Here is a 57,395-nt window from a genome sequence, read left to right on the forward strand (position 1 = left end):
GGCCTTGGCGGCGATCGCGCACGCGGTTCCTATGTCGTTCACGCCGAGGCGCCGATGCTGACCATGCGCGACCTCGAATTCTACAAGGACATCCGCACCGGTGGCGAGGACCGCACCGGCGACATCACCCTGTCGCCACTGGCCGACGCCGACTTCGCCAATTTGCCGCCGACAGTCGTCGTCACGGCCGAATGCGACCCGCTGTCGTCTGATGGTGAGGCCTATGGCGAACGCATTGTTGCCGCTGGCGGCAAGGCCTTCTGGCACGAGGAGCCGGGATTGGTGCACGGCTATCTGCGCGCTCGCCACACCGTCGGCCGCGCCCGGGCAAGTTTCACGCGCATCGTCGATGCTGTGGCGGCGCTGGGGCGCGGTGAGTGGGTATGGTGATTGGCTTCCTTCTCCCCGTTCACGGGGAGAAGGTGCCGGCAGGCGGATGAGGGGCGGCGCCACTTCCTCAAACGTAGAGCTGCCCTTCACCCAACCGCTGCGCGGCCACCCTCTCCCCGTGAACGGGGAGAGGGAAGGGCCTCCGCTTCAATTCCCAGCGCTTGCCATCCTGCGTCCGCCGATCGCCTTTTCCAGCCAGCCGATCTCCATCTCCGGCACCGACGACAGCAGCAGGTCGGTGTAGGCGTCGAAGGGCGGCTTCAGCACTTCGGATTTCGGCCCGTAGCGGACCACTTCGCCGCGATACATGACGGCGATGGAGTCGGCGATCGACTTCACCGTCGCCAGATCGTGGGTGATGAACAGATAGGCGACGCCTTCCTCGGCCTGTAGCCCGAGCAGCAGCTTGAGGATGCCGTTGGCGACCAGCGGGTCGAGGGCGCTCGTCACCTCGTCGCAGATGATCAGTCTCGGTTTGGCGGCAAGCGCACGGGCGATACAGACGCGTTGTTTCTGGCCGCCGGAGAGCTCGGCCGGGTAGCGATCGATGAAACCGCGCCCCATCTCGATCTTGTCGAGCAGTTCGGCGACCTTGGCATCACGCTCCTTGCCGCCCATGCCGAAATAGAACTCCAGCGGACGGCCGATGATGGTGCCCACGGTTTGGCGTGGGTTCATCGCCACGTCGGCCATCTGGTAGATCATCTGCAACTCGCGCAGGTCGTCGCGGCTGCGGTCGGCGAGACGGTTGCCGAGTGCGCGCCCGGCAAAGGTGATGCTGCCTTCCTCGGGCGGCAAAAGGCCTGTTATGGCGCGCGCCAGGGTCGACTTGCCCGAGCCGGATTCGCCGACGACGGCGAGCGTCTGGCCGGGCAGGATGTCGACCGAGACGTTCTTCAGCACCTTGATCTTGCCGCCGCCATAGGCGGCCGTCACGTTCCTGACCGACAGGAAGGGGGAAGCGCCCGGCTTCTTTTCCTCGTGCGCGATCTCGTGCACCGAGACCAGCGCCGAGGTGTATTCCTGGCGCGGCTCCTTGATGATCTGCTGCGTGCCGCCCCATTCGACCAGCTTGCCGTGGCGCAGCACCATGATCTCGTCCGAGACCTGGGCGACGACGGCAAGGTCGTGGCTGATGTAGAGGGCGGCGACACCGGTGTCGCGGATCGCCTCCTTGATGGCGGCAAGCACGTCGATCTGGGTGGTGACGTCGAGCGCCGTCGTCGGCTCGTCGAAGACGATCAGGTCAGGCTCAGAGCACAGCGCCATGGCGGTCATGACGCGCTGCAACTGGCCGCCCGAGACCTGGTGGGGGAAGCGCTTGCCGATGTTTTCCGGATCGGGAAGGCTGAGCTTCTTGAACAGCGCAACCGCGCGCCGCTCGGCCTCTGCTCGGCTCGACACGCCGTGCAGGATCGAGGCTTCGATCACCTGGTCCATCAGGCGATGCGCCGGGTTGAAGGCCGCCGCCGCCGACTGCGCGACATAACAGACCTCGCGCCCGCGCAAAGCGCGGATGCCTTGCGTGCCGCCCTTTCGGATGTCGCGGCCGTTGAGGATGATCTCGCCGCCGGTGATCTTCACGCCGCCGCGGCCATAAGCCATGGACGACAAGCCGATCGTCGACTTGCCGGCGCCGGATTCGCCGATCAGGCCGAGCACCTTGCCCTTTTCGAGCGTCAGCGACACGTCGTGCACCAGCGTGATGGTGCGTGGCGCTTCGCCAGGCGGATAGACCTTGGCCTCGATCCTGAGGTCGCGGATGTCGAGCAGTGGGCCAGAGCCGTTCGCAGGTGCCTTAGCCATTGCCGCGTCCTCCCTTGAGATCGGTGGTGCGGTTGAGCACCCAGTCGGCGACGAGATTGACCGAGATGGCAAGCGCTGCGATCGCGGCGGCCGGTATCAGAGCTGCCGGGATGCCAAAGACGATGCCGTCCTTGTTTTCCTTGACCATGCCACCCCAGTCGGCATCCGGCGGCTGCACGCCGAGGCCGAGGAAGGACAGTGCCGACAGGAACAACACGGCATAGATGAAGCGCAGACCGAGTTCGGAAATCAGCGGTGACAGCGCGTTGGGCAATATCTCGCGGAAAATGATCCAGCCCTTGCCTTCGCCGCGCAGCTTGGCTGCCTCGACGAAATCCATGACGTTGATGTCGACGGCCACCGCCCGCGACAGGCGGTAGACACGGGTGGCGTCGAGGATGCCCATGACCAGGATCAGCGTCACCAATGTCGATGGCAGCACCGACAGCACGACGAGCGCGAAGATCAGCGTCGGAATTGCCATCAACAGATCGACGAAGCGCGACATGCCCGTGTCGAACCAGCCGCCGACGACGGCCGCGGTGAAGCCGAGGATCGCGCCCAGCGAAAACGACAACGCCGTCGCCATCACGGCGATGAAGATCGTCGTGCGCGCGCCGAAGATCATGCGCGAGAGCAGGTCGCGGCCAAGATTGTCGGTGCCGAGCAGGAACTGCGACGACATCGGGGCCCAGACGTCGCCGACGATCTCGCCCAGGCCGTAAGGTGCGATCAGCGGCGCGAAGATCGCCGCAATCAGGAACAGTGCGGTCAGCACCAGCCCGATCGCGGCGCCAAGGGGAATACGTTTCAGGTCAAGCATGGTGCGCCCCTCACTTCGGATGCCTGAGGCGCGGATTGGCCACGATGGCGGCAATGTCGGCGATGATGTTGAGGCCGATATAGACGGCAGCGAAGATCAGCCCGACTGCCTGCACCACCGGCACGTCGCGCTTGGCGACATGGTCGACCAGGTATTGCCCCATGCCGGGATAGACGAAGATCACCTCGATGACGACGACGCCGACGATGAGGAAGGCGAGGTTGAGCATCACGACGTTGATGACCGGCGCAATCGCATTGGGGAAGGCGTGCTTGCGGATGATCTCGAAGGGCGACAGGCCCTTGAGCTCGGCGGTCTCGATATAAGCCGACTGCATGACGTTGAGGATAGCCGCCCGCGTCATGCGCATCATGTGGGCGAGCACCACCAGCGTGAGTGCGGTCGCCGGCAGGGCGATGGCCTTCATGCGCTCAAGGAACGGCATGCCGTCATAGACGGTGGAGATGCCGGGGAAGATCTGCCACTTCACGGCGAAGAAGTAGACGAGCAGGTAGCCGACGAAAAACTCCGGCAACGAGGTCGAGGCCAGCGCCAGGCCGGAAATGGTCTTGTCGATCCAGCCGTTGCGGTAGCGCACGGCAAGCAGGCCGAGGATGATGGCCAGCGGGATCGACACGATCGCCGCCCAGAAGGCGAGGAACAGCGTATTCCACAGCCGGCCGCCAATGGCGGTGGCAATGTCCTGCCGGCTCGAGAGGGCGGTGCCGAGGTCTCCGGTCAAGACGCCGCCGAGCCAGCGGAAATACCTGACATAGGCGGGCGCGTTGAGGCCGAGTTCCTCGCGCAGATTGGCGAGCGCCTGCGGTGTGGCCGACTGGCCGAGAATGGATTGGGCGACGTCGCCGGGCAGGATCTGGGTGCCGGCGAAGATCAGGACCGAAACGGCCAGAAGCAAGAGAAGGCCCAGCGCAATGCGCTGGGCGATCAGTTTCAGGATCGGATTGGACATGCGCTCAATGCCCTATCAGGCGTTGAGCCAGCACTTGGACAGTGCGTAGCCGCCCATCATCTCCTGGTTGCCGTCATCGACCCAGCCGCCGACTTTGGCGCTGGTGGCGTCGATGAAGTCGTTGAACATCGGCGTGATGACGCCGCCTTCGTCGCGCACGATCTGGCCCATGTCGGCATAGATCTTCTTGCGCTTCTCCGGATCGAGTTCCGAACGCGCGGCAAACAGCATCTTGTCGAAGTCCTCGCGCTGGAAGCGCGTGTCGTTCCACTCGGCCTTCGAATAATAGGCGGTCGAGTACATCTGATCCTGCGTCGGGCGTCCGCCCCAGTAGGAGGCCGAGAAGGGCTGCTTGTTCCAGACTTCCGACCAGTAGCCGTCGCCGGGCTCGCGCTTGACCTCGAGCGTGATGCCGGCCTTGGCGGCGCTCTGCTGGTAGAGTTGGGCGGCGTCGACAGCACCTGGGAAGGCGACGTCGGAGGTGCGCAGCAGCACCGAGCCGGAATGGCCCGACTTCTTGTAGTGGAAGGCGGCCTTGTCGGGATCGAACTTGCGCTGCTCCATTTCGGTGAACAGCGGATAGGCCTTGTTGATCGGCGTGTCGTTGCCGACCGAGCCGTAGCCCATCAGGATCTTCTGCAGCATCTCCTCGCGGTCGAGCGCGTATTTCAGCGCCAGCCGGAGGTCGTTGTTGTCGAAGGGCGCGGTGTTGCAATGAGCGATGAAGACGTAGTGGCCACGGCCGGCGACATTGCGGATGACAACGCCCGGTACGCGCTTGATCAGCTCGACGATCTTCGGCTCGACGCGGTTGATGATGTCGACCTGGCCACCCTGCAATGCAGAGGTGCGAGCCGTGGCATCGTTGATGACGATGATCTCGATCTGGTCGGCAAAGCCGCGGTCGTCGCGCCAGTAGTTGGCGAACTTCTCGCCGCCGAGGCGCACGCCGGCCTCGTTGACGGTGATCTTGTAGGGGCCGGTGCCGATGCCGGCGTCGGGCTTGTCCTTGCCGCCATTGGGCTGGATCATCAAATGGTAGTCGTCGAGCAGGAAGGGCAGGTCGGCGTTGGCGTCCTTCAGTTCGAAGATGACGTTCTGGCCGTCGGCCTTGACCGAGGCGATACCGCCCATCAGGCCGAGCGCGCCGGACTTCGCCTTCTCGTCGGAGTGGCGTTCGATGGTGGCCACGACGTCAGCCGGCGTCATCTCCTGGCCGTTGTGGAACTGCACGCCCTTGCGGATCTTGAAGGTCCAGGTCTTGGCGTCGTCGGACGCGCCCCATTCCTCGGCCAGCGCCGGCTTGGGCTCGCCCTCGGGCGAGATCTGCACCAGCTGCTCGCCCCACTGGCGGCCGAAGAAATAAGGCACCTGGCTCGACCAGGATGCCGGGTCGAGGCTGTCGGTGGCCGCACCACCCTGCATGCCGGCGCGCAGGATGCCGCCTTTCACAGGACCTTCGGCCTTGGCGGCGCTGGCCAGCAACGAGTTGGCGAAGGTTGCCGTGACGCCCAAGGCCGCGGCGCGGCCCAGGAAATCGCGACGGTTCAATTTGCCCGCAGCGACTCGGCGGCTCAGATATTCCAGTTCATTTGACATTGGAAAGGCTCCTCACTCTGGCGGTCGTTATTGCTCGACTTCTGGTGGCAATATTGACCGTAACGTAAGGGCATCGGCAAGGCCGAATGCGACATCGAGTGGCGCATTCGCCATGTCGCATTCGGAACAGTCGTTCTGAACGTCAGATGTGGTCGCGAGCGACGATCTCGCTGAAATTGCGCTCGAAAACCAGAATCTCGCCTTCATAGGCCTCGATGCGGCCGGTGAGATGGAAATTCTCACCGTCCGAACGCATGGTGGTGAAGGTTTCGGTCCTGACCGACCAATTGTCGCGTTTCAGCGTCTGGGTCCAATGGGTCTCGCCATGGGCCGCGAGAGGGTCGGCAGGATCGATGCTCCAGGACTCGCGGGCGACCTCACCGACCGCCAGTCCATGGTCGAGATCGCGGGTCTCGCCGAAGTCGTCGACGATGCGAAGAGTGACCTTGCCGTCCGCGCGTTCGACCTTGCGGAGGTGGCTGTCCTCGCGCAGTGTTTCGATCTGCCAGGGGGTGGCGCCCTCCGGTTCCTGGAACGTCCATTCGTCGCCTTTGCCCGAGGCCCGCACCGGCAGCTCGATCGCGCCACCGTGGATCGTCAGCGTCACCTCTTCCGGCGATGGCCAGACCAGCGGCCAGTAGGTCGAGGATATGGAGACGCGCAGCCGGTTACCTGCAGCGACGCGGTAGGCGATGTCGTCGAGCTTGAATGCGATCTCCATCGTCTCGCCTGACACCACGTCCTCGGGGAACTCATGGCTGTTGCGCTGGCAGAGGTTGAGCACGCCATAGGTGACACGCGTCGAGGCACCGTCGGGCTGGACGTCGCACAGGCGCACCGCCACCATCGCACGCCGGCGGTCGGCGGCTAGCTTCAGCCGGATGACCGGGCTGCCGACGATGTCGAGCGGTGCCTCGAGTGCGGCACCGTCGAAGCAGGCCGACTTGGCGTCGTCGGCGCGCTGGTCTCCCGGCAGTTCCGGCCCGAGCCAGATGGCGCAGTATTCGCCACCATCCATGCCGCAATCCTGCGGCGAGTTGATCGACACCGGCGCCTCCAGCTCGACGCCCTCGGCCAACATGCCGTTGGTGCCGAGCGCCAGGGTCCTGGTCGCGATCTCTGGCGAAGGCCATTGCCGCTCGGCGATCCAGCGGCCCTGGCGCTCCAGATACCACTCGCGCGGTGGCTCGGACTCCATGAGGTAGAGCCGCATCGCCGGATCGTCTTCGACGCCGGTCTCCCTGCCCTTCAACCAGTGGTCCCACCAGCGCAAAGCCTCTTGCAGGAAGCCGATGGCCGGCTTCGGCACGGCGAAATGCGGATATTTGTGCACCCATGGCCCGGCGATGCCCTTGACCGGCGCCTTGAGGTTGCTGACCAGGCGCGAGACGGTGTTCTTGTAGGAGTCGCCCCAGCCGCCGATGGCGAGCACGGCGGCCTTGATGGCCGAGTAGTCCTCGTTGACCGAGCCGCGCTTCCAGTAGGCGTCGCGACGTTGGTGGTTCAGCCAGTGTGCGGGCAGGAAGGGCTCATGCTCCAGCCGGTCTAGCCACATATCGCGCCACTTTTCACCGACCAGCGCCGGATCCGGCGGCCTGGAGGAGTAGGACAGCATGGTTGCGCCCCAGCCCATGTTCTCGTTCAACAGCAGGCCGCCCTTGTAGTGGATGTCGTCGGCGTAGCGATCGTCGGTCGAGCACAGCGTGATGATCGCCTTCAGCGCCTTGGGCTGGAGGGCCGCCACCTGCAGGCCGTTGAAGCCGCCCCAGGAGATGCCCATCATCCCGACCTTGCCGTTGCACCAGGGCTGGCTTGCTGCCCAGGCGATGACGTCGCAGGCGTCCTGCCACTCCTGGTCGGAGTATTCGTCGTCCATCAAGCCTTCGGAATCGCCGTTGCCGCGCATGTCGACGCGGATCGAGGCATAGCCGTGGCCGGCGAAATAGGGATGGGTCAGGCAATCACGCGTCGTCGTGCCGTCGCGCTTGCGGTAGGGCAGGTGCTCGAGGATGGCGGGCACCGGGTCCTGGTCGGCATCGGCCGGCATCCACAGCCGCGCCGACAGCCTGACACCGTCGGGCATGACGATGCCCATGTCGGGAAACTCGACGATGTCGCGCGGAAATTCGGTGATGGTCTTCATGCTTGGCTCCCTGCGACGTCGCTACGGCGCTGCGCGTTCTGCGACGCGCAAAGGAACGCTGTAGCGCTTAAGTCTGTGCATGATCCTTGGCCGAAAATCGACCTCGATTTTCGGGGTCATGCACTCGGCAGGGTGCCAAACGCAAGGGGTGTTGCATGAGCCAGAGAGCGGATGTCTCTGGCCTGTCCGCGTCAGTTCAGCGGGATGTCGTTGTCGGCCTTGCTCTCCTGGTAGGTCTCCGACATCTCGTCGTAGCGCTTGGAGATTGTTGCGACGCGCTCCTCCAGCCGCTTGCGGTCGGCCTCGGGTAGCTCGCGCACCAGCTTGCGCAGCGAAAAGCTCTTCCAGTAGGCGTTTTCGGCGTTGTAGCCGCCTGGTTCCAGGGTGAAGACCTCTTTCAGGATCTTGAGGTCATGCGGGATGGCGAAGCTGTCGCGCGAATCCTCGTGGCTGAAGAGATAGTAGAAATTGTCGAAGCCTGCCCAGGTGATGGCCGACAGGCACAGCGAGCAGGGTTCGTGGGTCGACAGGAAGATCAGATCCTTGGTCTCGGGGCGGGTTGCCTTGGGCATCTCGTAGAAGCGCTTCAGGCAATGCATCTCGCCATGCCAGAGGGGATTCTCGAGTTCGTTGTTGGTCTCGGCGAGGATGAGCGAGCGATCGTCCTTGGCAAGCAGTGCCGCGCCGAACAGCTTGTTGCCCTTCGTCACGCCTTCGGCGGTCTTGGGCACGATGTCGTATTCGATGACGTCGAAGAGGCGTTCGATGAGGGAGAGTTCGGCCATGTGTCAGAAGCCTTCCGGAAGGGTGATTTCGTAAGGGTGTGAGAAATGGAACTCTTCGAGATTGGGGCCCGTGCCGCCGCGGTCGACGACGACGAAGTCCTGGCTTTCACCGATCGGCGTCAGCACGCCGTGCCAGAGATTGCTGGGATAGTTGACGCCCTGGCCGGGTGCGGTGATGAAGGCGTGCGGCTCACCCGGGCCGTCGCCGACGTCGTGGCAGACGACGACGAGGTAGGGGCGCGGGGTGAGCGGGATGAACGCCTGGCTGCCGAACGGGTGGCGCTCGACCATGGAAAGCTTCAAGGGAAATGCGTAGGGCGTTCCCTTGAAGATGTTGATGATGACGTGGCCGTCCGGACCGGCGGCCTCGGCGCGGGCGAGCGCATGGTAGCGCTCGCATTTGCCTGAATTGATCGGGTAGTGTGTGTCGCAGTTGGTGTCGATCACCTCGCCGAACTCGGCGAAGTTCTCCCGCGTCAGCGGCTTGGCGACGATCCGCTTCATCTCACCCGACATGGCTTTGGTCCTTAGCGGCGGCGCGTGGCGTTAAAGGCGCCGAGCTGCATGTGGCGGTTGACGTCCTTGTAGAGCAGGTAGCGGAACTTGCCAGGGCCACCGGCATAACAGGCTTGCGGACAGAAGGCGCGCAGCCACATGAAGTCGCCGGCCTCGACCTCGACCCAGTCGTTGTTCAGCCGGTAGACCGCCTTGCCCTCGAGCACGTAGAGGCCGTGCTCCATGACATGGGTTTCGGGGAAGGGAATGATGCCGCCCGGCTCGAAGGTGACCACAGTGACATGCATGTCGTGGCGCAGGTCGTTGGGGTCGACGAAGCGTGTGGTCGCCCAGGCGCCGTTGGTGTCGGGCATCGGGTTGGGCGCGATGTCGTTTTCGTTGAGGAACAGTGGATCGGGCGTGTCGAGGCCGTCGACATACTCATAGGCTTTGCGGATCCAGTGGAACCGCGTGGTTTCCGAACCGGTGTTACGCATCGTCCACTCGCTCGCCGGCGGCAAATAGGCATAGCCGCCCGGCGTCAGCACATGGCTCTTGCCCGCAATCGTGACCGTCACTTCGCCTTCGACGACGAAGAACACGCCCTCGGCGCCCGCGTCCGGCTCCGGCCTATCGCTGCCGCCACCAGGCTGCACTTCCATGATGTATTGCGAGAAGGTCTCGGCGAAGCCCGACAGCGGGCGGGCGATCACCCACGCGCGCGCCTTGTCCCAGTGCGGCAGGAAGCTGGTGACGATGTCCGAAAACTCGCGCTTCGGGATCACTGCATAGGCTTCGGTGAAGACGGCGCGATCGGTGATCAGATCCGTCTGGGGAGGCAGGCCGCCTTTCGGCGCGTAGTAGGAGCGTTTTGTCATGGTTTCTGACGGGGGTCTCAGCGGGGAAGGAGGTCGTGAAGTCGATACCAGGCGATACGTTCCACCTGCTTGCAGGCAGTCAGGAATTCCTGGTCGCGGTTGTTGGCGATGCGGGTCTCGAATGCCTTGAGGATGCTTGCCTTGTCATTGTCGCGCACGGCGATGATGAAGGGGAAGCCGAACTTCTCGACATAGGTGGTGTTGAGCTCGGTGAAGCGGGCGCGCTCGGCGTCGGTCAGCGCGTCGAGACCGGCGGAGGCCTGCTCCTTCGTCGACTCCTCGGTCAGGCGCTTGGCCTGGGCCAACTTGCCGGCAAGGTCGGGGTGGGCGGTCAAAACACCGAGCCGCTCCGACTCACTCGCCGAGCGGAAGGCGCGGGAGAGTGCGTTGTGCAGGCCGCCGGCGCTGTCGTGCGCCGGACCGAGCTCGAATTCGAAAGCGCGCTCGGCGATCCAGGGCGAATGCTCGAAGATCGAGCCGAAGCGCTGGACGAACTCATCGCGGCCCATGCGCGAGGGACGCAGCGCCTGTGGCTGGTAGGGGTGGGTGTCGCGCCAGTGCTGGGCGATGTCCTGGCGGCGGGCCAGCCAGACCTTGTCGTGACCCTGTACATATTCGATGAAACGGCGCAGCGCCTCGGCGCGGCCGGGGCGGCCGACGAGGCGGCAGTGCAGACCGATACTCATCATGCGCGGTCGGCCAGCGGCACCCTCGCGATAGAGCGTGTCGAAGCTGTCCTTGAGATAGGCGTAGAACTGGTCGCCCGAATTGAAGCCTTGGGCTGTGGCAAAACGCATGTCGTTGGCGTCGAGCGTGTAGGGGATGACCAGTTGCGGTGAAATCGCGTTGCCGTGGCCGTCATGGTCGAGCCAGTAGGGCAGCTCGTCGTCATAGGTGTCGGAAATCCACTCGAAGCCGCCTTCGGCAGCGGCGAGCCGCACCGAATAGACCGAGGTGCGGCCGAGATAGAGGCCCTTGGGGCGTTCGCCGACCACTTCGGTGTGCAGGCGTATAGCTTCGATCAGGTCGGCGCGTTCGTCGGCTTCCGCATGATCGCGGTAGTCGATCCAGCGCAGGCCGTGAGAGGCAATTTCCCAGTCGGCATCCTGCATCGCCGCGACATGGTCGGGCGAACGTGCAAGGGCTGTCGCCACGCCATAGACGGTGACAGGAACATTGGCTTCGGTGAATATGCGGTGGAGCCGCCAGAAGCCGGCGCGGGCACCGTATTCGTAGATCGATTCCATGTTCCAGTGGCGCTTGCCCGGCCATTGTGCCGCGCCGACCACCTCAGACAGGAACGCTTCCGAAGCGGCGTCGCCATGCAGGATGTTGTTTTCGCCGCCCTCTTCGTAGTTGACCACGAACTGCACGCAAACATTCGCGTCGCCAGGCCATTGCGGGTGGGGTGGGTTTGCGCCGTAGCCGCGCATATCTCTTACGTAACGCATGTTCCCTCAAAACCGGATTCTTGCCGGGCACTTGAGCAGAATAACGAAAGGTGCGTCAGACATTCCCTCGAAAAATTTTGAAAGTCTTTTTGTAGTGCTCTGCTCGACCGCACCTTATGCAATGGCCTTAAATGGCGCAAAATCCATGACGATGGCGTTCAGCGCCAATAGGGAGAGCGAATGACAAAGGCCGAAGGCGGACGCCTCACAACCCATGTCCTTGATACTGCGACCGGAAAGCCTGCCGAAGGCCTGGTGGTTTCGCTGTTCCGGATCGACGGCGACGCACGCACGCTGCTGAAGACGGTCGCGACCAATTCCGACGGACGCTGCGATGCGCCGCTTCTGGCCGGCGACGAGTTCCGGGCCGGGGAGTACGAGTTGATCTTCGCTGCCGGCGATTATCTCCGTGGCCTGGGCACCGAGCTGCCGAAGCCGGCTTTCCTCGACATCGTGCCGATCCGCTTTGGCATGGCCGAGCCGACGCATTATCATGTGCCGCTGCTGATTTCCCCCTTCGGCTATTCCACCTATCGGGGCAGTTGAGCCATGACGATGGTCAAGACACGCAATCACATCCGCTTCATCCTCAATGGCGAGGACATCAAGCTTTCCGACGTCGCTCCAGACGCTACACTGCTCGACTATCTCCGCCTGCAGCGTTCGCTGCGCGGCACCAAGGAGGGCTGCGCCGAAGGCGACTGCGGCGCCTGCACGGTGCTGGTCGGCCGGCTCTCCGGCGGCAAGCTCACCTATGAAAGCGTCAATGCCTGCATTCGCTTCATGGGCTCGCTCGACGGCTGCCATGTCGTGACTGTCGAACATCTCGCCGGCGGCGGCGACCGGCTGCACCCCGTTCAGCAGGCGATGGTCGATTTCCACGGCTCGCAATGCGGGTTCTGCACGCCTGGCTTCGTCATGTCGCTCTATGGCCTGTGGATGAAATCGCCGGAGCCTTCCGACGCCGAGATCGAGAAGTCGCTGCAGGGCAATCTCTGCCGCTGCACCGGCTACGAGGCGATCATGCGCGCAGCACGCGCCATTTCCGACTATGGCAAGGTCGCCAAGGATCCGCTGCTGGTCGAGCGCAAGGCGATCACCGCACGGCTCGAAGCCTTCCGTGACGGCGTACGCGTCGAGGTCGGGGAAGGCAAGGACCGCTTCGTCATCCCGGCAACTGTCGACGATCTCGCCGCCGTGCTCGAAGCAGAGCCGACAGCGACCGTGGTCGCCGGCTCGACCGATGTCGGCCTCTGGGTCACCAAGCATATGCGCAAGATCGCGCCCGTCGTCTTCATCGCCAACATCGAGGGCCTGCAGGGCCTGTCACATGACAGGGGCGTCATCACGATCGGCGCCGGCGTCACCTATACCGAAGCCTTCGAGACGCTGTCGAAGCACATTCCGGCGCTTGGCCCGCTGATCGACCGCATCGGCGGCGAGCAGGTGCGCAACATGGGCACCATTGGCGGCAACATCGCCAATGGCTCGCCGATCGGCGACACGCCGCCGCCCTTGATCGCGTTGGGCGCGACGCTCACGCTGCGCAAGGGCAAGACACGGCGGACGATTTCGCTGCAGGACTTCTTCATCGCCTATGGCAAGCAGGACCGCGCGCCGGGCGAGTTCGTCGAGGCCGTGCATGTGCCGGTGCCGTCGAAGGGCGTCCATTTCGCCGTCCACAAGATCACCAAGCGCCGGGACGAGGACATCACCGCAACACTCGGCGCCTTCTGGCTGAGCCTTGCCAAGGATGGCACCGTCGCCGAAGCCCGCATCGCCTATGGCGGCATGGCGGCGACCCCGAAGCGCGCCAGCGCGGTCGAAGCGGCCCTGGTCGGCCAGCCCTGGACCGAAGCAACGGTGGAGGCAGCTATGGCCAAATACGCCGAGGACTTCACGCCGCTGACCGACATGCGCGCCACCGCCGAATACCGCGCGCTGGCGGCGAGGAACCTGCTGTTGCGTTTCTACATGGAGACGACAGACACCAAGGCGCCGTTGACGGTGTCGAGATACGAGGCTGCGTGACATGACCCAGCATCAACCGAACCTCAAGGCCGCCAAGATCTCCGGCGGCGTCCACACCGACCAGCGCCACGACTCCGCCCACAAGCACGTCGCCGGCGAGGCGATCTACATCGACGACATGCCGGAACCGGCAGGCACGCTTCATGTCGGCCTCGGCCTGTCCAATGTCGCCCATGGCACGCTGAAGTCGGTCGACCTCGCGGCTGTTCGCGCGGCCCCCGGTGTCGTTGACGTGCTGACCTATGCCGACGTGCCCGGCGAGAACGACGTGTCGCCGAGTGGCATGCATGACGACCCGGTCCTGGCCGAGGGCAAAGTCCAGTTCCATGGCCAGCCGATCTTCGCCGTCGTCGCCACGACCCGCGAGCAAGCCCGCCAGGCGGCGCGCCTTGCCAAGATCGAGTATGAAGAGTTGCCGGCGATCCTTGGTATCTGGGACCTCGACCCCGAGAACGACAAGCAGGTGACGACGCCGCTGACGCTCAATCGCGGCGACGCAGCAGCGGCGATAGCCGCTGCTCCGCGCCGGGTGAAGGGGCGGATGAAGCTCGGCGGCCAGGACCATTTCTATCTCGAAGGTCAGGTCTCGCTCGCCGTGCCCGGCGAGGACGACGAGGTAACTGTCTATTGCTCGACGCAGGGACCGAGCGAGACCCAGCATCTCGTTTCCCATGTGCTCGGCGTTCCGAGCCATGCAGTCCAGGTGGAAGTGCGGCGCATGGGCGGCGGCTTCGGCGGCAAGGAAACCCAGGCCAACCAGTGTGCTGCGATCGCCGCGATCGCCGCCAAGAAGCACAAGCGCGCCGTCAAGGTCCGTCTCGACCGTGACGAGGACATGACCGCCACCGGCAAACGCCACGACTTCGCCATCGACTACGAGGTCGGCTTCGACGATGAGGGCCGCATCCTCGGCGTCGACTACATGTTCGCGCTCAATGCCGGCTTCTCGGCCGATCTGTCGGGTCCGGTGGGCGACCGTGCGCTGTTTCACTGCGACAACGCCTATTTCTACCCCAACGTGCATGCCAAGTCGGCGCCGCTCTACACCAATACGGTGTCGAATACGGCGTTTCGCGGCTTCGGCGGCCCGCAGGGCATGGTCGGTGCCGAGCGCGTCATCGACGAGGTCGCCTTTGCCGTCGGCAAGGACTCGCTCGAAATCCGCAAGCTGAATTTCTACGATCCGATGGGCACGCCGGGCGAGCGCAACCTCACGCCCTACCACCAGAAGGTCGAGGACTGCATCATCCAGCGCATCGTCGCCGAGCTCGAGGACAGCGCGCAATATGCCCGCCGCCGCCGCGAAATCGCGGCGTTCAACGCCAACAGCCGCTTCGTCAAGCGCGGCCTGGCGATGACGCCGGTCAAGTTCGGCATCTCGTTTACCAAGACCGAGTCAAACCAGGCTGGTGCCCTGGTGCATGTCTATTCCGACGGCTCGGTGCACATGAACCATGGCGGTACCGAGATGGGGCAGGGCCTGCATCTCAAGGTGGCGCAGGTGGTGGCGGAAGAGTTCCAGATCGACCTCGACCGGGTGAAGATCACCGCGACCACCACGGCCAAGGTGCCCAACACCGCACCCACGGCAGCATCGTCGGGCGCGGACCTCAACGGCATGGCGGCCCAGGATGCGGCGCGGCAGATCCGCAAGCGGCTGACCGACTTCGCCGCCGAGAAATACCAGGTGCCGGCCGACCAGGTGGTGTTCCTGCCCAACCGCGTGCGCGTCGGCAATCAGGAGATTGCCTTCAACGACCTGGTCAAGCAGGCCTATCTCAACCGCATCCAGCTGTCGGCCGCCGGCCACTACAAGACGCCGAAGATCCATTGGGACCGCAGCAAGGGCAGGGGCCATGCCTTCTACTACTACGCCTATGGCGCGGCCTGCGCCGAGGTATCGGTCGACGTTTTGACCGGCGAATATGTTGTCGAGCGCGCCGACATCCTGCATGACACCGGTCGTTCGTTGAACCGGGCCATCGATATCGGCCAGGTCGAGGGCGGCTTCATCCAGGGCATGGGCTGGTTGACCACCGAAGAGTTGTGGTGGGATGGCAAGGGTCGGCTGCGCACGCATGCGCCGTCGACCTACAAGATCCCGCTCGCTTCCGACCGGCCCAAAGTCTTCAAAGTCGCGCTGACGGACTGGTCCGAGGCTTATGAGCCGACGATCCATCGTTCGAAGGCCGTCGGCGAGCCGCCGCTGCCGCATGGCATGGCAGTGCTGCATGCGCTGTCGGATGCGGTGGCAAGTGTCGCCGACCACAAGATCTGTCCGCGCCTCGACGCTCCGGCGACGCCCGAGCGCGTGCTGATGGCGATCGAACGCCTCCGGGCCGAGGCGGCCCAGGCCAAGTGACCGCGACCGCCAAGAGCCTCCGGGCCTTCCTTGACGCAGCGCCTTCGGTGGCACTGGTCGAGGTGGCCGAGGCCAGGGGCTCGACCCCGCGCGAAAAAGGCGCGTGGATGCTGGTGTCGCCGCAGCGCATCTTCGGCACCATCGGCGGCGGTCAGCTGGAATTCATGGCGATCGATACCGCGCGTGCCATGCTGGCCGGTTCGTCCAAGCGCAGCACGGTCATGGAGCACGTCACCGGCGATCCCGTCCCGGCGCGCTATCTCGACCATACCAGTGAAACCAAAGACAGCCTTACGCTCGACATTCCACTCGGGCCGGAGATCGGCCAGTGCTGCGGCGGCCGCGTCGAGGTTGCCGTCAGGAACGTCGACGAAGCGATGCGCGCCGATCTGCTGGCCGGCGCCGAGGCATCCGACGCGGGACGTCCGCATGTCTATGTCTTCGGCGGCGGCCATGTCGGGCAGGCATTGGCATCGGCCTTCGCGCTCCTGCCGCTCAACGTCGTCGTCGTCGAGACCCGCGCCGACGCGCTCGAAGGCATGCCCGACAATGTCGTCACGCGGCTGACGCCGATGCCGGAAGAGATGGTTCGCGAAGCCCCCTCAGGCTCGGCCTTCGTCGTTCTGACCCACGACCACGCGCTCGACTTCCTGATCGTCGCCGAGGCATTGAAGCGCGATGACACCTGTTATGTCGGCATGATCGGCTCCAAGACCAAGAAGGCGACGTTCAGGAGCTGGTTTCTCAAGACCGCAGGTGGCAGCGACGAACAGTTCGCGGGGCTGATCTGTCCGATCGGCGGTGACGCGGTGAAAGACAAGCGTCCCGCCGTCATTGCGGCGCTCGCCGCAGCCGAGATCATGACCGCGCTTGTCAGGGCGAACTGACCGGCGTGGCGGCAACGAGGCTGGCGGCTATTCGCTTTCCTGGATGTGGGCTTCGAGGACCCACAGCGACTTGTCGAGTGTGCGCGAATAGGCAGTGAAGATATCGGCGGTATCGGCGTCGCCGGCCTCTCCAGTCTCGTCGATGGCCGTGCGCACGCTTTTCGCGGCGTCGGCATAGCGGTCGATCAGAGCTGCGATATGATCCTTGGTCTTGGAGATGTCGGTCGGATAGGGCTTCAGCTTGCTGGCCTCGACGACGACCTGCGAGGTGCCTAGGGCGGCACCGCCGAGCTGGGCGACGCGTTCGGCGATGGTGTCGACGTGTTCGTCCAAATCCTTGCGGAAGCCGTCCAGCATCTCGTGGATGGCGATGAAGTGCGGCCCCTTGACGTTCCAGTGCGCCTGCTTGGTGATCAGCGCCAGGTCGATCGCATCGGCGAGCCGGGCGTTGAGAAGCTCGATCGAAACCTTCTTGGCGTTGGATTTGAGATCGTTGCGCGTCGGATGGGAAATCACGTGCCTGCTCCTTGATGGCTGGTCGCGCCGCCCGGCGGCTGGCAGGCGGCTCACGCAGGCTACAACAGCCATATGACAGTTCGGTTCCGGGCTGGCCCAGTGGAAAATCAAGCTGATCCGGCGTTACGGGCGACGACTTCGAGATAGGCCGCCTGCAGTTCCAGGCGCACGGGAAGCCTTTTTTGCGCTGCCTCCGACAGCGGCTCGCCGAGATGGTCGGTGCGCAGCTCCTCCATGAAGCGCTCCCACATCTCAGGCCCACCCTTTTCCAGCAGTTCGGCGCGGATGCTGAGCTCTTCGCTGACCGGCAGCCATTTGCGGCCCCAGGCGGCGATCTGGGCGAAGACCGGCAGCAACTCTATCGCCATCTCGGTCAGGGAGTAGATCGCCTTCTGCTTGTGGCTGGGATCGTCGGCCTTGCTGATCAGCCCGTCGTCGAGCAGCCGACGCAGCCGGTCGGCGAGTATGTTGGAGGCGATGCCTTCCTCAGACTGCGTCAGCAACTCGCGAAAGTGCCGGCGATTGCCGAACATCATGTCACGCAGAACGATGAGGCTCCATTTGTCGCCGACCACCTCGAGGGTGAGGTTGATCGGACAGCCCGACCGATGCTGTTGGTTCATGCAAAGCGCCTCCAAAAAAACCAGTTGCAATATAAAATCAGTCTGCCTATTTTGCAACCAGTTAGTAAATGCAATCAGTTTGGATCTCTTTCGGCCAGCGAGGAAGACATGAACGGCATTTCAGGAATGGACCGCCGCACGATGATGAAGGGCGCAGCCCTTTCCGCTCTGCTGCTGCCCGCGCCGGCATCGGCGCAGCAGGAACAGTCAGCCGCGGCAAGCGCGACGACAACAGGATCAGGGAGCACGACGATAATGACAGGCAAGTTCGCAACCGACCGCCTCGAGCGGATGCGCAAGGTCATGGCCGGCCACGTCGAAAGCGGCGATGTGCCTGGTCTCGTCTGGGCGGTCAGCCGGGGCGGGGAGATCCATGTCGAGGCAGCGGGGGCGCTGGCGCTCGGCGATACTGCGCCGATGCGGCGCGACAGCATCTTCCGCATCGCCTCGCTCACCAAGCCGGTCACCGCAGTCGCGGCGATGATCCTGGTCGAGGAATCCAGGCTGCGTCTCGACGACCCTGTCGACAAATGGCTGCCCGAGCTTGCCCACCGCAAGGTGCTCAACGCCATCGACGGCCAGCTCACCGACACCGTTCCGGCCAGCCGGCCGATCACGCTGCGCGACCTGCTCACCCTGCGCTTCGGCGTCGGCGCGATCATGGTCTATCCCTTCGCCTATCCGGTGCAGCATGCGATGGCCGAAGCCGGCATCGCGCCAAGTGCCGACCTGTACCGCGGCTCGCCCGATGCCTTCATGAAGGCCGTCGGTTCCCTACCGCTCGCGCATCAGCCGGGTAAGGGTTGGCTCTACCACACCGGCCTCGATGTGGCCGGCGTGCTTGTTGCGCGCGCGGCTGGTCAGCCGCTGTCCGCCTTCATGCAGGAGCGCATCTTCGGCCCGCTCGGCATGAAGGACACCGGCTTCCATGTGCCGGCCGAGAAGGTCGACAGGCTTGCTACCGCCTATTCCAGGGATTTCCAGAGCGGCAAGCTCGGCGTCTATGACGAGGCCAAGGGCGGGCTGTTCGCCAGGCCGGCCATTTTCGAATCCGGTGGCGGCGGGCTTGTCTCTACGGCTGACGACTATCTCGCCTTCCAACGCATGATGCTCGGCAAGGGCAAGCTTGGCAGCCAGCGCATCCTGTCGCGCGCCTCGGTCGAGCTGATGACGTCAGACCAGCTCACCGACGAGCAGAAGGCGAGCGCTGCGATATTCTTCAACGGCAATTCCGGCTGGGGGCTCGGCATGTCGGTCGCGCTCAAGCGCGACAATCTCTTTACGACGCCGGGAAGGTTCGGCTGGGACGGCGGCTATGGCACCTCTGCCTATGCCGACCCGGCCAATGACTTTGCCGGCATCCTGCTGTCCCAGAAGCTGATGGACTCGCCCGAGGCGCCCAAGCACTATGTCGACTTCTGGACCTCGGCCTACCAGGCGATCGAGGGATGAGGTGCCGGCCTAACGTCTTCGCCCGCTTCACTTGCCAGCAAGGATATCCTTGATCAGCTTGTGGCAGCGCTCCGCCATGAAGTCGAGCAGCAGCCGGACCTTCGGGTCCTGCAGCTTCTTGTGCGGATAGACGGCGGCAAACTGCACCGGCGTCGGCGGCGTCTGCGGCAGGATGATCTTCAGCCGCTGGTCGCGGATGAAGGGCTCTACCTCGAAGCGCGGCTTGTTGATGATGCCACGCCCGGCCAGCGCCCAGCCGGTCAGCACGTCGCCGTCGTCGGAATCGAACGGGCCGTGGACCTCGAACTTGGTCGGCCCGTTGGGCGTCTCCAACGTCCAGAAATATTCGCGTGAGCCGGGATAACGCAGCATCAGGCAGTCATGCTTCTTGCCTATCAGCTCATTGGCGCTTTCCGGTTCGCCGCGCTTTTCCAGATATTTGGGTGCTGCGACCAGCACCCGCTCGCATTCCATGATGCCGCGCATCCTGAGGCTGGAATCCTCGATCACGCCGAGCCGGAAGGCAACGTCGAGACCTTCCTTGAGGATATCGACATTGTGGTCCGAAAGCCTGAGCCTGACCTCGATGTCGGGATACTTGTCGTGGAATTCGGGAATGCCCGAGGCGACAAGCCGACGGCCCAGACCGAGCGGGGCGGTGACGCGGATGGTGCCGCGCGGCTGGCCGGAAAGCGCCGAGACGGCGGCTTCGGCCTCGGTGATCGCTTCCAGCACCTGCTTGGCGCCGGAATAGAACACGTTGCCGTGCTCGGTCGGCATCAACTGGCGCGTCGTGCGGTTGAACAGGCGCACGCCGAGGTGCTTCTCCAGCTCCTTGATGCGATTGGAGGCGACCGCCGGCGATATGCGCATGTCGCGGCCCGCGGCGGAGAGATTGCCGAGTTCCACGACGCGAACGAAGACCGCGATATTGTCGAGATATGCCATGCGAGACCGATGGTTCCATAGCCGGCTTGTGCCGTGCAGCGCTACGCTAGTATTTTCCAGATTTTTTTGAAAGTCATCGCGAATCCTTTCACTTCCCCAATGCATCGGGCATCGTAAGATCGGCACGCTGCGAAAAAGGGACGGCGGATGTACGACTTGGCGTTTTTCATGGACTGGGCGAGCTTCGCCGTGCGGTGGCTGCATGTCATCACCGCCATGGCCTGGATCGGCTCGTCGTTCTACTTCATCGCGCTCGATCTCGGGCTGCGCAAGCATGACGGCCTGCCGGTCGGCGCCCATGGCGAGGAATGGCAGGTTCATGGCGGCGGCTTCTACCACATCCAGAAATACCTGGTGGCGCCGGCCCAGATGCCGGAGCACCTGACCTGGTTCAAGTGGGAATCCTACGCCACCTGGCTGTCGGGCTTCACGCTGCTCTGCCTGGTCTATTACGGCGGCGCCGAGCTGTTCCTGATCGACCGCAACGTGCTCGACGTATCGGCGCCTGTCGCCATCGCCATTTCGCTTGCCTCGATCGGCCTCGGCTGGGTGATCTACGACCAGCTCTGCAAGTCGAAACTCGGTGACCACGACACGCTTTTGATGATCGTTCTCTACGTCATCGTGGTGTTCATGAGCTGGGGCTATACACAGCTGTTCACCGGCCGCGCCGCCTTCCTGCATCTCGGCGCCTTTACGGCGACGATCATGTCGGCCAACGTCTTCATCACCATCATCCCGAACCAGAAGATCGTCGTCGCCGACCTCATCGCCGGCCGCAAGCCCGACCCGAAATACGGCAAGATCGCCAAGACGCGCTCGACGCACAACAACTACCTGACCCTGCCGGTCGTGTTCCTGATGCTGTCGAACCACTACCCGCTGGCCTTCGGTACCGAGTTCAACTGGATCATCGCCGCGCTCATCTTCATCATCGGCGTCTTGATCCGCCACTACTTCAACACGGTGCACAAGCGTGAAGGCAACCCGCACTGGACCTGGCTCGCCGCTGCCCTGTTGTTCGTCGTCATCATGTGGCTGTCGACCGTGCCCAAGGTATTGACCGGCGAGGACAAGAACGCCTCCGTCCTCACCGAGCCCTATATTGCCGCAGCCCAGTTCCCCAAGGTTCGTGACACGGTTCTCGGCCGCTGCGCCATGTGCCACGCCAACGAGCCGTCCTACGAAGGCGTCTACCATGCGCCGAAGGGCGTGGTGCTGGAGACCGACAACGCAATCGCCTTGCATGCGCGTGAGATTTACCTGCAGGCTGGCCGCAGCCATGCCATGCCGCCGGCCAACGTGACCCAGATCACACCCGAGGAGCGGGCGTTGCTGGTCGCCTGGTATGAACAGGCGCGCAAGTAGCGCCTGCGACCTACGGATTGAAAGTTCGAGGCGCGCTCGTCGCGCTCACCTTGACGCGCGGCAAAACGGGCCGCGATGTGGCCACGCCAGAAAGCCTGTAGAGTTCGATCATGACCACCACACTCCTTCGCGGCCGTACCTTGTCCTTCCTGCGCTGGCCCGATAGCGCAGACGACCATGCGTCCTATGCCTATGAGGAAGATGGTGCGGTGCTGATGCGCGACGGCAAGATCGCGGCCGTCGGCGCCTATTCGGAGATCGCGGCCCAGGCCGGTGACGCCAAGGTCGTCGACCATCGCCCGCATCTGATCCTGCCCGGCTTCATCGATGGGCATGTCCATATCCCGCAGATGCAGATCATTGCGTCCTATGGCGCCGAGCTGCTGGAATGGCTGAACAAGTACACTTTCCCCGAGGAAACGCGCTTCATCGACACCCAGCATGGCCGCCGCATCGCGCGCCTGTTCCTCGACGAGATGGTGCGCCACGGCACGACGACCGTTGCCGCCTATTGCTCGGTGCACAAGCAGTCGGCCGAGGCGTTCTTCGCCGAATCGCATGAGCGCAACATGCTCAACATCGCCGGCAAGGTGATGATGGACCGCAATGCCCCCGACGGTCTGCTCGATACGCCGCAGGCGAGCTATGACGATACCAAGGCATTGATCAAGGAATGGCACGGCAAGGGCCGCCAGCACTATGCCATTACGCCGCGCTTCGCCATCACATCGACCCCCGAGCAGATGGAGATGGCCGGCCAACTGGCGCGCGAGCATCCCGACCTGCACATCCAGACGCATCTGTCGGAAAACCACGCCGAGATCGCCTTCACCCAGGAGCTCTACCCCTGGTCGCGCGACTATACCGACGTCTACGAACACTACGGCCTGCTCGGCAAACGCACGCTGCTCGGCCACTGCATCCATCTCGGCGAGCGTGAATCCGACGCGATCTCCGAGCATGGCTCGATCGCCGTGTTCTGCCCGACCTCCAACCTGTTCCTTGGCTCGGGCCTGTTCGACTACCAGCGCTACCGCAAGCGTGACAGGCCGCTCCGGATCGCCACCGCCACCGACGTCGGCGGCGGCACCAACTATTCGATGCTGCGCACCATGGACGAGGCCTACAAGGTCATTGCGCTCAACGGCGAGAAGCTGAACCCGCTGGCTTCCTACTGGCAACTGACGCGCGGCAATGCCGAGGCGCTGTCGATAGCAGACAAGGTCGGCACGCTCGACGTCGGCACCGACGCCGACCTCGTGGTGCTTAACGCCCGCGCCACGCCTGGCATGCGGCTCAGGATGGAGCGCTGCGGCACGCTGGCCGAGGAGCTGTTCCTGCTGCAGACGCTCGGCGACGACCGCGCCGTGGTGGAAGTTTATGTCGCAGGCAAAGCCGCCAAGACGACGATGGATCAGGCTGCCTGACCTTGCGTCATTGCCTCGCGTCTGCCATGTGAGCCGTGTCTGACGGAGGAACGGACGATGGCAGCAGCCGAGGACCTGAAAAAGATCGCCGAGCAGGAGGACCGACTGGTCTTTGAGCGCTTCGACGAGGCGGTTGCCTTCGATATCGGCTCGGCCATCCGCGCCCGCGCCGTTGCCGAAAAGCTGCCGATCGTGGTCGACATCAGGCTTTGGGACCGGACCTTGTTTTACTGCGCCCTGCCGGGCTCGACGTGTGGCAACACCGAATGGGCGCGGCGCAAGATCAATGTTGTCAAGGTTTTCCACCGCAGCAGCTACCGCATGGTGCTGACCAAGGCCCGCGAGGACCGTACCTTCCCGATCGGCGAGGCCTTGCCCATCGAAGACTATGTGCTGGCCGGCGGCGGCTTCCCGATCAAGGTCAAGGGCGTCGGTGTCATTGGTGCCATTGCCGTTTCAGGACTGCCGGAGCGCCAGGACCACGAGGTGGTGGTGGCGGCGGTCGCCGAGCATCTCGGCATTCCCAGCCGCGAACTCGCCTTGCCCCCCGTTGCGAACAGCTGAAAGAGTTTGAACGTCCCGATGGCCATGACCGACCCGAAGCAGTTGCTGACCAGCGTTTTCGAAGCCGCCGTGGCGGCCGCCGATCCCGAGCTCACCATCCGCCGCCACCTGCCGGCAAAGCCCAAGGGACGGACGATTGTCATTGGCGCCGGCAAGGGCTCGGCCCAGATGGCGGCCGCTTTCGAAAAAGCCTGGGACGGACCGCTGGAGGGCGTGGTGGTCACCCGCTACGGCTTTGCCGCCCCTTGCGAGCGCATCAGGATTGTCGAGGCCTCGCACCCGGTGCCCGACGCCAACGGCCTCGAAGCGGCGAAGCTTCTGCTCCAGACGATCTCCGGCCTGACCGAGGACGACCTCGTCGTCGCTTTGATCTCGGGCGGCGGCTCGGCGCTGCTGCCGTCGCCGGCGGGGAACCTGACCCTTGCCGATGAGATCGCCGTCAATGAGGCGCTGCTCGCTTCCGGCGCGCCGATCTCGGCGATGAACACCATTCGCAAGCACATTTCGGGCATCAAGGGCGGCCGGCTGGCTGCAGCGGCGCATCCCGCCCGCGTCGTCTCGCTTGTCGTGTCCGACATTCCCGGCGACAATCCGGCTTTGGTAGCCTCGGGTCCGACGGTGCCTGATGAGGCGTCGCGCGCCGATGCGCTGCGCCTGATCGAAACCTACCGCATCGCGCTGCCCGCCAATGTCATGGCCCACATCAACTCGGCTGCCGCCGACGCGCCGCAGCCGACCGACCCGCGCTTCGCCCGCAACGAGGTGCATGTCATCGCCTCTGCCGCCGTGTCGCTCGACGCTGCCGCCGAAGCCGCGCGCATGCAGGGCGTTGAGACCGTTATCCTCTCCGACGCCATCGAGGGCGAGGCACGCGAGGTCGGTGGCGTGCATGCGGCCATCGCCCGCGAAGTCGCGACCCGCAACCGGCCGTTCAACAAGCCGGTGCTGATCCTGTCCGGCGGCGAGACCACGGTGACCCTTAGGGCCAAGGGCAAGGGCGGCCGCAACAGCGAGTTCCTGCTTGCCTTCGCCATCGGCATCGACGGCCTCCAGGGCATCGACGCGCTGGCCGCCGATACCGACGGCATCGACGGTTCCGAGGACAATGCCGGCGCCTTTGCCGACGGCTCCACTGTTTCGCGCATGCATGCTGTCAGCGTCGACGCCAAGGCGATGCTGGCCGGCAACAATGCCTGGACGGCGTTCAACTCGGTGGGCGATCTTTTCGTCCCCGGGCCGACCGGCACCAACGTCAACGACCTCAGGGCGATCCTGATCCGGTAGCTGGCATACGCCTTTTGCCGGGTGGGACGGGTCTGGCCTTGCGTTAGCCTGCCATCATCTCGCGCACCGTCCTGATGTCGGCGACGAAGCGGGCGCGCTCGGCTGCCGCCTCCTGCGGGTCGCGGATGCGCAGGATGTAGGACGGGTGGATCGTCAGGAAAACGGCGAGGCCGTCGTCGCGTTTGATGGTCTGCCCGCGCTGTTTGGTGATCGCCACTGGCGCCTCCAGCAGCGACTGGGCCGCGGTCGCGCCGAGCGCCACCATCAGCTTCGGCTTTAGCAGCGTCAACTCCTGCGCCAGCCACCAGCGGCAAGCCTGCACCTCGCCGGCATTGGGCTTGCTGTGGATGCGACGCTTGCCGCGCGGTTCGAACTTGAAGTGCTTGACGGCATTGGTGACGTAGACTGCCGTCCGCTCGATGCCGGCTTCGCCGAGCACCGCGTCGAAGATCTTGCCGGCCGGGCCGACGAATGGCCGGCCCTGCAGGTCCTCCTGGTCACCGGGCTGCTCGCCGACAAACACCAGTTCGGCATTGTCAGAACCCTCGCCGAACACCGTCTGCGTCGCCTCGCTCCACAGCGGACAGCGCCGGCACTGGCTTGCTTGCTGGCGCAGAGCGTCGATCGAATGCGCCTCTGTCTCCGGCGACGGCTCCAAAGCCGGCCAGTGTCTGGCTTGTATCGCCTGGTGATGCGCTGCGGGCATCGTCGGCATCCTCGCGATCATTTCCCGGGCAGCCGCGTCGGCGCCTGATATCAGCTCCGGAATGAGCGACGCCTCGGGAAGGTTCCGCCAATACTTCTTGGGCATCTCCGCCTGCATCGCCTTCACCTTGAGGCGGGCGGGATTGAAGATGCTGGCGAAATAGGTCCGCCACATCTCCTCCGACTGGTCGGCGGCGGGCGCATCATCCTTCGAAGCGCCGGGGCCTAGCGCCAGTCTTTCGCGGTCCCATTCAGCCGAGCCGTGTGGCGTCAGGATCGCCCAGTGCATGCCGGTAAAGCGACGCACGAAGAACGGTGCTGCCAATTCGAGGATGAAGTGGTCAGGCTCGAACCAGGCGACGAAGCGCTCTTCGTCACCGTCGCCGATCTTCCGGAAACGGACGAAGGCATGCATCTTGTGCTCGTCGCGCCTGACCGACTTTTCCATCGCCTCGAAGCGGCGCACGTCGGGGTCGGAGGCGATGCGGAGCAAATGAGGCTCGCTGCGCTGCCGCCACAGCAGCCGATAGAGCAGTGCGAAACGTTCGCTGTCGGAATGGCAGGTGACGATGGCCGCGCGCTCGATGAAATCTCGGGAGACCCTGAGTTCGACGCCCGGGGTCGGCGCCGGCAGCTCGTCCCCTTCGCCGCCGACATGCCATTCGATGTCCTCGGGCTTCACCTCGTTGGTGCTCAGCCTGCGTGCCGCATCGCGCCAGCCGTCGAAGTCGGTCGGGCCGGCGAGATGCACGGCGTAGGCGGCCAGTGGGAAGGCGGGTTGGCCGGTCATCGGAACAGCTCGAGTTGCCGCGGCTTCGGCGCAATCGCCTCGCGCAGCCGTGCAGCGTCGGTGGCGGCGCCCGGCGACCAGCCGTCGGCGACGATGAACGGGCGGACCTTGGTGATGGATTGGCAAAGACGGCCAACGTCATCGAGCCGCAACCGCTTGAAGCGGCGGGTCTCCAGGATACGCTCCACTGCGCGCGTGCCGAGGCCCGGGATGCGCAGCAGCCTCTCCTTGTCGGCGCGGTTGACGTCGAGGGGAAAGGAGGCGCGGTTGCGCAGCGCCCAGGCGAGCTTGGGGTCGATCTCCAGTTCGAGCATGCCGTCAGGCGTGCCGTCGAGGATCTCGCCCTGTTCAAAGCCGTAGAAGCGCATCAGCCAATCTGCCTGGTAGAGCCGGTGTTCGCGCATCAGCGGCGGCTTCCTCAGGGGCAGGGCAGAGGAGGCGTCGGGGATCGGGCTGAAGGCGGAATAGTAGACGCGGCGCAACTGGTAGCTGCCATAGAGCCGGGCGCTGGTCTTGAGGATGCGGGCATCTGAAGTGGCGTCGGCGCCGACGATCATCTGCGTCGACTGCCCGCCCGGTGCAAAACGCTCGCGAGTCTTCGTCCTCAGCGTCGGTTCCGCCTTCTCCTCGATCTTCGAACGCAGCTTTGCCATCGAGACGCGGATCGTCTCCGGCCGTTTTTCCGGCGCCAGCCGCTTCACGCCCTCATCGGTCGGCAGTTCGACATTTATCGACAGGCGATCGGCATAGAGGCCTGCCTTCTCGATCAGCTCGGCAGACGCCTCGGGGATGGTCTTGAGATGGATGTAGCCTGCGAATTTCTCGTCGAGCCTCAGCCGCCGCGCCACCTCCACCATCTCCGTCATGGTCTCGTCGGGCGAGCGAATGACGCCTGACGAGAGGAACAATCCCTCGATGTAATTGCGCTTGTAAAAATCCATGGTCAGCCGCACCACTTCGTCGACCGTGAAGCGGGCGCGGCGGACATTGGAGGACGAACGGTTGATGCAGTAGCTGCAGTCGTAGATGCAGAAATTGGTCAGCAGGATCTTGAGCAGCGAGATGCAGCGGCCGTCGGGGGCGTAGGAGTGGCAGATGCCCATGCCCTCGGTCGAGCCGATGCCGCCAGACTTGAGCGAGTCGCGCCCGCCGGCGCCTGACGAGGCGCAGGAAGCGTCATACTTCGCGGCGTCGGAAAGGATCGCGAGTTTCTCGCGGGTCGAAAGAACTGCCATTTGTTCATGCTATGTTCTTTTTGCTGCCAAGGCCAGAGGGTTCGCTGTGATGCGGCAAATTGTGAACGACGCGTCTGGAGTGGATGGCGGATCAACCGCCATTCCCGGGGATCACACCTCGTGCAGATAAAGGTGGTAGTCGAGCTCGCTCACCGTGCGGGCGACGCGGAAATATTCGCTTTCCTTGATCGCCGTAAACGTGCGGTGCAGGTCGTGGCCCAGCGCCTCACGGAGAAACTCCGACGCTTTCGCCGCCTCGATCGCCGAGCGCCAGTCCGGTGGCATCACGCTTTCAGTACCTTCGGCCTGTTCGTAGCCGTTGCCAGACGTTTCCGGGCCAGGATCGAGCTGCTCCTCCAGCCCCTTCGAGATGCCGGCGAGGATGGTCGCGGCGACGAGATAGGGGTTGGCGTCGACGCCGGAGGGACGGTGCTCGATGCGGCGGTTCCTGGCGTCGCCCGCCGGTACGCGCAGCGCCACCGAGCGGTTGTTGACGCCCCAGGTGGGGGCCACCGGTGCGTAGGACTGGGAGACGAAGCGACGCCACGAGTTGGCATGCGGCGCAAACACCAGCATCGATTCCGCCATCGTCTCGGCGAGGCCGCCGAGCGCATGCAGCAGCTTCGGCTCCCAGGTGCCTTCCGCGGCCTCGGTGAAGACGTTGTTGCCGTCGCTGTCGAGCAGAGAGACGTGAAAATGCATGCCCGAACCGGCATATTTCTCGATCGGCTTAGCCATGAAGCAGGCAGTGACGCCATGGCGGCGGGCCTGGGCACGCACCAGGCGCTTCAGCATCAACAGGTCGTCGGCGGCCTGCATCACGTCCTTGCGGTAGCGCAAGGTGAGTTCGTACTGACCCGGCGCATATTCCGAGATCACGGTCTCGGCCGGGATGCCTTGCACTTTTGCGGCGGCATAGATGTCGGAGAACAGCGGCTCCATGCCATGCAGGTGATCGACCGAATAGACCTCGGTCTTGCCGGAGGCGCGGCCATCGAGCACGGCGCGGGCCGGCTGGACCTTGCCGTCGCTGTCGCGCTCGTTGGCGAGCAGGAAGAACTCGAGCTCGAAGGCGCCGGCAGGATAGAGGCCCTTTTCAGCCAGCCTGTCGACCTGTCGCTTCAGCGCAAGCCGAGGGTCCGAAGTCATTGGCGCGCCGTCGAGATGGAACATCGACATCAGCACCTGGCCGCGGGCGGGGCTGGTGCCATGCAAAGGCTTCAGCGTGCCAGGTATCGGCCAGGCGCGGAGGTCGCCATCGCCGGAATCCCAGATCAGCCCGGTCTCGTGGACGTCCTCGCCAGTGATGTCGAGGCCGAGGATGGAGATGGGCAGGTGGCGCCCGCCTTCGTAAAGTCCCATCAGTTCGTGGCGGCGGATGATCTTGCCGCGGCCGACGCCATTGGCGTCCGTCAGCACGATATCGAAGGCTTCGATGTCGGGGTTCGCGTCGAGGAAGGCTCTCGCTTCGTCGACGGTCGAGCCGGAAGGTGATGTCATGATGTCACTCGATTGTCCTTCTGCCTTGTCTCATACCGCAAGACGGGCGGCAATGTCGTCGAAAGCTGCGATCAGCTTGTCGACCTGCCGCGCTGTCGTCACCGGCGAGACCAGCATCATGTTGTGGAACGGCGCGATCAGGACACCGCGATTGACCAGCGCCACATGCATGGCAGCCTCCAGCCGGGAGGCGTGGGCATGCTCGGCCTCGCCACCATTGCGCAGCGGACCGGGGGCGAAGATGAATTCGACGCGGGCGCCGACGCGCATCACGTGCCAAGGCAGTTTCCGTTTTCGGATCGCCTTGTCGAGCCCCGTGGCCAGCCGTTCGGCCAGCTTTTCCATGTGGGCGTAGGCCGCCTCCGTCATCACCTCTTCGAGCGTGGCGCGCATCGCCGCGAACTGCAGAGGATTGGCCGACAGCGTCGTGCCCATGCCGGAATAGCCCGGCTCCTTGGTGGCATTGTAGGCGGCGTAGCGGGCGGCGACCTCCTCGCTCATGCCCCAGACACTGGCCGGCACGCCGCCAGCGACGGGCTTGCCGAGCACGAACAGGTCGGGGTCGAGATTGTGCTTGCTTGTATAGCCGCCGGGGCCGGTCGAGATGGTGTGGGTCTCGTCGATCAGGAGCAGCGTGCCGGCTTGCCGCGTCAGCGTGCGCACGCCTTCGAGGAAGCCCGGCTCGGGCAGCACCATGCAGGAATTGGTCAGCACCGGCTCTGATATGACGCAGGCGACGTCGCCATGGCTCAGCGCCTTCTCCAGCGCCGCAAGATCGTTGAACTCTACGATGCGGGTGCGCTGGGTGAGATCGCGGAACTCGCCTGATAGTCCCGGGCGGTTGATCGGCTTGCCGCCGTCGAGCCGCACCATCGTCTCGTCGACCGAGCCGTGGTAGCAGCCGTTGAAGACGAGGATCTTGTCGCGGCCGGTGATGGCGCGGGCGACCCGCAGGGCGAAGCGGTTGGCGTCGGTGGCTGTCGTCGCGATCTGCCAATGCGGCAGGCCGAAGCGCCTTGCCAGCAGCAGGCCGAGCGTGAGCGAATCCTCCGACGGCAGCATGTAGGTCAGGCCGCGGGCCGCCTGCCGGCGAATCGCACGGGCGACGGGTGCCGGTGAATGACCGAACATCGAGCCGGTATCGCCAAGGCAGAAGTCGGCCAGCCTGATGCCGTCGATGTCGGTGATCGTGGCGCCGCTCGCCTTGTCGACCAGGATGGGGAAGGGCGTCGGCCAGTCTTTCATCCAGTGCATCGGGACGCCGTTGAAGAACCCGGCCATGCCGTTGCCCACCGCGGCCTCCGATTTTGGGCGGGCGCGGCGGAAGATGTCCGCCTCCGTCGCTGCAAGTTCGGCGATGCGCGACAAAGGCACGCCGCCTTCGGTGGCTTCAGGTCGTTCGATACGGTTCATCATGGCTCCCATTGGACAGACGGGCGCCACTCTAGCCAGCCGTTCCCACAAACGGCAACTGGCCGTTGCAAGGGTCTCTGTTGGCTCAGCGCGGCCATCTTGACCCATCGATCGCAATGGCGATCATGACACTGTGCTTTGGGGGTGATGAGCGATGCGTGCTATGATGACTGCCATGTCGATCCTGCTTGCGGCGGGCCCGGCCGGTGCCTCTGGCGGGCTCTCTTGCGGTGCCAAGGATGAGGCAGTGAAGCTGACCATCGAGAGTGGCGTCACTCGCGGCATGGGCAGCCCGGTGTTCAACTTCCGCGGCGAAATCGAGATTTCCCACAAGGCGATTTCGCAGGACCTGCGCAAGATGAGCTTCGAGCGCGACCATCTCGCGCAATACTGGCTCGACGGCGAGGAATTGCGCATGGTGGTCTACCGCGAGCGCGGATCCGACAAACCGCATGGTTATGTCGAGATCACGGTCCGGACCAAGTCAGGCGACGAGGGCGACTATATCGGTCAGTATTCGGTCACGGTGTTCGACATGACGGACGCCACCGGCGGCGACGGCAAGACCTACAATTTCACCGGCCGGGCCACCTGCCTGGTCGAATAGTCCGGCCGGATAGGCCGACGCGCTTGTCCCGCAGGCGCGCGTTTAGTCCTTGTGCATGGCGGCGATGGCGCGCCGCATCAGTGCCAGGAAGGTTTCCCGTTCCTCCTCGGAAAAGTCCGCCAGGGCAGCTGCGTTCTGGGCGCGGGCGGCAGCCGTGGCCGGGTCGCGAAGCGCCTTTGCCCTTGGCGTCAGGTGGATTGCCTGCGAGCGCCCGTCCTCCGGGTTGGCGCGCCGTTCGATCAGCCCATCACGCTCCATCCTGGTCAGGGTATTGGCCATCGTCGCTTGTTCGACGTCGAGGCGCCGCACCAGTTCGATCTGCGTCAGCCCATCTTCGTCCCACAATGCCAGCAGCGTCATGAACTGCGCCGGCGCCAGGTCGAGGGGGCGGATGCGCTCGTGCAGGCCCTTGGCGAACAGGCGTGCCATCTGGTTGGCGAGATATCCGGCGGAGCGTTCTTTCTGAAAAGCCATGCCGCGAGGAATAGCTGTTGAATAGCATGCTATGCAACGATATATAGCTTGCTATGTAAACTGGAGATTCGACGATGAAAGCGAAACTTCATGCCGCGGCCGGCGGGGTTGCCTTGCTCACTGTCAGCTGTTTCTGGATTGCCACAATTGCCGCTGAACTGACCGCCAACGCCGAGATCATCGCCACGGCAAAGGCCGTAATTCTCGCCGGCATGGTGGTGCTCATCCCGGCGATGATCATTGCCGGTGGCACGGGATTCTCGCTCGGCAAGGGCTGGAGGCGCCCTGGCGTCCAGCACAAGAAGCGGCGCATGCGCATCATCGCCGCCAATGGCCTGCTGGTGCTGCTGCCGTCGGCCTATGTACTTGCCGGCTGGGCGGCGGAAGGCCGTTTCGATACGGCCTTCATCATCGTGCAGACACTGGAGCTGGCGGCCGGAGCCCTCAACATTGCGCTTCTGTCGCTCAATATGCGCGACGGCTTGGCACTGCGGCGCAAGCCGGCGGGGGCTGTACGCGCCGGCTGAGTTTCGCGCGGAATCCGCATCATTCCAGGAAAAGCCGCTTCACGTCTCTCCCTGGAATTGTGCTAGCCGGTGATGTCGATGACGCCGCAATCGCCGGCGGCGCTGCCAAAGGCGAGACGGCGTTCTTCCTTGTCCCAGGCCATCGAGGTGATGGCGCCCTTGCCGGGGCGGCGCAGCAGCACTTCCTTGGCGTCGGCAAAACGGACCGCCAGCACCATGCCGTCTTCATAGCCGATGGCGACGATGTCTTCGCTCGGATGGCAGGCAACCGAGGTCACCATGGTGTTGCCGCGCGTGCCGAGTTCCAGCGGCGCCTTGCCCATCGGGCCGTCCTTGCCTGTGAAGGGCCAGACGATCGCCGCCGGCGCGCCGGAGCTGGCCAGCCATTTGCCCTTGGCGCTCCACGACAGGCTCTTCACCTTGGCGGGATAGCCGGTCATGCGCATGTGCTTGGCATCGACGAGTTTCCAGCCGTGCAGGGCGTTTTCCTGCATGGTGGTCACCAGGAATGCGCCGTCGGGCGAAAACGTGATGCCGGTATGCGCACCGTCCCATTGCAGTTCGGTCGGCGTGCCGTCGGCGGCGGGGAAATGCAGCGTCGCGCCATTGTAGCGGGCAACGCCGATGCGCATGCCCTTCGGCGAAAAGGCCACGCCCTCGACCGAGCGCGGGTGGGCGAACTCCTTGGTCTTGCCGTCGGCGAAGCGCACCCAGGCATTGCGGCCGCTGGCGTAAGCCACGGCTCCCTGCGGGCCTGAAGCGACCGACGTCACCCACTTCTTGCCGACGCTCGCCAGTTCAGCGGTAACGCCGGCCGAGGTCAGCGTCATCACCTTGCCGTCTTCGCCGCCCGAGATCATCAGGTCGTTTTTGGCCGTCGTCGTCGCCGACAGCAGCCCGTCATGCAGCCTGACCGACCTCTGGCCATGGTCGAGCCAGTGCACCATGCCGTCGGCAAGCGCAAAGAAGGGAATGTCGTCGAGGAAGCTTGCAGTGACGCAATGTCCGTCGAGATCAAGCGGGGCGACTGTCGGCATGGGCTGTAAAACTTCCGGTGCTGATTTGTCCTCACCCCTAAGCACAGGGTGAGCAAGCGTCAACTTCGACACTGGGTCGACGCTGGCGCTCAGCTCGCATCTGAGGCGAGGCAAGCGACCGGCTCCCGATACATCGAGGGCCGTGGGTTTTCCGATGGCTAGGCTGCCTGGCAAGCCTCGAAGCTGCGCTTCAGGCGCTCGGCGTCGAGTTCGCGGCCGATGAACACCAGCCGGCTCTCGTGCTTTTCGTCGTCCTTCCAGGCACGCTGGTGGTCGCCTTCGATGATCATGTGCACACCCTGGATGACGTAGCGGTCCGGATCGTCCTTGATGGCGATGATGCCCTTGAGGCGTAGGATGTTGGGGCCTTCCATCTGGGTGATCTTCTCGATCCAGGGGAAGAACTTCTTGGAATCCATCTCGCCGCCGCGCAGCGACACCGACTGCACCGTCACGTCGTGGATCGGCGACACCGCGCCATGCTCGTGGTGGTCGTGATCATGATGGTCATGATCGTGGTGGTGATGATGGTGGTCGTGGTCGCAGTTCGGGCCGCATTCATGATCGTGGTGGTGGTCATGATCATGGGCGTCGAGGAAATGCGGGTCGTCGGCCAGCACGCGCTTCAGGTCGAAAGCGCCGCGGTCGAGCACCTGGTCGAGCGCCACGCCGGCGCGGGTGGTGCGATGAATCCTGGCGGACGGGTTGATGGCGCGCACGGCAGCCTCGACGTCGCGCAGCTCGTCTGATGTAACCAGGTCAGTCTTGTTCAGCACGACGACGTCGGCGAAGGCGATCTGGTCTTCTGCCTCGCGGCTGTCCTTGAGGCGCAGCGGCAGGTGCTTGGCATCTACGAGCGCCACCACCGCGTCGAGCTTGGTCTTGGAGCGGACGTCGTCGTCCATGAAAAAGGTCTGGGCGACCGGCACCGGGTCGGCGAGGCCGGTGGTCTCGACGACGATGGCGTCGAAACGGCCCGGGCGGCGCATCAGGCCTTCGACGACGCGGATCAGGTCGCCGCGGACGGTGCAACAGACGCAGCCATTGTTCATCTCGTAGATTTCCTCGTCGGATTCCACGATCAGGTCGTTGTCGATGCCGATCTCGCCGAATTCGTTGACGATGACCGCATATCGCTTGCCATGGTTCTCGGAAAGGATGCGGTTGAGTAGCGTCGTCTTGCCGGAACCGAGATAGCCGGTCAGCACGGTGACGGGGATTTGGGTCTGGGTTTCGGTCATGGTCGTCCTCGGGATCGAATAGAGGCCTCATATAGGATGCCGGCCAAGCTTTTGCACGTCTCAAACGGCACGGTGGCGCCACCTGATGAACATTACGGAAGTTTCATTGGGAGCGAGGTGCGACCGCACCTAGATTGACGGTCAGGCAAGGGGCTTGCCGACCCATTCGTGGAGACACCCAGCCATGCGCAAGGCACCTTTCCCCAGCACACTCAACCGCCGCCGGGCGCTTGGCCTGATTGCGGTGACGGCGGGCGGCAGCGCGCTCGTGCCGGTGCAGCTGTTTGCGAAGCAAGCCTCGCCGCAAGCGAGCTCGCTGCTCTTGCCGGAAGCCGGCGTCTGCTCGATTACACCCGAAACCACCGAAGGCCCCTATTATTTCGACCCGGAGCTCGAGCGCAGCGAGATCACCGAAGGCCGCGAAGGCGTCGGCCTCACCGTACGCCTGCAGATCGTCGATGAAGCATGCAATCCGATCGAGGGCGCGCGTGTTGACCTCTGGCACTGCGATGCCACGGGGCACTATTCCGGCTATCCCGGCCAGGGCGACAATCGCGACGTCGATACGTCAGGCGAAAAATTCCTGCGCGGCTGGCAGCGGGCCGACACGGCCGGCATCGCGACTTTCCAGACCATCTATCCCGGCTGGTACCGCGGTCGCACCACCCACATTCACTTCAAGGCGTTTCCGGAGGAGGGCAGGGCCATGACCGGGCAGATGTTCTTTCCCGACGATCTCAGCGAGCAGATCTTCTCGACCAGGGCGCCCTACAATCAGCGTGGCGGACAACGCGACACGATGAACGCCGACGACGGCATCCTGCGCCGCGCCGGTTCCGGCGTGCAGAGCACGGTGCGCGAAGCCGCATCCGCCTACGAGGCGCTGATGATCGTTGCCGTGAGACGGGCAGGATGACGTCTATCGCCCGGAAGATTTGCCGGCGAAGCGTATCTGTCATCGAACTGTAACATGCGTCTGGCACAGAGCGCTCGTGCGGGTGGTCGGTTGCCGGCAAAACGAGCAGGCAACAATCTCCCGTGCGGTCGATTGCAAAGGGCCACGCAGCAACTATTCTCGGCCATCACGGTACGAGGCGTGGCGCAGGAGATGCGGATGTCCAAGTCCAACAAAGGCGCGGCGATGAGCCGGCTTCACCAGGTCGCCCGACTGGCGCGCACCTCGCTGGCCGCACGGCTTCTGGCGCATGGCTTTTATGCCGGCCAGGACCAGATCATGCTGTCGCTGCACGATGATGACGGCCAGACCCCCGGCCAGCTCGCTTCGCGCCTCGGCGTGCGGCCGCCGACCATCACCAAGACCATCAACCGGCTGCAGGCCCAGGGATTCCTGGAAAAGCGCGCATCGGACACCGACGCCCGCCAGGCCCACATCTTCCTCACCGAGACCGGCCGTGACGCCATCCGCGCCGTCGAAAAGTCGGTCAAGAAGACCGAAAAGCAAGCGCTCAAAGGTTTTGACAAGAAGGACGTCAAGCAGCTTTCCAAGCTCCTTCTGCGCATCGAGGCCAACCTGTCCGACCTGACCCTGATCGACGACGAGGCTGCCGCCGACGTCGAGGGCACGACCGAGGTCGAGCCCGAAGTGGAAGCCGAAGCGGCGGAGTAACCGTCACGGCAGAGACATTCCATCCCGGTATCCGGGATGGAAAATAGCCTGGTCCACGTCTTTTGCCTTGCCGGGCAACCGCGATCGGCGCAATAGCCAAGCATCCCTAGTCATTTGCCCGGCCTGCCAGCGTGTCTCCTCAAAAACCAGCAGAAACCGCAACGCCATCATCGGCGATCCTGCTGATATTTGCCTCGGGCCTGGTGTTTTCCTTCCTCGACACCAGCGCCAAGCATCTCGTCACATCAGGCATGGCGGCACCCTTCGTCACCTGGGTGCGCTTTGCCGTGCATGCGCTGATCGTGCTCGTGCTGTTCAAGGCCTGGGAGCGGCCGGAGCGGCTGGTGCCGCAGAGCCTGTGGCTGCAGATCCTGCGCGCCGTCTTCATGTTCGGCTCGACGATCTTCAATTTCCTCGCGCTGCAGACCCTGCAACTGGCCGAAACCGTGTCGATCAACTTCGCCAGCCCGATGGTCATCACCGCCCTTGCCGGGCCGCTGCTTGGCGAATGGGCCGGCTGGCGGCGATGGCTCGCGGTCTTCGTCGGCTTCATCGGCGTGCTCGTCATCACCCGGCCGGGCTTCGGCGGCTTCGACATGGGGCACATCTTTTCGCTCTGCGCCATGCTGAGCTCGTCGCTCTACACCATCATGACGCGCCTGATGGGCAGGCGCGAGACGGCCGAGAGCCTGATCCTCTATTCGGCAGTGGTTCCTGCGCTCTTCATGCTGCCGGCCGTGCCGCTCGCCGGTTCGCTGCCGGCACATCTTTATGACTGGCTGGTGTTGTTCGGGCTCGGCGTCTTCGGCGGCTTCGGCCACTGGCTGCTGATCAAGGCCTACCAGCGCGCCTCTGCCACGGCACTTGCGCCTTACCCCTATCTGCAGATGGTCTGGATGATCATCCTGGGCTGGCTGGTGTTCGACCAGTTGCCCGACCGCTGGACGCTTGCCGGTGCCGCGATCATCGTTGCCAGCGGCCTCTACATCATCCACCGCGAGCACACGCTGAGGGTCCGGAACCGCGCCGCGCCGAGTGCCGAAACCGAAGAGCTGGCAAAAAAGCTTTGATTTGCCGTTGAACAATGGCATACGGCTTTAAACGGTTTAAAAGACCGTCCGGCCACGCTTGCGGATGGAGGGCCCGCTGGCTCAGAAGATCAAGCTTTCGACGATAGCCGACGCGCTCGGCGTTTCGACCGCGACCGTGTCGCTTGCGCTGCGCGACAGCCCTCTTGTCGCCGACGTCACCCGTGATCGCATCAAGCAGCATGCCCGCGAGATCGGCTACATCTACAACCGCCGCGCCGCCAGCTTGCGCACCTCGCGCTCGGGCATCGTGGGCGTCGTCGTCCACGACATCATGAATCCGTTCTATGCTGAGATCCTGCGCTCCATCGAGAGCGAGCTCGACCGCAGCCGCCAGACCTTCATTCTCTCCAACCACTATGACGATCTGGAGAAGCAGCGCACCTTCGTCGACACGCTTTTGCAGCTCGGCGCCGATGGCGTGATCATGTCGCCGGCCATCGGCACGCCGCCCGAGGATATCATCATGGCCGAGGAGAACGGCCTGCCGGCGGTGTTGATCGCGCGCTCTGTCGAAGGTGCAGAGGTGCCCGTTTTTCGCGGCGACGACGCCTATGGCACGGCGCTTGCCACCAACCACCTGATCTCGCTCGGCCACAAGCGCATCGCCATGATCGGCGGCACCGACCAGACCTCGACCGGCCGCCACCGCTATCAGGGTTATCTCAACGCCATGGAAGCGGCGGGCCTGGAAGTGTTGCCGACCTGGCGCATCGCCGGACCGCGCACCAAGCAGGGCGGCTTCGAGGCGGCCGGACAGTTCTTGGCGCTGAAGGACAAGCCGACCGCAGCTTGCTGCTGGAACGACCTCGTCGCCATCGGCCTGATGAACGGCATCGCGCGTGCCGGCCTCGTGCCGGGCATCGACGTTTCCGTCACCGGCTACGACGATCTCGAGGAAGCGCAGATCGCGACGCCGGCGCTGACCACTGTGTGGAACGGCCAGCGCGAGGTCGGCCGTCGAGCGGCAAGCGCGCTTCTCGACAAGCTCAACGGCCAGTCGGTGCGCCCGTCGCAGGAACTGATCAAGCCCGAGCTGCATGTCAGGCAGTCGACGGGAAAGCCCAAAGAGCGCACATGACTGTGCCAGCCATCGAGGCGCCGTCAGTCCTGATTCCCGGACTGCTGCACCCCCGCGTCACCGAGCGACTCAGGTCGGCATTTTCTCTTGTCCATCTGGCATCCAGCGATCCCGCGCTGCTGACAGAGGAGATGAAGGCAAGGGTGCGTGGCATAGCCTCGGCGGGACAGGTCGATGCGGCGTTCATCGACGCTTTGCCCAATCTCGAGATCATCGCCAATTTCGGCGTCGGCTACGATGGTGTCGACGCGCGCCATGCCGGCTTGCGCGGCATCATGGTCACCAACACGCCCGATGTCCTTACCGAAGAAGTTGCCGACGCTGCGGTCGGCCTGCTCATCAACACGGTGCGCGAACTGCCGCGGGCCGAGGCATGGCTGCGCGACGGGCGCTGGGTCAGCGAGGGCGGCTATCGGCTGACGCCGGGCACGCTGCGCGGCCGCCGCATCGGCATCTTCGGCATGGGCCGCATCGGTCGTGCCATCGCCCGCCGGCTCGAAGCTTTCGGACTGCCGATCGCCTACCACAACCGCCGCCCGGTCGAGGGCCTGGCGTACGCCTACCATCCGACGCTGAAGGAACTGGCTTTGTCTGTCGACACGCTTGTGTCGGTTGCGCCTGCCACGCCGCAGACCGCAAAGATTGTCGATGCCGGCATTTTCGAGGCGCTCGGCGCCAACGGGGTTTTCGTCAATGTCGGCCGTGGCGCCACCGTCGATGAGGCAGCGCTTGTCGATGCCCTGTCGAAAGGCACGATCCTTGCCGCCGGCCTCGACGTCTTCGCTGACGAGCCCAACGTGCCGCAGGCCCTCATCGACTTGCCGAACGCTACGTTGCTGCCCCACGTGGCCTCCGCCACAGTTCATACCCGGAAAGCGATGGCCGACCTTGCGGCCGACAACATCTTTTCGTGGTTTTCACATGCGCGCCGGGCGCTGACGCCGGTACCCGAGACCGGGCATGTGACGGCAAGAATCTAGCTGAGCCAACCTGTCTGGGATCGACCTGTCCCCCGATCAGGACGCGCCGGGCGCTGAAGGACAGGCCGGCTGCCGTCTGCTGCTGGCACGACCTCGTCGCCATCGACCCGACGGCCTTGCGCGCGCCGGCCTCGTGCCGAGCATCGACGTCTCGGCCATCGGCTATGACCTTGCGGAAGCGCAGATCGTGACGCCGGCGCTGGAACGGCGTGCGCTAAGTCGGCCGTCGCGCCGCCCGTCGCAGGAACTGATCAAGTCCGAGCTGCATGTCAGGCAGTCCACAGGAAAGCCGAAGGAACACGCAATCGCGCCAAAGTCCGGACAAGGCTGCTGACGACCCATCGGGAACACTGGCGCCTCGATCCCGTGGGTGAGGACAGCCGAAGCGTCTCCAAGCTGTCATATTAGACCATCGTTACATGTTGCGCTTGCGCACCATAAGGTTGTGTACGTGTGCAGCTTCCCCCGTAGGGTGTCTTCCCTCTGCATCAAAAAGGATGTATCGCCCGCATGATATCTACTTGGGGGTGTATCTTGAGATCGATTCTTCTCGTTTCTTCAATCCTGCTTGCCGCTGCGGGCAACGCGATGGCGGCGGATGCCGCGAGCGTCGAGCCCGGGTTCGACTGGTCGGGCTTCTATGTCGGAGCCCAGGCCGGCTACGGTTGGGGCGATGTCGACAGCCACAATGTCGGCCGTGAAACCGGGGTTACAGACTGGCGGGATTCGTGGAACGCCAATGGCGGCCTGGGCGGCATCCATGTCGGCTACAATCATGCGTTCAACCAGCTGGTCGTTGGCGCAGAGGCCGATCTCGAGGTGTCCGGGGCGAAGGGGGCGGTCGAATCCGATTACGCCGGGCTGGTGGAGAACCAGATCGAGGTTCAGGGCTCGCTGCGGGCGCGCCTCGGCTATTCGGTCGGTCCGGCGCTGTTTTACGCAACAGGCGGACTCGCCGTCGCCCGCATCGAAACCACCTACGATGGCGACGCCGACCGCTGGACGCACACCAAGAGTGGCTGGACCGTCGGCGGCGGCGTGGAGTACGCGCTGTCGCGCAACTGGACGACCCGGATCGACTATCGCTACACGGATTTCGGCAGCTTCACAGAAAACCCTGCCACCGACAGCGGCTTTAACCACGTCACCGAGCTCAAGACCCAGGCCGTGCGGTTCGGCGTCAGCTACAAGTTCTGATCGAACCCGGTCGTCGGCGGAACGTAGTCGACTACTCCGCCGCGGCCCGTGCCGCAGTCCGGGCGATCGCATGCGCGCGAACCGCATCGCCAAATGCCTTGAAGATGCGTTGCGAGACGTCGTCGGACTTGACCCAGTATTCGGGGTGCCATTGCACGCCGACCGCGAAGGCACGCGAGTCTCGAACCGACACGGCTTCCACTGTGCCGTCAGGCGCTACGGCCTCGACCTGAAGCTTCGATCCCAGGCGCTCGACCGCCTGGCGGTGGACCGAGTTGACCAGGATGTCGCCTGGGCCGAACACGCCGGCAAGGCAGCTGCCCGGCTTGATGGTCGCCACCTGGTGGATGGCGAAGCGTTCGTCCTGGTTGTCGCTGACCGGAGCCCGGTGATCGGCAATGCCTTCGCGCTCCTGGATCTCGGTGGCGAGCGAACCGCCGAGCGCCACGTTGAGCTCCTGAATGCCGCGGCAGATGGCGAGCAGCGGCACGCCGCGTTCGATCGCCTTGCGGATCAGCGGCATGGTGGTCGAGTCACGGGCGAAGTCGTAGGGGCCATTCGCTTCGGTCGCTTCCTCGCCATAGAGGCGAGGATCGACGTTTGACTTGGAACCCGTCAGCATGACGCCGTCGACCGACGAGAGCAGCTCATCGAGGTCGAGGCGGTCGCCGAAATTGGGCACCAGCACGGGCAGCACCCCGGCGCCCGAGATCGCCGCCTCGAGATATTGCTGAGGCGCCGCATGCCAGGTGTAGTTCTCGAACTGCTTGACGTCTGACGAAACGGCGACGAGCGGCTGGTGCATGATGGGGTTCGAATCCTTGTGGAAAGCAGGCTGTTTCCTTGCCTACAAAATAGGCGATCCCGAGGCGCTTTTCCAACACAAGTTTGCACATCTCGTATGTGCCAGGCCGGGCGGGCTTAGACTATAGTTTTAGATGCTTGCGCTGCCGCAGCGTTTTGCGCGGCCAAAGCTTCTCCGCCCTCTCGGGCGTGCTTTACTCATCCCCTTCGCCGTGTATTGTCGCGGTCGGCGTGAGTGGTGGGAGGCCAAATATTTCCCCAGCGTCGCATGTCTTTCGGTCCACTATGGGAGGATTTTGATGGATCGCCGTTCATTTATCAGGAAGGCCGGTACCACCGGCGTGGGAGCGGCCGCGGCCGCTGCGACGCTCGCGGCACCGGCGATTGCCCAGTCCAATCCCAAGATTACATGGCGGCTCGCGTCGTCTTTCCCCAAGTCGCTCGACACCATCTATGGCGGTGCTGAAGTCCTGTCGAAGCACCTGTCGGAAGCCACCGACGGCAACTTCACCATCCAGCCTTTCGCTGCCGGCGAAATCGTGCCCGGCCTGCAGGCGGCCGACGCCACGACCGCCGGTACGGTCGAAGCCTGCCACACGGTGGCATATTATTACTGGGGCAAGGACCCCACGTGGGCGCTGGGTGCGGCCGTGCCGTTTGCGCTCAACGCACGCGGCATGAACGCCTGGCACTATCATGGCGGCGGCATCGACCTGTTCAACGAATTCCTGGCGACCCAGGGTCTCTATGGTCTGCCCGGCGGCAACACCGGCGTGCAGATGGGCGGCTGGTTCCGCAAGGAGATCAACACGGTCGCCGACCTGCAGGGCCTGAAGATGCGCATCGGCGGCTTCGCCGGCAAGGTCGTGGAGCGGCTCGGCGTGGTGCCGCAGCAGATCGCCGGCGGTGACATCTATCCGGCGCTCGAAAAGGGCACCATCGATGCTGCCGAATGGGTTGGCCCGTATGACGACGAGAAGCTCGGCTTCCAGAAGGTCGCGCCCTACTACTACTATCCCGGCTGGTGGGAAGGTGGCCCGACGGTCCATTTCATGTTCAACAAGGCCAAGGTCGACGAACTGCCGGCAGCCTACAAGGCACTGCTGCGCACGGCTGCCCAGGCTGCGGACGCGAACATGCTGCAGAAGTACGACTTCCTCAACCCGACGGCGGTGAAGAGCCTGGTTGCCAACGGCGCGCAACTGCGTCCGTTCAGTCCGGAAATCCTCTCGGCCTGCTTCGACAAGGCCAACGAGGTCTATGCGGAGATGGAAGCCAGCAATCCGGCTTTCAAGAAGATCTGGGACTCGATCAAGGGCTTCCGCAAGGACCACTATCTGTGGGCCCAGATCGCCGAATACAACTACGACACCTTCATGATGATCCAGCAGCGCAACGGCAAGCTCTAAGCTTCCGCCTGTTTAGAAAGGGCCCCGGGGCATTGCTCCGGGGTCTTTTTTTGTTTCCGGACACCTGCTCTGCCAGTGGCGTTTTCTACTGCCGCGTGTAACGTGTGCGGTGGCGCCGATCATAACAATCAGGGGCCCGGCGCCGTTCCACGCACTCACTGTCAACAACAATGGGAGTTCAGGAATGGACCGCAGATCCTTTATTCGCAAGGCCGGCGTTACCGGCGCGGGCGCAGCCGCTTCCGCCGCGCTGCTTGCAGCACCGGCAATCGCGCAATCACTGCCCAAGGTTAGCTGGCGATGCACCTCGTCGTTCCCCAAGGCGCTCGACACCATCTATGGCGCCGGCGAGACGATGGCCAGATACGTGCGCGAGGCGACCGACGGAAACTTCAACATCCAGGTGTTTGCCGCCGGCGAGATCGTTCCCGGACTGCAGGCGGCCGATGCCGCGGCGGCGGGCACCGTCGAATGCTGCCACACCGCGTCCTACTATTACTGGGGCAAGAACCCGACATTTGCGCTTGCGACGGCGGTGCCCTTCATGTTCAACGCCCGTCAGATGAACGCATGGATCTACCACGGCGGCGGCCACGACCTGCTCAACGAGTTCTACGCCAAGCAAGGCCTGTACGGGCTCGCCTGTGGTAACACCGGGGCCCAGATGGGCGGCTGGTACCGTAAGGAGATCAACACCGTCGCCGATCTCAAGGGCCTCAAGATGCGTGTCGGCGGCTTCGCCGGCAAGGTGCTGGAAACGCTTGGACTGGTGCCGCAGCAGATTGCCGGCGGCGACATCTATCCGGCGCTGGAGAAAGGCACCATCGACGCCGCCGAGTGGGTCGGTCCCTATGATGACGAGAAGCTCGGCTTCCACAAGGTTGCGCCCTACTACTATTACCCCGGCTGGTGGGAGGGCGGGCCGACGCTGCATGCCCTGGTCAACCTTGCCAAGTGGCAGGAACTGCCCAAGCCGTACCAGGTGGCGCTCACCTCGGCATGCCAGGCCGCCAATTGCGACATGATGGCGACCTATGACTACAAGAACCCGGCGGCACTTCGCCGGCTGGTGGCCAATGGCGCCCAGTTGCGGCCGTTCAGCCAGGAGGTCATGAAGGCCTGCTTCGAGGCCTCGAACCAGACCTATGGCGAGATCTCGGCCAGCAATGCCGACTTCAAGAAGATATTCGACAGCCAGGTCGCCTTCCGCAAGGACGCCTATCTCTGGGCGCAACTGTCGGAATACACCTTTGACACCTTCATGATGGTCCAGCAGCGCACCGAGGCGCTCTGAGCCGAGAAACGCGTCCGTTGCGCCGAGCTGACGGCAAATGAGAGTTTGCCGCCAGCAGCCGTCCGAAACCCGGGACCTTGCACGCCCCGGGGCTTTTCCGTTGCGTTCAGGACGCCGGTGACGACCGGAGATCGTGCGCCCCTTGAAGGGTTGTCTTAGACCCGTCGGTCGCGCGGCTAGTGCCATCGCGGTCCGGCCGTGTGTCCTCTCGCGATGCGGTGGGCAGGCTTCCACAGAGAGGGAAGTGACCGAACGTACCGAACCGGCCATTTTTCGGCGACCTCATGGCTTCCGTTCTTGGTTCATAGGCAACTCAAACCGGAGGCGGCCGATGTCCGCCCTGATCGCCCGTCTGGGCAGCTTCCCGCTCGCCGAGGAAGCCTTTCAGGATGCGTTGGTGTCGGCGGTTTCGCACTGGAGCCGCAACGGCGTGCCCGCATTCGCCGCAAGGCTGGCGGCTCCAGGCCGCCTATCGCAAGGTGGTCGACCGCATCAGGCAGAACAGGTCGGAAGCGCGCCAGGTCGATGACGTCAAGCCGCTGGTCCGCGGCGAGGCCGCCGAGGATCCCGACGTAACCTCGACGAACGCCTGCGTCTGATCTTCACCTGCTGCCATCCTGCGTCGGAAACCAAATCGCAGGTCGCACCCACGCCGCGGACCAGCGGCGGCCTTTCGACGACGGAGATCGCGCGTCATTCTCGACGCCGAGACGAGCAGGGACAAAGGCCGTCGCGCGGCCGGGGCCTGACGAATGGGCAACACGGTTGCAGTCAGTGCTTGCCATCATCTACCACATCTACACTTCAGGCTATGCCGTCGGCCCGGCCAACGGAGGCCATGCCCGTGTCGATGCCAACGGGGTGACGGTCGCGCTGGCCGACCAGGACCGGACCAAATGCAACCGGTCACAGATCGACGAAGGTCTCGGGTTGATCGAGATGGCGATGCAGCGCCGCGCACTCGGCCCGTACCAGATCAAGGCGGCGATTGCCGCCTGCCACGTGCAGGGAGAGGTCTCCCACTGGCCGCAGATCGTGCTGCTCTATGACAGCCTGCTGCGGCTCGAGCCGACCGCTGTCGCGCGCCTCAGGCGGCGGTCGCGCTGTCGGAAGCGGGATGGCCGGAGGCCACATCGCGCTCGCTCGATACGCTCGCGGCCGAACTCAAGGACTACCAGTCCTATCATGCGGCGCGCGCCGAGCTTCTGTCGCGGACGGGGCATCTCAGCGAAGCCGCGGTAGCCTATGCGGTCGGCATCGACCTTGCCGGTTCAGAAGCCGACGCCGCCTTCCTGCGGCGACGGGGCGGGCTTCTGGTTACGCAAGCCGGGTCGGCCTAGCCTGCCGGAGGGGCAAGAAAAAGGCGCCTTTCGGCACCTTTTTGCTGCTTGAGGATCAGTTGAAGCTCGGTGGCTTCGTCAGATCGTTTGCCGGAGCCGCCGGTTGAACCGGGGCGGTGCCCGGTTGCGCCGGCGCTGTCCCTGGCTGGGCGGGGGCAGGCGCGCCGAGCGGAGGCAGGCCGAGGCCGCCGCCCAATCCACCGCCGAGCCCCGGCATTTCGGGCATCTTGATCTCAATCGTCGACGGATCGACCTGCTTGCCCTTGTAATGCATGACCATCTGCGGGAAGGCGATGGTCAGTCCGATCATGATGATCTGGATGCAGACGAAGGGGACGGCGCCCCAGTAGATCTGGCCCGTCGTCACCGGTTGGATGTTCTTTCCGGTGATACGGTCGAGATAAGGCACGCGCGCCGCCACCGAACGCAGGTAAAACAGCGCGAAGCCAAACGGCGGATGCATGAAGCTGGTCTGCATGTTGACGCCGAGCAGCACACCGAACCAGATCAGGTCGATGCCGAGCTTGTCGGCGGCGGGCGCCAGCAACGGCACGATGATGAAGGCCAGCTCGAAGAAGTCGAGGAAGAAGGCCAGCAGGAATACCAGTACGTTGACGGCGATCAGGAAGCCGACTTCGCCGCCGGGCAGCGACACCAAGAGGTGTTCGACCCAGAGATGGCCGTTGACGCCATAGAAGGTCAGCGAGAAGACGCGGGCGCCGATCAGGATGAACAGCACGAAGGACGATAGCCGGGTCGTCGATGCCAGCGCTTGGCGGACGACGTCGAACGACAGCCGACCCTTTGCCGCGGCCATGATCAGCGCGCCGACCGCACCCATCGCACCGCCTTCGGTTGGCGTCGCAATGCCGAGGAAGATGGTGCCGAGCACGAGGAATATCAGCGCCAGAGGCGGGATCAGCACGATGATCACCTGCTGCGCCAGCCGCGACATCAGGTTGAACTTGAGGCCGCGGTCGAGGATGGCCGCGATGTAGATGACGACGACACCGACGCAGGCGCCGAGGATGTCGGCGTTGGCGCCATGTGTTGGCGACAGATAGACATGTGCTGCATAGGCGATCGCCACTGCCAGCACCAATGCCGCAAACAGCGAGGTCACGCCGTGGCCAAGCGTACGGGCATCGAGCGGCAGCGCCGGCATCGACTTCGGCCGGATGATCGACATCAAGAGGATGTAGCCCATGTACATGCTGGTCAGCACCAGGCCGGGGATGAGCGCGCCCTTGTACATGTCGCCCACCGAGCGACCGAGCTGGTCGGCGAGCACGATGAGCACGAGCGAGGGCGGGATGATCTGCGCCAACGTGCCTGACGCGGCGATGACGCCGGAGGCAACACGCCGGTCATAGCCGTAGCGCAGCATGATCGGCAGAGATATCAGGCCCATGGCGATGACCGAGGCGGCCACCACGCCGGTGGTCGCTGCCAGAAGCGCGCCGACGAAGATGACGGCATAGGCCAGGCCGCCGCGGATCGGTCCGAACAACTGACCAATGGTGTCGAGCAGGTCTTCGGCCATGCCTGATCGCTCAAGCACGATGCCCATGAAGGTGAAGAAGGGGATCGCCAGGAGCGTCTCGTTCGACATGACCCCCCAGAAGCGTTCGGGCAGGGCGTAGAGCAATGGCCAGGACAAGTTGATCGAGCCATTCGAGTAGGGCGCGAGTTCGACGCCGATGAAGAAGAACAGCAAGCCGTTGGCGGCGAGCGAAAATGCGACCGGGTAGCCAAGCAGCATGAACACGATCAACGAGAAGAACATGATCGGCGCCATGTTCTGGGCGATGAACTCGATCATGAGCGTACCTCGTCGGCCAGCGCCTTGCCTTCGAGTTCAGCCTGCTCGTGCGCGGAGATGAACGGCGTCGGATCCTCCATGTCGCCGCGCATGATGGCGATCTTCTTGATGATCTCGGAAATGCCCTGGAGGCCGAGCTGGATGAAGCCCATCAGCAGCAGCGCCTTTGCCGGCCACAGGATCAGGCCGCCGGCGCTCGACGACATCTCGCCGGAACGGAACGACAGGCTGACATAGGGGATGAAGTAGAAGATCATCAGGATGACGAAGGGCATCAGGAACAGCATATGGCCAAGCAGGTCGATCCAATGCTGCACCCGGCGCGAGAACATGCCGTAGACGATGTCGATGCGGATGTGCTCGTTCTGCTTCAGCGTGTAGGCGGCTGCCAGCATGAAGGCGGCACCGAACAGGTACCACTGCAGTTCTAGCCAGGCGTTGGACGACATGTTGAATGCCTTGCGGATCACCGCATTGCCTGCGCTGACGAGGATGGCGAGCAGGATCGCCCACGCCACCGTCTTGCCGATCGCTTCGTTGATACGGTCAATGGCTCTGGATAGAGCGAGAAGCCCTGCCATGCATTCCTCCCAGGTTGTGTGGGGCAGCCGTTGTTCCCCGACGTTCTTTTTTCGGCACTCCCGATGCCATGGGTATGCCGGTCATGGGGCCGGCGTCAACATAACGAGCGGTACTCGTCAATTGCTGCGAAGGTGGCAAAACGAGGAAAAGGCCCACAGGCCGCGCGGCATGCGACCAAAGTCGAAGACGATTTTCGCGGTCAGGCAGCCGGGCTTGGCGCGTCCTTGCGGTCGCCGGTCAACACCAGCATCGCCGCGAGCAGGCCATACATCCAGGCGTCGCGCCATTCGATCGGGAAATAGCCGGCCCATAGCGACTCGGCGATGCCGAAGGCGGCAGCACCGAGTGCTGCCTTTCCCGGTGCGTAGTAGCCGCCGACCGCGGTGATGAACAGGATCTTCAGGCCGTAGACCAGGCCGGCGCCGAAGCCGAGATTGCCGTAGTAAAGTGCTGCCAGCACACCTGCCAGGCCGGCGCATATGCCGCCGAACAGCAAGGCGCGGTGAAACACCCTTGTAGTGTCGATGCCGCAGAGTTTTGCGGCGAAAGGATCGTCGGCGACGGCCCGCCAGTTCCGGCCGAAACTTGAGTGCGACAGCTTGGCGGCGCCCCCGATGATGACGGTTGCTGCCGTCGCCGTATTGATCAGCTGGATCACTGTCATCGTCGCGACGAAATTGCCGCCAGAGGCAAAGACCACCGGCGTCGCCAGCATCGGCGGCAGCCAGTAGTCGTGTGTGTCGGCGGCAATGCGGCTGAGTTCCATCAAGGCGATCATCACGCCGAGCGTGGCGGCGACGATCGCGTTGGGCGAACGGCCGGCGAGCGGGGCGAAGACCGAGTGCGACAGCACACGGCTCACCAGCGTGGCGTAGGCGAGCGCCACGACAATGCCGAAGGCGATTGTCGAAGGCAGCGTCAGCCACAACGCCTGGTAGCCGTAGACGGCGGCCAGGATCATCGTCTGGCCCGAGAAGGCGAAGATGCCGCCATAAGCGAGATTGGTACGCTGGAGCAGGCCGTTGCCCAGCGCATAACCGAAGGCCAGCAGGCCGTAGATCGCGGCCGAATGCACGCCGTTGAGAAGCTGTTGCAGGAAATAGAGCATGCGTTGTCCGGCGGCGCAGGGAGCTGTCCCGTGGCGCAAGATTGCGCTCGTGATTCTAACTTGTCAAATTGCGTTTACCAGTTAGATTTGGGCATGGCAGTTTCCTGGACCCGGCATCGTTTCTCCGGCGGCGTGCTTGCGCTCGACACCGCCAACACGGTGGTGCTGCGCGGCGACGCGGAGCGCAGCTTCGACCGTTTCGACGACCCCTCGGAGATCGCCCGCTTCGCCGCGGCCGCCAGTGTCTTGCGCGCCGACGAGCTCAAGGGCAGGGTGCTTGCCGCCCCCGACCCACAGGCGATTGCCGGCAAGGTGATTTCCATTCGTGAAACAACCGACCGCCTGATGCGCCGCAGTGTTGTCGATGGCGCTCTGGCCACGGCAGACATGCCCGGTTTCCTCAACGCCTGCGCCAACGGACTCACTGGGGCGCGCGAAAGCCTGAGCGCCGATGCGCCCTTCGGTGCTGCGCCGGAACCGCTGGCCTTCGAGGCAGCACTCGCCGTATCGGCGTTGTCGCTGTTGTCTGCCGGCACCATGTCCCGGCTCCGGATCTGCCCCAACTGCAACTGGCTGTTCGTCGACCGCAGCCGCAACGGCAGCCGGCTCTGGTGCGACATGGCCGTCTGCGGCAACCGCCAGAAGGCGCGGCGCCATTACAGCAGGCGCAAGGAGGTGCAGAATGCCTGAAGGTGGATTCTTGCGTGCTACCTTTGCCCTTTCGGCGCTTGTGTCGCTGGCATTGGCTGGCTGCCGCGAAAGCGGCGGCGAGGGGGAACATTTCGAGCTGTCCGGCCGGCTGTTCGTATTCAACTACCGGGTCGCGACAGTGCAATATCTGGTGACGCTTAAGCCGCTCAAGCCGGTCGGCGAGGGCGAGGTCGCAATCACGACATTCGAAAACCCCGCGGGCGGCGCGGCCATCGTCGTGCGCCAGAAGATATGGCCGCTCAACGACAAGGTCACGATCAACAGCCCGCCCCTCGAATGCGTGGTCAAGGACAGGCCCTACAAGGTGTCGATCCGCATCGAGAATGCCAAGGGCGAACTGATGCAGGCGCTGGAGACGACCATGGCCTCGTCGCAGGACCAGTCGGTGCTGCCCGACAAGCCGCTGGTCGTCGGCCCGTTCTACGATCCCAATCCGGAACTTGAGGGGCATCCCGACGGTCACCTGCCCGGAGGCCGCGGCGTGACCTGTCCTCCCGCGGCCTGAGCTTCGCTCCGACGGAAATTTTCATTCGCCTGGACGGCTTCCGCTTGCGTATTCGTGCGCGGTCGACGCCGATCGGCACCTTCGATTGTTCTTTTTCCCAGGCAAAGAATTTCGTTTGACGCGACAGCCGCGCCCGGAAAAGCTATCGCTAAGCTACCCAAGGTCAGCCGCCCGAATCGAGGGTGGTTGGGGCACAGGAAATGCTGATGACGCTTCACGACGTCGCTCTCGACGACAAGTTCGATCTGGGCAAGGAGCGGATTTTTCTATCCGGCGCGCAAGCCGTCATCCGCATGCTGCTGATGCAGCGCGAGCGCGACAGGCTCGCGGGCCTCGATACGGCGGGCTTCGTCTCGGGCTATCGCGGCTCGCCGCTTGGCGGCCTCGACCTGCAGCTGTGGAAAGCCAAGACGCACCTGGCGCAGTCCAACATCGTCTTCCAGCCCGGTCTCAACGAAGAACTCGCCGCCACGGCCTGTTGGGGCTCGCAGCAGGCTGAGCTTATGGGCGAAGGCAAGCACGACGGCGTCTTTTCCGTCTGGTACGGCAAGGGTCCCGGCGTCGATCGCTCGGGCGATGTCTTCCGTCATGCCAATCTCGCCGGCTCTTCGAAGAAGGGCGGCGTTCTGGCGCTGATGGGCGACGACCATACCGCCGAATCCTCGACCAACGCACACGCCACCGAGTTCCTGTTCGTCGACACGATGATCCCGATCCTCAATCCGGGCGGGGTGCAGGAGCTGATCGACTACGGACTCTACGGCTTTGCCCTGTCGCGCTTCGCCGGCACCTGGGCGGCAATCAAATGCGTGAAGGACAACATCGAATCGACGGCCTCCGTTGATGCCTCGCTCGGTCGGCTCAACATCGTCATCCCCGAATTCGACATGCCCTCAGGCGGGCTCAACATCCGCCACGAGCTCGACCAGCTCGGTCAGGAAGCGCGGCTGCACGAATACAAGCGGGCGGCTGCGTCCGCGTTCATCCGCGCCAACAACATCAACCGCATCGTCTATTCCGGCGGCCGCAAACCCAAGATCGGCATCATCACCGTCGGCAAGAGCTTTCTCGACGTGCGCCAGGCGCTCGACGATCTCGGCATCGACGAGAGTCGCGCCAACCAGCTCGGCATCCGCCTGTTCAAGGTCGGTTGCCCGTGGCCGCTCGACATCGAGCACATCAGGGAGTTTGCCCGTGACCTCGAGATGATCGTCGTCGTCGAGGAAAAGCGTTCGTTGCTAGAGGTTCAGGTGCGCGAGGAGCTCTACGGCACCTCGATGCAGCCCAAGGTCGTCGGCAAGCGGGACGAGCGCGGCGACTGGCTGTTTCCGGCCAAGGGCGCGCTCGACCCCAATGACATCGCCATTGCCATCGGCGAGCGCGTGCTCAAGGTCATCGGCCCGTCGGAAGAGATCGCCGCCCGCGTCAGCCGCTTGCGCCAGTACCAGGCGATGCTGGCCGACACCAAGGACGTGGCGTCGCGCACGCCGTTCTTCTGTTCCGGCTGCCCGCACAATTCCTCGACCAAGGTGCCTGAGGGCTCGATCGCCGGCGCCGGTATCGGCTGCCACTTCATGTCGTTGTGGATGGACCGCAGCACCGTCGGCTTCACCGCCATGGGCGGCGAGGGCGCGCAATGGGTCGGCCAGGCGCCGTTCACCAAGCGCGAGCACATCTTCCAGAATCTCGGCGACGGTACCTACAACCACTCCGGCACGCTGGCGCTCCGCTTCGCGCTCGCCTCGGATGCCAACATCACCTACAAGATCCTCTACAATGACGCGGTTGCGATGACCGGCGGCCAGCCGCATGAAGGCAGCCTGACCGTGGACATGATTGCCCGCCAGGTCCGTGCCGAGGGCGTCGAGCGCATCGCCGTGGTCACTGACGAGCCGGACAAATATGGCGGCCGTTCTCAGTTTCCTGCCGGTACAACCTTCCATCACCGCGACGATCTCGACCTCGTTCAGCGCGAGCTGCGCGACATCAAGGGCGTCACCGTCCTGCTCTATGACCAGACCTGCGCTGCCGAGAAGCGCCGTCGCCGCAAGCGCGGCACCTTTCCCGATCCGGACAAGCGTGTCTTCATCAACGAGCTCGTCTGCGAGGGCTGCGGCGACTGCGGCGTCAAGTCCAACTGCGTCTCGATCCAGCCTGTCGAAACCGAGTTCGGTCGCAAGCGCAAGATCGACCAATCGAGCTGCAACAAGGACTTTTCCTGCGTCAACGGCTTCTGCCCGTCCTTCGTGACGGTGCATGGTGCCAAGATCCGCAAGGCCGAAGGCATCGCCGGAACCAGTGACGCGTTGCAGGGTGTGCCGGAGCCGAAGCCTTTTGCGCTCGACCGCGACGGCTGGGCAGCGATCATCGACGGCGTCGGTGGCACTGGTGTCGTCACCGTCGGCGCGATCCTCGGCATGGCCGCCCACCTCGAAGGCAAAGGCTGCGGCATGATCGACATGGCCGGCCTCGCCCAGAAGGGCGGTTCGGTGTTCACCCATGTCCGCATCGCCCGTTCGCCGGACGACATCAACGCCATCCGCGTCTCGGCCGGCAAGGCCGACCTGATCCTCGGCTGCGACCTCGTCGTGTCGGGCGCCAAGAAGGTGCTGGCGGCGGTTCGCGAAAACCACACCATCTTCGTCGCCAACACCGCAGAGATCATGCCCGGCGAGTTCACGCGCTCGGCCGACTTTTCGCTGCCGACGGAGCGGCTGAAGAAGACGATCCGCGATGCGGCGGGCGAGGCGAACGCGCATTTCTTCGACGCCACCCGCACCGCATCTGCGCTGTTCGGCAATTCGCTCGGTGCCAACATGTTCATGCTCGGCTTTGCTTTCCAGCATGGCGGCCTGCCACTGTCGACTGAAGCGGTCGAAAAGGCGATCGCTCTCAATGGCGAAGCGGTGGCGATGAATGTCGCGGCGTTCCGCTGGGGCCGCCGCGCCGCCCATGATCCGGAGTTCGTCCGCGCCATGATCGGCCGGACCACCCGCGGCGATGAGCCTGTCGTCGCCCAGACACTCGATGAGATGATCGCGCGCCGCGCCGCGTTCCTGAAAGCCTATCAGAACGCTGCCTATGCCGAGCGCTACACCGGCCGCATCGCCGCGCTCCGCGCCGCCGAGCAGAAGGCTAAGCCGGGCTCGACAATCGTCACCGATGCGGCGGCGCGCTCGCTGTTCAAGCTGATGGCGATCAAGGACGAATACGAGGTTGCGCGGCTCTATTCCGACGGCTCGTTCCAACGCGAGCTGGCCAAGCAATTCCAAGGCTACGACCGGCTTGAGTTCCATCTTGCGCCGCCGATCCTCGGCCGCAAGGGTGCGGACGGGGTGCCGCGCAAATCGAGCTTCGGTCAGTGGATGATGAAGGGCTTCAGGCTGCTTTCGGCGATGAAGGGCCTGCGGGGTGGTGCCCTCGACATCTTCGGCTACACCGCCGAGCGACGTATGGAGCGTGCATTGCTCGACCGCTACGAGGCCGATCTCGAGCTGATCCGGGGCGCACTTACGAGCGACAATCTTGACGCTGCGGCCGCATTGGCATCGGTGCCGCAGCTGATCCGCGGCTATGGTCACGTAAAGCATGCCAGCGTCGACAAGGCATCGGGGGAACGGGAACGGTTGGTCAAGAGGTTGGCTGCCGCGCCGGTAAGCCCCACGCTCCAGGCTGCCGAATAGGTGATACGACTTGTTTACCTGAACCTAAATTAGAAGTTGTGGCACGCGATTGAGTGGCGTTACTGGCGTATAAGTGCGCGCTTTCTAAGCCTTTCTTAAGGTGGATGTGGCAGTCCTTGGCCTCCCAGGCAGGCCTCGGATGCGCAGAAGAAACAACGAGATACCGGTCGACGTCTACATACCCTTCGTGGAAACGCTTTTCCGCGATGGCGCGACGCTGGCTGTTGGTATGGTTGCGCAGACGGTCCTGATCGGCGTCGTCTGGTGGAAAACCGCTCACCCGCTCTATCTTGTCGTTGCGCTGTTCATGGTGCTCGTCGCCACGTTGCGCATGCGAAACTTCCGCAAATACAACAGCTTACCGGCTGCCACGACGTGGGAAGAAGCGCACAAGCGCGAAAACGACTACATCCTCTATGGCACTCTGCATGGCCTGGCGCTGGGCTCGTTCTGCCTCGCCGGCATCTATTTCGCCTATGATCCTTTCGCCGAAATCGCCTCGGTCTGCGTGACGCTTGCATCGGCCACCTCGATTGCCGGCCGCAATTACGGCTCGCCGCGCATGGTGATGATCTTCACCGTGACGATGACCTGGGCGATCTCGCTCGGCTTTCTGCTGCGTGGCGATTTTTACCACGTCTTCCTGGGCCTGCTGTCAGCGCCGTTCCTCTACGCCATCCGCAAATTCGCCGATACGGTGCGCGACGTGCTGTTCACCGCAGTGTCGGAGGAGAAGAAGGCCAACCGCATCGCCCAGCGCTTCAATCGTGCCCTCAACACCATGTCGCACGGCCTGGTCATGCTCGGCCCCGACGGTCGCGTGGCTGTGGCCAACGCGGAAGCTGCGCATCTGATGTCGGTCAAATCGCCCGAGGCGCTGCTCGGCCGCTCGATCCATGGCCTGCTGATGCGCGGCGTCGCCGGCGGCCAACTCGCGCTCAAGGATTGCCGCTACATCGAGGCACAGCTGACCCGCGCTTTGCGCGAGGGCAGGGACCGCAAGGTTCTGGTCTCGCTCGCCAACGGCCAGTGCCTGGAGTTCTCGGCGCGCGAAGGCAGCCAGGAGCTTGGCGTCATCACCTTCGAGGACGTGACAGCTCGTGTCGCCGCCGAAGAGAAGATTCGTTTCATGGCCCGCTACGATGGCCTGACCGGGCTGCCCAACCGCGCCTATTTCCATGAAGTGGCGGCTGAATGCGTACTCTCCGGCGACCGCGAACGGCTGTGCGCGCTCGCCGTGCTCGACCTTGACGACTTCAAGAGCGTCAATGACACGCTTGGTCATCCTGTCGGCGACGGGCTGATCTACGCCGTCGCCGAGCGGCTGGCAGCGTTTGCCTCCGATGCCGTCAAGGTCAGCCGCTTCGGCGGCGACGAGTTCATGATCTATTTCGACAAGGTCGATGACGAGAGCCATCTCAAGCTGATGCTCGACCGCATGTTCGCCGAATTGCAGGGCGAGGTCGATGTCGCCGGCCATGTGCTGCGCATCCAGGCCAGCGGCGGCGCCGTGCTCGGCAAGGTGCGTGAATCCGATGTCGATGCGATGATCGTCAAGGCCGACCTCGCGCTCTACAAGGCCAAGGAATCCGGCAAGAACAGCTGGCAGCTGTTCGAGGCGGTGATGGACGCCGCCTTCCGCAATCGCCAGCTGATGAAGGCCGATCTGCGCAATGCGGTTGAAGCGCGCGCGCTCCGCGTGGTCTACCAGCCGATCGTTTCGATGAGCACGATGCGTATCGCCAGCTGCGAGGCGTTGTGCCGTTGGGACCATCCAGAGCTTGGCCCGGTCTCGCCGGCAACCTTCATTCCGCTCGCCGAGGAGATGGGCATCATCTCCGACATCAGCACCTTCGTGCTGCAGGCGGCCTGCGCCGAATGCGCCAAGTGGCCGGCGCCGATCGGCGTGTCGGTCAACCTGTCCGCCAAGGACTTCCGCGACCGCGATGTCGTCGAGAAGGTCCGCGGCGCGCTTGTGGCTTCAGGCCTCGCGCCGCATCGTCTCGAAATCGAAGTCACCGAGACGGCGCTGCTCGACGACAAGTCGTCGACGCGCAGCTACATCGAGGAACTCAAGGCACTGGGCGTGCGCATTGCGCTCGACGACTTCGGTACCGGCTATTCCAGCTTGAGCTATCTGCACAAGCTGCCGCTCGACAAGGTCAAGATCGACCGCAGCTTCCTTGCCGATGTCGCGCAGAACCCGCGCTCGCTGAAGCTGCTGAAAGGCATCGTCGACCTGTCACGGCCGCTCGGCCTGTCGGTCACCGTCGAGGGCGTCGAGACCTTCGAACAGCTCAAGATCCTCGCTGTCGAGGTCCACCCCGACCTCGTCCAGGGCTTCCTGTTCGGTTCGGCGCTGTCGTCGTCCGGCATTGAAACCATGTCCAACACCGTCTGGCCCTTTGCCAAGGACATCGGTCTCGCACGCATTTCAGCCCGTCGATAAAGTAAGCGGAAGGGCAGGTCGCGCAACTGGCAAAAACGCTTGTTTTTCCATTAATTGTTAACCTTAATGGAAGGTAAATAGGAACATTTTGAATTTTATCTTTACATCAAACCGGCCTCCGCTACCCTTCGATTGGGCGGAAGTACGGGGAATACCATGACGATCCATCAAGCGACGTCCGGCGGCGACGCCGACGTCAAGAGTGGCAGTGTGTCCGGTGAAGGCTCGAGTTTCGCGAGCCATGTTTCAAGTCTGCTCGAGCGGGCCGAATACCGGCGCTGCGACAAGGGCGAAGACCTCGAAGACATCTATCGCCTCCGCTACAAGTCGTACCGTCTGAGCGACATGGTGTCGGAGAATCCCGACCACACCATCCATGATGATCTCGACGATGCCGAGAACTGCTACAAATTCGGCATCTACATCGATGGTCAACTGGTCAGCACGCTGCGCATCCATCATGCCTGTCGCGACACGCCGGCGTCGCCGTCGACGACCGTCTATGGCGATATCCTGCGCCCCCAGCTGGCGGCCGGCGCCAACTTCGTCGATCCCAGCCGCTTCGCTGCAGATCCGGACTGGTCGCGTGTCTATCCTCAGATACCTTATCTCACGCTGCGCCTGGCCGGCATGGCCTGCTTCTATTTCGACGCGCCTTACTGCCTGTCGACCATTCGTCCCGAGCATGCCGGCTTCTACCGTCGCATCTACAAGTCGGAGCAGATCGGCGAGTTGCGCGATTATCCCGGCCTCAACTACCAGGTCGTGCTCTATCGCGCCGACGTCAACAGCATCCGCGAGCGCTCGTTCCAGCGTTTCCCATTCTTCAAGTCGACGCCGATGGAACAAAGGTTGATGTTCAGCAGGCAGCCGATGGGCGAGCTCGCGCCGCTGACCATCCTGCCGACGGCAAAATATTTTCGCGAAGCCGCCTGAGCTTCGCGTAAGGTCGGCGGCAATGTGATCCGGAATCCGCGGGAACAATGACGACGCCGACCACAAAACACCTGTTGCGGGCCGCATTGCTGCTCGGGATGATCCTGCCCGCTCCGGTGCTGGCTGCTGGAGACACGCTCACCGTCGCCAATATGACCTTTCGCACCGGCCCTTTCGCCGATGCCGGTACTCCGCTGATGGACGGCCAGCGCGACTACATGCTGATGCTCAACGAGCGCGACGGCGGTATCAACGGCATCAGGCTGAACTACGACGAGTGCGAGACCGGCTTCAGCGTCGACAAGGCTCTGGAGTGCTACGACAAGGCCAAGGCGTCGAGCCTTGTCACCCAGCCCGGGTCGCCCGCGATCACTCTTGAGTTGCTGCCCAAGGCCAGCGTCGACAAGGTACCTGTGCTCGCGCCGGGATACGGCTTTTCGGCCATGGC

Annotated in this window: 51 protein-coding genes and 1 pseudogene (2 of these 52 only partly in view); 29 read left to right on the plus strand and 23 right to left on the minus strand. The window is 64.0% G+C overall.

The annotated features are described in order from the left end of the window. Positions 1-390 carry the end of an alpha/beta hydrolase gene (locus HNQ95_RS21965; protein WP_182575216.1) on the plus strand. It extends 552 nt beyond the left edge of the window, so 390 of the gene's 942 nt are visible here — the last part of the coding sequence; the start codon falls outside the window, past its left edge; its stop codon occupies positions 388-390. A gap of 147 nt (positions 391-537) precedes the next feature. On the opposite strand, the gene HNQ95_RS21970 is transcribed toward HNQ95_RS21965, so the two are convergent. From HNQ95_RS21970 to puuE, 9 genes are all read right to left on the minus strand, one after another. Beyond that, the gene (locus tag HNQ95_RS21970) at positions 538-2,196 is read right to left on the minus strand and encodes an ABC transporter ATP-binding protein (RefSeq protein ID WP_067958010.1); all 1,659 of its coding nucleotides are present in this window, start codon (positions 2,194-2,196) and stop codon (positions 538-540) included. Continuing rightward, entirely contained in the window at positions 2,189-3,019 is an 831-nt protein-coding gene (locus tag HNQ95_RS21975; protein WP_067958014.1) for an ABC transporter permease, read from the minus strand. The genes HNQ95_RS21970 and HNQ95_RS21975 overlap by 8 nt, the downstream gene beginning before the upstream one ends. 10 nt (positions 3,020-3,029) lie before the next feature. Further along, a complete protein-coding gene (locus HNQ95_RS21980; protein WP_067958016.1) occupies positions 3,030-3,989 on the minus strand; it encodes an ABC transporter permease in 960 nt (319 codons plus the stop codon). Between the two features lie 15 nt (positions 3,990-4,004). After that, the gene (locus HNQ95_RS21985; RefSeq protein WP_067958019.1) at positions 4,005-5,588 is read right to left on the minus strand and encodes an ABC transporter substrate-binding protein; all 1,584 of its coding nucleotides are present in this window, start codon (positions 5,586-5,588) and stop codon (positions 4,005-4,007) included. 142 nt (positions 5,589-5,730) lie between these two features. Then, the gene (locus HNQ95_RS21990) at positions 5,731-7,731 is read right to left on the minus strand and encodes a CocE/NonD family hydrolase (protein WP_182575215.1); all 2,001 of its coding nucleotides are present in this window, start codon (positions 7,729-7,731) and stop codon (positions 5,731-5,733) included. A gap of 191 nt (positions 7,732-7,922) precedes the next feature. Next, positions 7,923-8,516, minus strand: coding sequence for a nucleoside deaminase (locus tag HNQ95_RS21995; RefSeq protein WP_067958024.1), 594 nt, complete (start codon positions 8,514-8,516; stop codon positions 7,923-7,925). Between the two features lie 3 nt (positions 8,517-8,519). Continuing rightward, the gene (locus HNQ95_RS22000) at positions 8,520-9,020 is read right to left on the minus strand and encodes an ureidoglycolate lyase (protein WP_067966167.1); all 501 of its coding nucleotides are present in this window, start codon (positions 9,018-9,020) and stop codon (positions 8,520-8,522) included. Positions 9,021-9,043: 23 nt separating this feature from the next. Then, complete coding sequence (locus tag HNQ95_RS22005; RefSeq protein WP_067958025.1) at positions 9,044-9,889, minus strand: bifunctional allantoicase/(S)-ureidoglycine aminohydrolase; 846 nt, start codon at positions 9,887-9,889, stop codon at positions 9,044-9,046. Between the two features lie 17 nt (positions 9,890-9,906). Further along, positions 9,907-11,340, minus strand: a complete 1,434-nt coding sequence (gene puuE, locus HNQ95_RS22010) for an allantoinase PuuE (protein ID WP_067958028.1) — start codon at positions 11,338-11,340, stop codon at positions 9,907-9,909. A 180-nt stretch (positions 11,341-11,520) separates the two neighbouring features. On the opposite strand from puuE, the gene uraH reads away from it, so the two are divergent. From uraH to xdhC, 4 genes are read left to right on the plus strand one after another with little or no spacing between them, the layout of a single operon-like run. Then, positions 11,521-11,886 carry a hydroxyisourate hydrolase gene (gene uraH, locus HNQ95_RS22015; RefSeq protein ID WP_067958031.1) on the plus strand — a complete coding sequence of 122 codons (366 nt, stop codon included), beginning with the start codon at positions 11,521-11,523 and terminating at the stop codon, positions 11,884-11,886. 3 nt (positions 11,887-11,889) lie between these two features. After that, positions 11,890-13,371 carry a xanthine dehydrogenase small subunit gene (gene xdhA, locus HNQ95_RS22020; RefSeq protein WP_067958035.1) on the plus strand — a complete coding sequence of 494 codons (1,482 nt, stop codon included), beginning with the start codon at positions 11,890-11,892 and terminating at the stop codon, positions 13,369-13,371. A 1-nt stretch (position 13,372) separates the two neighbouring features. Next, positions 13,373-15,733, plus strand: a complete 2,361-nt coding sequence (xdhB, locus tag HNQ95_RS22025; RefSeq protein ID WP_182575214.1) for a xanthine dehydrogenase molybdopterin binding subunit — start codon at positions 13,373-13,375, stop codon at positions 15,731-15,733. Then, a complete protein-coding gene (gene xdhC / locus HNQ95_RS22030; RefSeq protein ID WP_067958042.1) occupies positions 15,730-16,620 on the plus strand; it encodes a xanthine dehydrogenase accessory protein XdhC in 891 nt (296 codons plus the stop codon). Before xdhB ends, xdhC begins: the two co-directional genes overlap by 4 nt. 27 nt (positions 16,621-16,647) lie before the next feature. On the opposite strand, the gene dps is transcribed toward xdhC, so the two are convergent. After that, positions 16,648-17,136: a DNA starvation/stationary phase protection protein Dps gene (dps, locus tag HNQ95_RS22035; RefSeq protein WP_312870959.1), complete on the minus strand. Its 489-nt coding sequence runs from the start codon at positions 17,134-17,136 to the stop codon at positions 16,648-16,650. Between the two features lie 107 nt (positions 17,137-17,243). Beyond that, complete coding sequence (locus HNQ95_RS22040; protein ID WP_067958048.1) at positions 17,244-17,759, minus strand: winged helix-turn-helix transcriptional regulator; 516 nt, start codon at positions 17,757-17,759, stop codon at positions 17,244-17,246. Between the two features lie 126 nt (positions 17,760-17,885). Here HNQ95_RS22040 and HNQ95_RS22045 point away from each other — a divergent pair, with 126 nt between their 5' ends. Next, a complete protein-coding gene (locus HNQ95_RS22045; protein WP_246719262.1) occupies positions 17,886-19,211 on the plus strand; it encodes a serine hydrolase domain-containing protein in 1,326 nt (441 codons plus the stop codon). Positions 19,212-19,238: 27 nt separating this feature from the next. Here HNQ95_RS22045 and HNQ95_RS22050 read toward each other — a convergent pair whose 3' ends face one another. Continuing rightward, positions 19,239-20,159, minus strand: coding sequence for a LysR family transcriptional regulator (locus tag HNQ95_RS22050; protein ID WP_067958054.1), 921 nt, complete (start codon positions 20,157-20,159; stop codon positions 19,239-19,241). 147 nt (positions 20,160-20,306) lie between these two features. On the opposite strand from HNQ95_RS22050, the gene HNQ95_RS22055 reads away from it, so the two are divergent. From HNQ95_RS22055 to HNQ95_RS22070, 4 genes are all read left to right on the plus strand, one after another. Continuing rightward, a complete protein-coding gene (locus tag HNQ95_RS22055) occupies positions 20,307-21,527 on the plus strand; it encodes a urate hydroxylase PuuD (RefSeq protein WP_067958057.1) in 1,221 nt (406 codons plus the stop codon). A 110-nt stretch (positions 21,528-21,637) separates the two neighbouring features. After that, positions 21,638-22,954 (plus strand): guanine deaminase, encoded by a 1,317-nt coding sequence (gene guaD, locus HNQ95_RS22060; RefSeq protein ID WP_182575211.1) that lies wholly within the window; start codon positions 21,638-21,640, stop codon positions 22,952-22,954. A 57-nt stretch (positions 22,955-23,011) separates the two neighbouring features. Next, positions 23,012-23,518 (plus strand): heme-degrading domain-containing protein, encoded by a 507-nt coding sequence (locus HNQ95_RS22065; RefSeq protein WP_067958063.1) that lies wholly within the window; start codon positions 23,012-23,014, stop codon positions 23,516-23,518. Positions 23,519-23,536: 18 nt separating this feature from the next. Then, positions 23,537-24,802, plus strand: coding sequence for a glycerate kinase type-2 family protein (locus HNQ95_RS22070; RefSeq protein WP_182575210.1), 1,266 nt, complete (start codon positions 23,537-23,539; stop codon positions 24,800-24,802). A 43-nt stretch (positions 24,803-24,845) separates the two neighbouring features. Here HNQ95_RS22070 and HNQ95_RS22075 read toward each other — a convergent pair whose 3' ends face one another. From HNQ95_RS22075 to HNQ95_RS22090, 4 genes are all read right to left on the minus strand, one after another. Next, positions 24,846-26,297, minus strand: a complete 1,452-nt coding sequence (locus HNQ95_RS22075) for a UdgX family uracil-DNA binding protein (protein ID WP_182575209.1) — start codon at positions 26,295-26,297, stop codon at positions 24,846-24,848. Next, positions 26,294-27,532, minus strand: a complete 1,239-nt coding sequence (locus HNQ95_RS22080) for a putative DNA modification/repair radical SAM protein (RefSeq protein WP_182575208.1) — start codon at positions 27,530-27,532, stop codon at positions 26,294-26,296. The genes HNQ95_RS22075 and HNQ95_RS22080 overlap by 4 nt, the downstream gene beginning before the upstream one ends. Positions 27,533-27,643: 111 nt before the next feature. Continuing rightward, positions 27,644-29,032: a glutamine synthetase family protein gene (locus tag HNQ95_RS22085; RefSeq protein WP_182575207.1), complete on the minus strand. Its 1,389-nt coding sequence runs from the start codon at positions 29,030-29,032 to the stop codon at positions 27,644-27,646. A 30-nt stretch (positions 29,033-29,062) separates the two neighbouring features. Continuing rightward, positions 29,063-30,448 carry an aspartate aminotransferase family protein gene (locus HNQ95_RS22090; RefSeq protein WP_371818624.1) on the minus strand — a complete coding sequence of 462 codons (1,386 nt, stop codon included), beginning with the start codon at positions 30,446-30,448 and terminating at the stop codon, positions 29,063-29,065. Between the two features lie 151 nt (positions 30,449-30,599). Between HNQ95_RS22090 and HNQ95_RS22095 the strand changes: the two genes are divergently transcribed. After that, on the plus strand, positions 30,600-31,052 hold the full coding sequence (locus tag HNQ95_RS22095) for a hypothetical protein (RefSeq protein ID WP_157097016.1): 453 nt from the start codon (positions 30,600-30,602) through the stop codon (positions 31,050-31,052). Positions 31,053-31,094: 42 nt separating this feature from the next. On the opposite strand, the gene HNQ95_RS22100 is transcribed toward HNQ95_RS22095, so the two are convergent. After that, entirely contained in the window at positions 31,095-31,526 is a 432-nt protein-coding gene (locus tag HNQ95_RS22100) for a MarR family winged helix-turn-helix transcriptional regulator (protein WP_067958085.1), read from the minus strand. Between the two features lie 74 nt (positions 31,527-31,600). On the opposite strand from HNQ95_RS22100, the gene HNQ95_RS22105 reads away from it, so the two are divergent. Beyond that, the gene (locus HNQ95_RS22105; RefSeq protein WP_067958087.1) at positions 31,601-32,053 is read left to right on the plus strand and encodes a hypothetical protein; all 453 of its coding nucleotides are present in this window, start codon (positions 31,601-31,603) and stop codon (positions 32,051-32,053) included. A 62-nt stretch (positions 32,054-32,115) separates the two neighbouring features. Here the strand turns inward: HNQ95_RS22105 and HNQ95_RS22110 are convergent, their stop codons facing one another. Next, positions 32,116-33,090, minus strand: coding sequence for a WD40 repeat domain-containing protein (locus HNQ95_RS22110; RefSeq protein ID WP_154386419.1), 975 nt, complete (start codon positions 33,088-33,090; stop codon positions 32,116-32,118). Between the two features lie 158 nt (positions 33,091-33,248). Further along, entirely contained in the window at positions 33,249-34,331 is a 1,083-nt protein-coding gene (locus HNQ95_RS22115; protein ID WP_067958095.1) for a CobW family GTP-binding protein, read from the minus strand. A gap of 184 nt (positions 34,332-34,515) precedes the next feature. Here HNQ95_RS22115 and HNQ95_RS22120 point away from each other — a divergent pair, with 184 nt between their 5' ends. The 7 genes and pseudogenes from HNQ95_RS22120 to HNQ95_RS22150 all read left to right on the plus strand — a co-directional run bounded on the left by HNQ95_RS22120 (position 34,516) and on the right by HNQ95_RS22150 (position 40,304). Further along, on the plus strand, positions 34,516-35,247 hold the full coding sequence (locus HNQ95_RS22120; RefSeq protein ID WP_067958097.1) for an intradiol ring-cleavage dioxygenase: 732 nt from the start codon (positions 34,516-34,518) through the stop codon (positions 35,245-35,247). Between the two features lie 198 nt (positions 35,248-35,445). Continuing rightward, complete coding sequence (locus HNQ95_RS22125; protein ID WP_067966171.1) at positions 35,446-35,958, plus strand: MarR family winged helix-turn-helix transcriptional regulator; 513 nt, start codon at positions 35,446-35,448, stop codon at positions 35,956-35,958. Between the two features lie 131 nt (positions 35,959-36,089). After that, on the plus strand, positions 36,090-37,028 hold the full coding sequence (locus HNQ95_RS22130; RefSeq protein ID WP_157097017.1) for a DMT family transporter: 939 nt from the start codon (positions 36,090-36,092) through the stop codon (positions 37,026-37,028). Positions 37,029-37,092: 64 nt separating this feature from the next. Then, a complete protein-coding gene (locus HNQ95_RS22135) occupies positions 37,093-38,127 on the plus strand; it encodes a LacI family DNA-binding transcriptional regulator (protein ID WP_067958100.1) in 1,035 nt (344 codons plus the stop codon). Then, positions 38,124-39,107: a 2-hydroxyacid dehydrogenase gene (locus HNQ95_RS22140; protein ID WP_067958101.1), complete on the plus strand. Its 984-nt coding sequence runs from the start codon at positions 38,124-38,126 to the stop codon at positions 39,105-39,107. The genes HNQ95_RS22135 and HNQ95_RS22140 overlap by 4 nt, the downstream gene beginning before the upstream one ends. 50 nt (positions 39,108-39,157) lie before the next feature. Beyond that, positions 39,158-39,441 (plus strand): annotated as a pseudogene (locus HNQ95_RS22145) (transcriptional regulator); the annotation flags it as partial. Positions 39,442-39,641: 200 nt separating this feature from the next. Continuing rightward, a complete protein-coding gene (locus HNQ95_RS22150; protein ID WP_067958103.1) occupies positions 39,642-40,304 on the plus strand; it encodes an outer membrane protein in 663 nt (220 codons plus the stop codon). 31 nt (positions 40,305-40,335) lie between these two features. On the opposite strand, the gene HNQ95_RS22155 is transcribed toward HNQ95_RS22150, so the two are convergent. Continuing rightward, entirely contained in the window at positions 40,336-41,109 is a 774-nt protein-coding gene (locus tag HNQ95_RS22155) for a gamma-glutamyl-gamma-aminobutyrate hydrolase family protein (protein ID WP_067958105.1), read from the minus strand. A 298-nt stretch (positions 41,110-41,407) separates the two neighbouring features. On the opposite strand from HNQ95_RS22155, the gene HNQ95_RS22160 reads away from it, so the two are divergent. The 4 genes from HNQ95_RS22160 (at position 41,408) to HNQ95_RS22175 (ending at position 45,053) form a co-directional block, all read left to right on the plus strand. Continuing rightward, a complete protein-coding gene (locus HNQ95_RS22160) occupies positions 41,408-42,517 on the plus strand; it encodes a TRAP transporter substrate-binding protein (RefSeq protein ID WP_067958106.1) in 1,110 nt (369 codons plus the stop codon). Between the two features lie 184 nt (positions 42,518-42,701). Further along, the gene (locus tag HNQ95_RS22165; protein ID WP_067958108.1) at positions 42,702-43,811 is read left to right on the plus strand and encodes a TRAP transporter substrate-binding protein; all 1,110 of its coding nucleotides are present in this window, start codon (positions 42,702-42,704) and stop codon (positions 43,809-43,811) included. Between the two features lie 389 nt (positions 43,812-44,200). Continuing rightward, complete coding sequence (locus tag HNQ95_RS22170; RefSeq protein ID WP_067958110.1) at positions 44,201-44,410, plus strand: hypothetical protein; 210 nt, start codon at positions 44,201-44,203, stop codon at positions 44,408-44,410. Between the two features lie 166 nt (positions 44,411-44,576). After that, positions 44,577-45,053 (plus strand): hypothetical protein, encoded by a 477-nt coding sequence (locus tag HNQ95_RS22175; protein ID WP_157097018.1) that lies wholly within the window; start codon positions 44,577-44,579, stop codon positions 45,051-45,053. Between the two features lie 153 nt (positions 45,054-45,206). Here HNQ95_RS22175 and HNQ95_RS22180 read toward each other — a convergent pair whose 3' ends face one another. The 3 genes from HNQ95_RS22180 to HNQ95_RS22190 all read right to left on the minus strand — a co-directional run bounded on the left by HNQ95_RS22180 (position 45,207) and on the right by HNQ95_RS22190 (position 48,663). Beyond that, positions 45,207-46,973, minus strand: a complete 1,767-nt coding sequence (locus HNQ95_RS22180) for a TRAP transporter large permease (protein WP_182575206.1) — start codon at positions 46,971-46,973, stop codon at positions 45,207-45,209. Then, positions 46,970-47,554, minus strand: coding sequence for a TRAP transporter small permease subunit (locus tag HNQ95_RS22185; protein ID WP_067958116.1), 585 nt, complete (start codon positions 47,552-47,554; stop codon positions 46,970-46,972). The genes HNQ95_RS22180 and HNQ95_RS22185 overlap by 4 nt, the downstream gene beginning before the upstream one ends. 200 nt (positions 47,555-47,754) lie before the next feature. Continuing rightward, positions 47,755-48,663, minus strand: a complete 909-nt coding sequence (locus tag HNQ95_RS22190; RefSeq protein WP_067958118.1) for a branched-chain amino acid ABC transporter permease — start codon at positions 48,661-48,663, stop codon at positions 47,755-47,757. A gap of 93 nt (positions 48,664-48,756) precedes the next feature. On the opposite strand from HNQ95_RS22190, the gene HNQ95_RS22195 reads away from it, so the two are divergent. The 6 genes from HNQ95_RS22195 to HNQ95_RS22220 form a co-directional block, all read left to right on the plus strand. Next, positions 48,757-49,353, plus strand: a complete 597-nt coding sequence (locus HNQ95_RS22195) for a CGNR zinc finger domain-containing protein (RefSeq protein WP_067958120.1) — start codon at positions 48,757-48,759, stop codon at positions 49,351-49,353. Further along, positions 49,346-49,879, plus strand: a complete 534-nt coding sequence (locus tag HNQ95_RS22200) for a hypothetical protein (RefSeq protein ID WP_182575205.1) — start codon at positions 49,346-49,348, stop codon at positions 49,877-49,879. Before HNQ95_RS22195 ends, HNQ95_RS22200 begins: the two co-directional genes overlap by 8 nt. A gap of 206 nt (positions 49,880-50,085) precedes the next feature. Next, positions 50,086-53,562, plus strand: a complete 3,477-nt coding sequence (locus tag HNQ95_RS22205; RefSeq protein ID WP_182575204.1) for an indolepyruvate ferredoxin oxidoreductase family protein — start codon at positions 50,086-50,088, stop codon at positions 53,560-53,562. 139 nt (positions 53,563-53,701) lie between these two features. Continuing rightward, entirely contained in the window at positions 53,702-56,011 is a 2,310-nt protein-coding gene (locus tag HNQ95_RS22210; protein WP_067958125.1) for a putative bifunctional diguanylate cyclase/phosphodiesterase, read from the plus strand. Positions 56,012-56,167: 156 nt separating this feature from the next. Continuing rightward, positions 56,168-56,947: an N-acyl amino acid synthase FeeM domain-containing protein gene (locus HNQ95_RS22215; protein WP_067958128.1), complete on the plus strand. Its 780-nt coding sequence runs from the start codon at positions 56,168-56,170 to the stop codon at positions 56,945-56,947. A gap of 47 nt (positions 56,948-56,994) precedes the next feature. Then, on the plus strand, positions 56,995-57,395 hold the 5' portion of the coding sequence (locus tag HNQ95_RS22220) for an ABC transporter substrate-binding protein (RefSeq protein ID WP_067958131.1). The gene runs 913 nt beyond the window's last position; only the first 401 of its 1,314 coding nucleotides appear in the window; it begins with the start codon at positions 56,995-56,997; its stop codon lies beyond the right edge, outside the window.

This window comes from Aminobacter ciceronei (assembly GCF_014138625.1).
GTDB lineage: Bacteria > Pseudomonadota > Alphaproteobacteria > Rhizobiales > Rhizobiaceae > Aminobacter > Aminobacter ciceronei.

Coding starts and splice junctions, on each gene's coding strand:
- HNQ95_RS22210 (WP_067958125.1), top strand. CDS start 53,702: ATGCGCAGAAGAAACAACGAGATACCGGTCGACGTCTACATACCCTTC.
- HNQ95_RS21975 (WP_067958014.1), bottom strand. CDS start 3,019: ATGCTTGACCTGAAACGTATTCCCCTTGGCGCCGCGATCGGGCTGGTG.
- HNQ95_RS22200 (WP_182575205.1), top strand. CDS start 49,346: ATGCCTGAAGGTGGATTCTTGCGTGCTACCTTTGCCCTTTCGGCGCTT.
- xdhA (WP_067958035.1), top strand. CDS start 11,890: ATGACGATGGTCAAGACACGCAATCACATCCGCTTCATCCTCAATGGC.
- HNQ95_RS21995 (WP_067958024.1), bottom strand. CDS start 8,516: ATGGCCGAACTCTCCCTCATCGAACGCCTCTTCGACGTCATCGAATAC.
- HNQ95_RS22215 (WP_067958128.1), top strand. CDS start 56,168: ATGACGATCCATCAAGCGACGTCCGGCGGCGACGCCGACGTCAAGAGT.
- HNQ95_RS22185 (WP_067958116.1), bottom strand. CDS start 47,554: ATGGCAGGGCTTCTCGCTCTATCCAGAGCCATTGACCGTATCAACGAA.
- HNQ95_RS22040 (WP_067958048.1), bottom strand. CDS start 17,759: ATGAACCAACAGCATCGGTCGGGCTGTCCGATCAACCTCACCCTCGAG.
- HNQ95_RS22160 (WP_067958106.1), top strand. CDS start 41,408: ATGGATCGCCGTTCATTTATCAGGAAGGCCGGTACCACCGGCGTGGGA.
- HNQ95_RS22110 (WP_154386419.1), bottom strand. CDS start 33,090: ATGCCGACAGTCGCCCCGCTTGATCTCGACGGACATTGCGTCACTGCA.
- HNQ95_RS22095 (WP_157097016.1), top strand. CDS start 30,600: ATGCGTGCTATGATGACTGCCATGTCGATCCTGCTTGCGGCGGGCCCG.
- HNQ95_RS22115 (WP_067958095.1), bottom strand. CDS start 34,331: ATGACCGAAACCCAGACCCAAATCCCCGTCACCGTGCTGACCGGCTAT.
- HNQ95_RS21990 (WP_182575215.1), bottom strand. CDS start 7,731: ATGAAGACCATCACCGAATTTCCGCGCGACATCGTCGAGTTTCCCGAC.
- HNQ95_RS21980 (WP_067958016.1), bottom strand. CDS start 3,989: ATGTCCAATCCGATCCTGAAACTGATCGCCCAGCGCATTGCGCTGGGC.
- HNQ95_RS22100 (WP_067958085.1), bottom strand. CDS start 31,526: ATGGCTTTTCAGAAAGAACGCTCCGCCGGATATCTCGCCAACCAGATG.
- HNQ95_RS22165 (WP_067958108.1), top strand. CDS start 42,702: ATGGACCGCAGATCCTTTATTCGCAAGGCCGGCGTTACCGGCGCGGGC.
- HNQ95_RS22075 (WP_182575209.1), bottom strand. CDS start 26,297: ATGACCGGCCAACCCGCCTTCCCACTGGCCGCCTACGCCGTGCATCTC.
- HNQ95_RS22070 (WP_182575210.1), top strand. CDS start 23,537: ATGGCCATGACCGACCCGAAGCAGTTGCTGACCAGCGTTTTCGAAGCC.
- HNQ95_RS22120 (WP_067958097.1), top strand. CDS start 34,516: ATGCGCAAGGCACCTTTCCCCAGCACACTCAACCGCCGCCGGGCGCTT.
- HNQ95_RS22080 (WP_182575208.1), bottom strand. CDS start 27,532: ATGGCAGTTCTTTCGACCCGCGAGAAACTCGCGATCCTTTCCGACGCC.
- HNQ95_RS22105 (WP_067958087.1), top strand. CDS start 31,601: ATGAAAGCGAAACTTCATGCCGCGGCCGGCGGGGTTGCCTTGCTCACT.
- HNQ95_RS21985 (WP_067958019.1), bottom strand. CDS start 5,588: ATGTCAAATGAACTGGAATATCTGAGCCGCCGAGTCGCTGCGGGCAAA.
- HNQ95_RS22125 (WP_067966171.1), top strand. CDS start 35,446: ATGTCCAAGTCCAACAAAGGCGCGGCGATGAGCCGGCTTCACCAGGTC.
- HNQ95_RS22135 (WP_067958100.1), top strand. CDS start 37,093: ATGGAGGGCCCGCTGGCTCAGAAGATCAAGCTTTCGACGATAGCCGAC.
- HNQ95_RS22155 (WP_067958105.1), bottom strand. CDS start 41,109: ATGCACCAGCCGCTCGTCGCCGTTTCGTCAGACGTCAAGCAGTTCGAG.
- HNQ95_RS22005 (WP_067958025.1), bottom strand. CDS start 9,889: ATGACAAAACGCTCCTACTACGCGCCGAAAGGCGGCCTGCCTCCCCAG.
- HNQ95_RS22045 (WP_246719262.1), top strand. CDS start 17,886: ATGGACCGCCGCACGATGATGAAGGGCGCAGCCCTTTCCGCTCTGCTG.
- HNQ95_RS22205 (WP_182575204.1), top strand. CDS start 50,086: ATGACGCTTCACGACGTCGCTCTCGACGACAAGTTCGATCTGGGCAAG.
- uraH (WP_067958031.1), top strand. CDS start 11,521: ATGACAAAGGCCGAAGGCGGACGCCTCACAACCCATGTCCTTGATACT.
- HNQ95_RS22140 (WP_067958101.1), top strand. CDS start 38,124: ATGACTGTGCCAGCCATCGAGGCGCCGTCAGTCCTGATTCCCGGACTG.
- HNQ95_RS22000 (WP_067966167.1), bottom strand. CDS start 9,020: ATGAAGCGGATCGTCGCCAAGCCGCTGACGCGGGAGAACTTCGCCGAG.
- HNQ95_RS22085 (WP_182575207.1), bottom strand. CDS start 29,032: ATGACATCACCTTCCGGCTCGACCGTCGACGAAGCGAGAGCCTTCCTC.
- HNQ95_RS22050 (WP_067958054.1), bottom strand. CDS start 20,159: ATGGCATATCTCGACAATATCGCGGTCTTCGTTCGCGTCGTGGAACTC.
- HNQ95_RS22195 (WP_067958120.1), top strand. CDS start 48,757: ATGGCAGTTTCCTGGACCCGGCATCGTTTCTCCGGCGGCGTGCTTGCG.
- guaD (WP_182575211.1), top strand. CDS start 21,638: ATGACCACCACACTCCTTCGCGGCCGTACCTTGTCCTTCCTGCGCTGG.
- HNQ95_RS22180 (WP_182575206.1), bottom strand. CDS start 46,973: ATGATCGAGTTCATCGCCCAGAACATGGCGCCGATCATGTTCTTCTCG.
- puuE (WP_067958028.1), bottom strand. CDS start 11,340: ATGCGTTACGTAAGAGATATGCGCGGCTACGGCGCAAACCCACCCCAC.
- HNQ95_RS22065 (WP_067958063.1), top strand. CDS start 23,012: ATGGCAGCAGCCGAGGACCTGAAAAAGATCGCCGAGCAGGAGGACCGA.
- HNQ95_RS22055 (WP_067958057.1), top strand. CDS start 20,307: ATGTACGACTTGGCGTTTTTCATGGACTGGGCGAGCTTCGCCGTGCGG.
- xdhB (WP_182575214.1), top strand. CDS start 13,373: ATGACCCAGCATCAACCGAACCTCAAGGCCGCCAAGATCTCCGGCGGC.
- HNQ95_RS21970 (WP_067958010.1), bottom strand. CDS start 2,196: ATGGCTAAGGCACCTGCGAACGGCTCTGGCCCACTGCTCGACATCCGC.
- HNQ95_RS22090 (WP_371818624.1), bottom strand. CDS start 30,448: ATGATGAACCGTATCGAACGACCTGAAGCCACCGAAGGCGGCGTGCCT.
- HNQ95_RS22170 (WP_067958110.1), top strand. CDS start 44,201: ATGCGTTGGTGTCGGCGGTTTCGCACTGGAGCCGCAACGGCGTGCCCG.
- HNQ95_RS22190 (WP_067958118.1), bottom strand. CDS start 48,663: ATGCTCTATTTCCTGCAACAGCTTCTCAACGGCGTGCATTCGGCCGCG.